47 protein-coding genes and 1 pseudogene (1 of these 48 running past the window's edge) are annotated in these 57,671 nt (G+C 63.9%); 9 read left to right on the forward strand and 39 right to left on the reverse strand.

Features of this window, described 5'->3' with window-relative positions; genetic code table 11:
• Positions 1–144 precede the first annotated feature (144 nt).
• Positions 145–1,590, reverse strand: a complete 1,446-nt coding sequence (locus PH586_RS10865; RefSeq protein ID WP_271347779.1) for an alanine/glycine:cation symporter family protein — start codon at positions 1,588–1,590, stop codon at positions 145–147.
• A gap of 151 nt (positions 1,591–1,741) precedes the next feature.
• Here PH586_RS10865 and PH586_RS10870 point away from each other — a divergent pair, with 151 nt between their 5' ends.
• A complete protein-coding gene (locus tag PH586_RS10870) occupies positions 1,742–2,560 on the forward strand; it encodes a helix-turn-helix domain-containing protein (RefSeq protein WP_271347780.1) in 819 nt (272 codons plus the stop codon).
• A gap of 6 nt (positions 2,561–2,566) precedes the next feature.
• On the opposite strand, the gene PH586_RS10875 is transcribed toward PH586_RS10870, so the two are convergent.
• From PH586_RS10875 to PH586_RS10885, 3 genes are read right to left on the reverse strand one after another with little or no spacing between them, the layout of a single operon-like run.
• Entirely contained in the window at positions 2,567–3,262 is a 696-nt protein-coding gene (locus PH586_RS10875; protein ID WP_271347781.1) for a GNAT family N-acetyltransferase, read from the reverse strand.
• 14 nt (positions 3,263–3,276) lie between these two features.
• A complete protein-coding gene (locus tag PH586_RS10880; protein ID WP_271347782.1) occupies positions 3,277–3,720 on the reverse strand; it encodes a GNAT family N-acetyltransferase in 444 nt (147 codons plus the stop codon).
• Between the two features lie 19 nt (positions 3,721–3,739).
• Positions 3,740–4,372 (reverse strand): FMN-binding negative transcriptional regulator, encoded by a 633-nt coding sequence (locus tag PH586_RS10885; protein ID WP_271347783.1) that lies wholly within the window; start codon positions 4,370–4,372, stop codon positions 3,740–3,742.
• Between the two features lie 101 nt (positions 4,373–4,473).
• On the opposite strand from PH586_RS10885, the gene pdxR reads away from it, so the two are divergent.
• The gene (gene pdxR, locus PH586_RS10890) at positions 4,474–5,940 is read left to right on the forward strand and encodes a MocR-like pyridoxine biosynthesis transcription factor PdxR (RefSeq protein WP_271347784.1); all 1,467 of its coding nucleotides are present in this window, start codon (positions 4,474–4,476) and stop codon (positions 5,938–5,940) included.
• Positions 5,941–5,949: 9 nt separating this feature from the next.
• On the opposite strand, the gene PH586_RS10895 is transcribed toward pdxR, so the two are convergent.
• From PH586_RS10895 to PH586_RS10905, 3 genes are all read right to left on the reverse strand, one after another.
• A complete protein-coding gene (locus PH586_RS10895; RefSeq protein WP_271347785.1) occupies positions 5,950–6,702 on the reverse strand; it encodes a substrate-binding periplasmic protein in 753 nt (250 codons plus the stop codon).
• 106 nt (positions 6,703–6,808) lie between these two features.
• Complete coding sequence (locus tag PH586_RS10900) at positions 6,809–8,260, reverse strand: alanine/glycine:cation symporter family protein (protein WP_271347786.1); 1,452 nt, start codon at positions 8,258–8,260, stop codon at positions 6,809–6,811.
• A gap of 450 nt (positions 8,261–8,710) precedes the next feature.
• Positions 8,711–10,135, reverse strand: a complete 1,425-nt coding sequence (locus tag PH586_RS10905; RefSeq protein ID WP_271347787.1) for an aspartate ammonia-lyase — start codon at positions 10,133–10,135, stop codon at positions 8,711–8,713.
• A gap of 322 nt (positions 10,136–10,457) precedes the next feature.
• Between PH586_RS10905 and PH586_RS10910 the strand changes: the two genes are divergently transcribed.
• Positions 10,458–11,369 carry a LysR substrate-binding domain-containing protein gene (locus PH586_RS10910; RefSeq protein WP_271347788.1) on the forward strand — a complete coding sequence of 304 codons (912 nt, stop codon included), beginning with the start codon at positions 10,458–10,460 and terminating at the stop codon, positions 11,367–11,369.
• Positions 11,370–11,388: 19 nt separating this feature from the next.
• On the opposite strand, the gene PH586_RS10915 is transcribed toward PH586_RS10910, so the two are convergent.
• The 5 genes from PH586_RS10915 to PH586_RS10935 all read right to left on the reverse strand — a co-directional run bounded on the left by PH586_RS10915 (position 11,389) and on the right by PH586_RS10935 (position 17,225).
• Positions 11,389–12,120, reverse strand: a complete 732-nt coding sequence (locus PH586_RS10915) for a TorF family putative porin (protein WP_333908324.1) — start codon at positions 12,118–12,120, stop codon at positions 11,389–11,391.
• A gap of 125 nt (positions 12,121–12,245) precedes the next feature.
• The gene (locus PH586_RS10920) at positions 12,246–13,364 is read right to left on the reverse strand and encodes a polyamine ABC transporter substrate-binding protein (protein WP_271347789.1); all 1,119 of its coding nucleotides are present in this window, start codon (positions 13,362–13,364) and stop codon (positions 12,246–12,248) included.
• A gap of 151 nt (positions 13,365–13,515) precedes the next feature.
• Positions 13,516–14,544 carry a histone deacetylase family protein gene (locus PH586_RS10925; protein WP_271347790.1) on the reverse strand — a complete coding sequence of 343 codons (1,029 nt, stop codon included), beginning with the start codon at positions 14,542–14,544 and terminating at the stop codon, positions 13,516–13,518.
• Positions 14,545–14,667: 123 nt separating this feature from the next.
• Positions 14,668–15,660 carry an AraC family transcriptional regulator gene (locus tag PH586_RS10930; RefSeq protein ID WP_271347791.1) on the reverse strand — a complete coding sequence of 331 codons (993 nt, stop codon included), beginning with the start codon at positions 15,658–15,660 and terminating at the stop codon, positions 14,668–14,670.
• 605 nt (positions 15,661–16,265) lie between these two features.
• Positions 16,266–17,225: an SGNH/GDSL hydrolase family protein gene (locus tag PH586_RS10935; RefSeq protein ID WP_271347792.1), complete on the reverse strand. Its 960-nt coding sequence runs from the start codon at positions 17,223–17,225 to the stop codon at positions 16,266–16,268.
• A 430-nt stretch (positions 17,226–17,655) separates the two neighbouring features.
• On the opposite strand from PH586_RS10935, the gene purE reads away from it, so the two are divergent.
• From purE to PH586_RS10955, 4 genes are all read left to right on the forward strand, one after another.
• A complete protein-coding gene (gene purE, locus PH586_RS10940) occupies positions 17,656–18,147 on the forward strand; it encodes a 5-(carboxyamino)imidazole ribonucleotide mutase (RefSeq protein ID WP_271347793.1) in 492 nt (163 codons plus the stop codon).
• Positions 18,148–18,243: 96 nt separating this feature from the next.
• Positions 18,244–19,329, forward strand: coding sequence for a 5-(carboxyamino)imidazole ribonucleotide synthase (locus PH586_RS10945; protein ID WP_271347794.1), 1,086 nt, complete (start codon positions 18,244–18,246; stop codon positions 19,327–19,329).
• A gap of 132 nt (positions 19,330–19,461) precedes the next feature.
• The gene (locus tag PH586_RS10950) at positions 19,462–19,707 is read left to right on the forward strand and encodes a GlsB/YeaQ/YmgE family stress response membrane protein (RefSeq protein ID WP_271347795.1); all 246 of its coding nucleotides are present in this window, start codon (positions 19,462–19,464) and stop codon (positions 19,705–19,707) included.
• A 34-nt stretch (positions 19,708–19,741) separates the two neighbouring features.
• Entirely contained in the window at positions 19,742–20,275 is a 534-nt protein-coding gene (locus tag PH586_RS10955) for a DUF3299 domain-containing protein (protein WP_271347796.1), read from the forward strand.
• A gap of 179 nt (positions 20,276–20,454) precedes the next feature.
• On the opposite strand, the gene PH586_RS10960 is transcribed toward PH586_RS10955, so the two are convergent.
• The 27 genes and pseudogenes from PH586_RS10960 to PH586_RS11090 form a co-directional block, all read right to left on the reverse strand.
• Entirely contained in the window at positions 20,455–20,817 is a 363-nt protein-coding gene (locus tag PH586_RS10960; RefSeq protein ID WP_271347797.1) for a SpoIIAA family protein, read from the reverse strand.
• Between the two features lie 345 nt (positions 20,818–21,162).
• Positions 21,163–21,621, reverse strand: coding sequence for a GNAT family N-acetyltransferase (locus PH586_RS10965; RefSeq protein ID WP_271347798.1), 459 nt, complete (start codon positions 21,619–21,621; stop codon positions 21,163–21,165).
• A 264-nt stretch (positions 21,622–21,885) separates the two neighbouring features.
• Entirely contained in the window at positions 21,886–23,031 is a 1,146-nt protein-coding gene (locus PH586_RS10970; protein ID WP_271347799.1) for a T6SS immunity protein Tli4 family protein, read from the reverse strand.
• Positions 23,028–26,264 carry a phospholipase D-like domain-containing protein gene (locus tag PH586_RS10975; RefSeq protein WP_271347800.1) on the reverse strand — a complete coding sequence of 1,079 codons (3,237 nt, stop codon included), beginning with the start codon at positions 26,262–26,264 and terminating at the stop codon, positions 23,028–23,030. The genes PH586_RS10970 and PH586_RS10975 overlap by 4 nt, the downstream gene beginning before the upstream one ends.
• Before the next feature lie 6 nt (positions 26,265–26,270).
• On the reverse strand, positions 26,271–28,709 hold the full coding sequence (tssI, locus tag PH586_RS10980) for a type VI secretion system Vgr family protein (RefSeq protein WP_271347801.1): 2,439 nt from the start codon (positions 28,707–28,709) through the stop codon (positions 26,271–26,273).
• A 50-nt stretch (positions 28,710–28,759) separates the two neighbouring features.
• A complete protein-coding gene (locus PH586_RS10985) occupies positions 28,760–29,755 on the reverse strand; it encodes a serine/threonine-protein kinase (RefSeq protein WP_271347802.1) in 996 nt (331 codons plus the stop codon).
• Positions 29,756–29,765: 10 nt separating this feature from the next.
• Complete coding sequence (locus PH586_RS10990) at positions 29,766–30,491, reverse strand: PP2C family protein-serine/threonine phosphatase (protein ID WP_271347964.1); 726 nt, start codon at positions 30,489–30,491, stop codon at positions 29,766–29,768.
• Between the two features lie 2 nt (positions 30,492–30,493).
• Positions 30,494–34,033: a type VI secretion system membrane subunit TssM gene (gene tssM, locus PH586_RS10995; protein ID WP_271347803.1), complete on the reverse strand. Its 3,540-nt coding sequence runs from the start codon at positions 34,031–34,033 to the stop codon at positions 30,494–30,496.
• Complete coding sequence (gene icmH, locus PH586_RS11000) at positions 34,030–34,911, reverse strand: type IVB secretion system protein IcmH/DotU (protein ID WP_271347804.1); 882 nt, start codon at positions 34,909–34,911, stop codon at positions 34,030–34,032. Before icmH ends, tssM begins: the two co-directional genes overlap by 4 nt.
• A gap of 1 nt (position 34,912) precedes the next feature.
• Positions 34,913–36,244: a type VI secretion system baseplate subunit TssK gene (gene tssK, locus PH586_RS11005; RefSeq protein WP_271347805.1), complete on the reverse strand. Its 1,332-nt coding sequence runs from the start codon at positions 36,242–36,244 to the stop codon at positions 34,913–34,915.
• Between the two features lie 3 nt (positions 36,245–36,247).
• The gene (tssJ, locus tag PH586_RS11010) at positions 36,248–36,730 is read right to left on the reverse strand and encodes a type VI secretion system lipoprotein TssJ (protein WP_271347806.1); all 483 of its coding nucleotides are present in this window, start codon (positions 36,728–36,730) and stop codon (positions 36,248–36,250) included.
• Positions 36,731–36,735: 5 nt separating this feature from the next.
• The gene (gene tagH, locus PH586_RS11015; protein WP_271347807.1) at positions 36,736–37,932 is read right to left on the reverse strand and encodes a type VI secretion system-associated FHA domain protein TagH; all 1,197 of its coding nucleotides are present in this window, start codon (positions 37,930–37,932) and stop codon (positions 36,736–36,738) included.
• A 19-nt stretch (positions 37,933–37,951) separates the two neighbouring features.
• Complete coding sequence (locus tag PH586_RS11020; protein WP_271347808.1) at positions 37,952–38,092, reverse strand: type VI secretion protein; 141 nt, start codon at positions 38,090–38,092, stop codon at positions 37,952–37,954.
• 53 nt (positions 38,093–38,145) lie between these two features.
• Positions 38,146–39,507 (reverse strand): T6SS phospholipase effector Tle1-like catalytic domain-containing protein, encoded by a 1,362-nt coding sequence (locus PH586_RS11025; RefSeq protein WP_271347809.1) that lies wholly within the window; start codon positions 39,505–39,507, stop codon positions 38,146–38,148.
• 4 nt (positions 39,508–39,511) lie between these two features.
• Positions 39,512–40,159, reverse strand: a complete 648-nt coding sequence (locus tag PH586_RS11030; protein ID WP_271347810.1) for a DUF2931 family protein — start codon at positions 40,157–40,159, stop codon at positions 39,512–39,514.
• Between the two features lie 3 nt (positions 40,160–40,162).
• A complete protein-coding gene (locus PH586_RS11035) occupies positions 40,163–41,050 on the reverse strand; it encodes a DUF4123 domain-containing protein (RefSeq protein WP_271347811.1) in 888 nt (295 codons plus the stop codon).
• The gene (locus PH586_RS11040) at positions 41,047–43,152 is read right to left on the reverse strand and encodes a type VI secretion system Vgr family protein (RefSeq protein WP_271347812.1); all 2,106 of its coding nucleotides are present in this window, start codon (positions 43,150–43,152) and stop codon (positions 41,047–41,049) included. Before PH586_RS11040 ends, PH586_RS11035 begins: the two co-directional genes overlap by 4 nt.
• A 17-nt stretch (positions 43,153–43,169) precedes the next feature.
• Entirely contained in the window at positions 43,170–44,678 is a 1,509-nt protein-coding gene (locus tag PH586_RS11045; RefSeq protein ID WP_271347965.1) for a sigma-54 interaction domain-containing protein, read from the reverse strand.
• Between the two features lie 10 nt (positions 44,679–44,688).
• Complete coding sequence (gene tssH, locus PH586_RS11050; protein ID WP_271347813.1) at positions 44,689–47,286, reverse strand: type VI secretion system ATPase TssH; 2,598 nt, start codon at positions 47,284–47,286, stop codon at positions 44,689–44,691.
• An 11-nt stretch (positions 47,287–47,297) separates the two neighbouring features.
• On the reverse strand, positions 47,298–48,335 hold the full coding sequence (gene tssG / locus PH586_RS11055) for a type VI secretion system baseplate subunit TssG (RefSeq protein ID WP_271347814.1): 1,038 nt from the start codon (positions 48,333–48,335) through the stop codon (positions 47,298–47,300).
• A 76-nt stretch (positions 48,336–48,411) separates the two neighbouring features.
• Complete coding sequence (tssF, locus tag PH586_RS11060) at positions 48,412–50,202, reverse strand: type VI secretion system baseplate subunit TssF (protein ID WP_271347815.1); 1,791 nt, start codon at positions 50,200–50,202, stop codon at positions 48,412–48,414.
• A gap of 35 nt (positions 50,203–50,237) precedes the next feature.
• Positions 50,238–50,507: pseudogene (locus PH586_RS11065) on the reverse strand (PAAR domain-containing protein); the annotation flags it as partial.
• 10 nt (positions 50,508–50,517) lie between these two features.
• Entirely contained in the window at positions 50,518–50,925 is a 408-nt protein-coding gene (tssE, locus tag PH586_RS11070) for a type VI secretion system baseplate subunit TssE (protein WP_271347817.1), read from the reverse strand.
• Positions 50,926–51,195: 270 nt separating this feature from the next.
• Positions 51,196–52,671 (reverse strand): type VI secretion system contractile sheath large subunit, encoded by a 1,476-nt coding sequence (tssC, locus tag PH586_RS11075; protein WP_271347818.1) that lies wholly within the window; start codon positions 52,669–52,671, stop codon positions 51,196–51,198.
• Positions 52,672–52,697: 26 nt separating this feature from the next.
• Positions 52,698–53,204, reverse strand: coding sequence for a type VI secretion system contractile sheath small subunit (gene tssB / locus PH586_RS11080; RefSeq protein ID WP_271347819.1), 507 nt, complete (start codon positions 53,202–53,204; stop codon positions 52,698–52,700).
• Between the two features lie 53 nt (positions 53,205–53,257).
• Positions 53,258–54,820 (reverse strand): type VI secretion system protein TssA, encoded by a 1,563-nt coding sequence (gene tssA / locus PH586_RS11085; protein ID WP_271347820.1) that lies wholly within the window; start codon positions 54,818–54,820, stop codon positions 53,258–53,260.
• 456 nt (positions 54,821–55,276) lie between these two features.
• Positions 55,277–56,194, reverse strand: coding sequence for a D-hexose-6-phosphate mutarotase (locus PH586_RS11090; RefSeq protein ID WP_271347821.1), 918 nt, complete (start codon positions 56,192–56,194; stop codon positions 55,277–55,279).
• 138 nt (positions 56,195–56,332) lie between these two features.
• Here PH586_RS11090 and PH586_RS11095 point away from each other — a divergent pair, with 138 nt between their 5' ends.
• Positions 56,333–57,478: an efflux RND transporter periplasmic adaptor subunit gene (locus PH586_RS11095; RefSeq protein WP_271347822.1), complete on the forward strand. Its 1,146-nt coding sequence runs from the start codon at positions 56,333–56,335 to the stop codon at positions 57,476–57,478.
• Positions 57,475–57,671: the 5' portion of an ABC transporter ATP-binding protein gene (locus PH586_RS11100; protein WP_271347823.1), read on the forward strand. It continues 499 nt past the right edge of the window; only the first 197 of its 696 coding nucleotides appear in the window; its start codon is at positions 57,475–57,477; the stop codon falls past the right edge of the window. Before PH586_RS11095 ends, PH586_RS11100 begins: the two co-directional genes overlap by 4 nt.

Below are 57,671 nucleotides of genomic sequence, written 5' to 3' on the forward strand. Positions count from 1 at the left end.
GAGCTAAATGACCCCCGCTTTTCACGTAGCGCAACGCCAGCAGCGAGCGTTTGGAGGCTGCCGCAGTAGGCGGGAGTTTTTTCACAGCCTCGCATATAAAAAAACAGGGGGCCATAGCCCCCTGTGTATCACATCGTTAGCTGCTCAGCGTTGGTACACGCTGTCGCCGATCTTGCCGAGATCGACTTCTGGCTGGCTAGTCGGGCGGGCCGGCCAGACGTCTGGATCGAGATCCAGGTCGGCGAACTGCTTGGGATCGAGTACCGGCGACTCGACGCCGGCCTTGATCTGGCTGTCGTAGTCGCGCATCAGCCGTAGGCCGACCTTGAACAGCAGGGCCAGGGCCACCAGGTTGGCGATGGCCAGCAGGCCCATGGTCACGTCGGCGAAGGCGAATACCGTGCCCAGGTCCTGCACCGAGCCCCAGAGTACCAGGCCGACCACCAGCACGCGGTAGACCTGTACCGGCCAGCGCTTGCTGGTGAAGAAGCTCAGGGCGTTCTCGCCGAGGTAGTAGTTGTAGATCAGGGTGGTGAAGACGAACAGCAGCAGGGCGACGCTGACGAATACCCGGCCCCACTCGCCGACCACGCTGGCCATGGCGGTCTGGGTCAGGATCACCCCGGACACTTCCATGCCCGGCTGGTAGACGCCGGAGAGCAGGATGATCAGGGCGGTGCAGCTGCACAGGATGATGGTGTCGATGAACACGCTGAGCGACTGCACGATGCCCTGGGCGACCGGGTGCTTGACCTCGGCCACGGCGGCGACGTTGGGCGCACTGCCGAGACCGGCCTCGTTGGAGAACAGGCCGCGCTTGACGCCCATGAGGATCGCCGCGCCGATGCCGCCGGCGAAGGCCGGCTCGAGGCCGAAGGCGCTGTTGAAGATCAGGCTCAGGGTGGCCGGCACCGCGTCAACGTTGCTGCCGATGACGAACAGCGCCATGGCGATGTAGGCGAAGGCCATGGTTGGCACCAGCACGTCGGCGATCTTGGCGATGCGCTTGATGCCGCCGAAGATGATCAGGCCGATCACCACCACCAGGGCGATGCCGCTGAGGTAGGTGGGCAGGCCGAAGGTGTCGTGCAGCGAGCTGGCCACGGTGTAGGACTGCACGGCGTTGAAGCCGAAGCCGAAGGTCACCAGCAACAGCAGCGAGACGACGATGCCCAGCCAGCGCTGGCCGAGGCCGTGCTCGATGTAGAACGCCGGGCCGCCGCGGTAGCCGCCATCGGGCTCGCGGCGCTTGTACAGCTGGGCCAGGGAGCATTCGAAGTAGCTGGTGGCCATACCGACCAGGGCGACCATCCACATCCAGAAGATCGCGCCCGGGCCGCCGAGCATGATCGCCACCGAGACCCCGGCGATGTTACCGGCGCCAACGCGGCCGGCGACGCTGAGCATCAGCGCCTGGAACGAGCTGAGCTGGCCCGGCTGGTGCTGGAAGGCCTCGGAGAAGATGCGGAACATGCTGCCGAAATAGCGGAACTGGACGAAGCGCGAGGCCACGGTGAAGTACAGACCAAGGCCGATCAGCATAACGATCAGCAGCTTGCTCCAGATCAGGTCGTTGAGAATATCGAGCATGATGGGGAGGTCTCTCTTGTTGTTTTGTCAGGGAAAAATGCTAGGCACGCATGGTTGGGCAGCGCGGCCTGCCATGCAATTTCGCGGGTCGCGGCGATCTGATGCGAGTTGATGCTACAATCGCGTCGCTAGCGCCAAGAGGAACTGCAGCATGTCGGATTATCTGGGAATCAATCTCAAGCTGCTGTGCAGTCACTACCGCTCGATTGCCGAGGTGTGCCGCAAGCTGGCAATCAACCGCGCCCAGTTCAACAAGTACCTCAGCGGGCAGAGCCGGCCGACCGCCTACAACCTCAAGCGCATCTGTGATTTCTTCGGCGTCGAGGCCTACGAGCTGAGCCTGCCGGGCGAGCAGTTCGCCGACCTGGTTGGCGCGCGCAGTGCCGGTCAGGCTCCGCGGCTGGCCGGCGACCCGTTGCTGGACTTCTTCCAGCCGCTGCGTGAGCACGCCGGCAGCCTGTCGCGCTATTGCGGCTACTACTTCGAATACGCCAACTGCATGTCGGTACCCGGGCAGATCCTGCTGTCGCTGGTGCAGCTGCGCGAGGAACGCGGCAGCTTCCTGTTCGAGCGCCAGGAGCGCCAGGAGCCGTCGCGCGCCGATAGCGGCAGGGCCGAGGACTGGGTGCGTTGCCGCTACCTGGGGGCAGCCTTCTACCTGCAGGATCGGCTGTTCCTCATCGACTACGAGTCGCTGACCGGCAACGAGATGAGCCAGACCATCCTGATTCCCAGTTTCAAGAGCCGCATCAGCCGCCTCAATGGCCTGAAGACCGGGGTCTCCAGCGGCGACCTGCGCACCCCGGCCTGCACCCGGGTGGTCTGGGAATTCCTCGGCAGCGAGATCAACCGGGTCAACGCCTACCGCCAGGTGATGCTCTACAGCCCGGACGACCCGCGGATCGACGCCGACATCCGCCAGCGCCTGGCCGGCGCGCAGATCCGCCACGGCCTGTTCGAGATCGAGTAAGGCGCCTCAGCCGCGCTGGCTACTCGCGCGCAACTGCTCCAGCGAATGTTTCTGCCGGCCCTGCTCGTCGAAGTTGGCACTGGCCAGCCAGCGCTGGAACGCGGCCTGGCAGCGTGGCCATTCACGGTCGAGGATGGAGAACCAGGCGCTGTCGCGGTTGCGGCCCTTGATTACCATGTGCTGGCGGAAGGTGCCTTCGTAGACGAAGCCCAGGCGCTCGGCGGCGCGCATGGAGCGGGCGTTGAGCGCGTTGCATTTCCACTCCAGGCGGCGGTAGCCGAGCGTGCCCATGGCCAGCTCGGCCAGCAGGTAAACCGCCTCGGTCGAGGCCGGGCTGCGCTGCATGGCGCGGCCGAAGGCGATGTGGCCGATCTCGATGCAGCCGTCCCGGGGCGCGATGCGCAGGAAGCTGAGCAGGCCGACGGCGCGCTGGCTGGCCAGCTCGATCACGGCGAAGAACAGCGGGTCGGCGCTGGCCGCATTGGCCGCCAGCCAGGTGTCGAAGGCCGCGCGCTCGGCAAACGGGCCATAGGGCAGGTAGTCCCACAATAGTGGATCGGCGTCCGGACCTTGTAACGCCAGCCACAGGTCGTCGCCGTGGGCGGCGAGGTCCAGCGGCTGCAGGTGTACGTAGCGGCCGGTCAGCGGCGCGCGGGGTGGGCTGGGCACGGGTTGCCAGTCGAGCTGTATTTCGTTGGGCATGGGGCGACTCCTGATCAGAACAGCTTGCGGTACTGGATAAAGCCGGAGCGCTCGGCGATGCGCTCATACAGCTGCATGGCATCGGTGTTGCTCTCGTGGGTCAGCCAATGCACCCGCGAGGCGCCAGCAGTCTGGGCGGCCTGGTAAACGTACTCGATCAGCCGGCGGCCGATGCCGGCGCCGCGCAGGCCTGCGCCGACGTACAGGTCCTGCAGGTAACAGTAGTCGCCGACGGTCCAGCAGGAACGGTGGTAGATGAAGTGCACCAGCCCCACCGCGCGGTCGTCCTGCCAGGCCAGGGCGGCGTGCATGGGTTCGCCCGGGTCGAGGAAACGTTGCCAGGTGACGGCACTGGTGGCGGCGGGCAGCTCGCTGCGATAGAAGTCCAGGTAGCCCTGCCACAGTGGCAGCCAGGCGGCATGGTCGGCGGCGCTGACGGGGCGGATCTCGAGAGTCATGGGTCTTCCCTGCGTTGGCTTACTCTGGGCTGTTGATGCGCGCAGCCAGCTCGCGGTCGCGCGCGTCAAGGCTGGCATTCAGGCCCGCGCGCACGCCGCTCTGATCGGCGGCGCTGCGGTTCTGGCCGAGCTTCCATTTGCCCTCGAGACGCTGGATCGGCAGGGCGAAGCCGACGATGGCGCGGAGCATGCCGTCGATATAGTCACGCGGCGCCTCGCTGACCGCCCAGGGCTGGGCGCGGCCGGCCTCGTGGCGCTCGCTCAGGCGGCTGACCAGCGCCAGCAGACGCTCGGCGTCGTCGAATACCTCGGCCTGGCCATGGGCATGCACGGCAATGTAGTTCCAGGTCGGCACCACCTTGCCGTGCTCGGCCTTGGCCAGGTACCAACTGGGGCTGACGTAGGCGTCCGGACCGCTGAAGATCGCCAGCACCTCGCCGCCGTCGGCCAGTGCCCGCCAGTGCGGATTGGCCCGGGCGAAGTGACCGTAGAGGGTGCCGAATTCGCCTTCAGCGGGTTCTAGCAGCAGCGGCAGGTGGCTGGCCTGCAGGCCCTCCGGGCCCTGGCTGACGACTGTGGCCAGGCGGCAGGCGCTGATCTGCCGGTGCAGCGTCGCGAGGTCGTCCTGGCGAAAGGCGGTGGGCGAATACATGGCGGCTTCTCCGAAACGGGGCTTGGCGGGTCAGGGCCATGCTAGGCAGGATATTGGTCTGTTGTAAGATCCACTTACCGCGACTTTGATAGGGCCAATCCATGCCATTGCCTGCGCCGCTGTCCGTTGACCTGTCCGGCATTCGCCTCGACCCGTTGCTGGGGCTGGCGCGCCAGCTATACCAAGCCCTGCGCGAGCGCATCCTCGACGGCCGCCTGGCCAGCGGCACCCGCCTGCCGGCCAGCCGCGAGCTCGCCGGTCTGCTGGGCATCTCGCGCAATACCGTGACCCGCGCCCTCGACCAGCTGTATGCCGAGGGCTATGTCGAGGGCCGCGTCGGTGCCGGCACCTATGTCGCCGAGCTGGCCACGGTGGTGCGCGCGCCACCTGCGGCCGCTGCCGCAGTGCCATCCAGTGCGGCCCTGCAGCGGCTCGCCGCCCATCACCTGAACCCGCCGCTGGAGGGGGCGCCACGGGCCTTCCGGGTCGGCGTACCGGCCTTCGACCTGTTTCCCTTCGAGACCTGGGCGCGGCTCAGTGCGCGCTTCTGGCGCAAGTCATCGGCGGCGCGCCTGGGCTATGGCGACCCGGCCGGCGACGCGCAGCTGCGCGAGCTGATCGCCGCCTACCTGCGCAACAGCCGCGGCCTGCACTGCGATCCGGCGCAGATCCTGGTCACCTGCGGCGCCCAGCAGGCCATCAGCCTGTGTGCCCAGCTGCTGATCGAGCCGGGCGACCGGGTGGCGGTCGAGAACCCCGGCTACCGCGCCGCCGGCCATGCCCTCGCGGTGGCCGGCGCACAGCTGGTGGGCATTCCAGTGGATGGCGAGGGGCTGGACACCGCCGCGCTGGAGCGGGCGGGGCGCTGCCGTCTGGCCTATGTCACGCCCTCGCACCAGTACCCCACCGGGGTGACCCTGTCGCTGGCGCGGCGCCTGGAATTGCTGAACTGGGCCGAGCGCCACGACGGCTGGATAATCGAGGACGACTACGACGGCGAGTACCGCTACAGCGGCACGCCACTGGCACCGCTGGCCGCCCTCGACCGCCAGGGCCGGGTGCTCTATGTCGGCACCTTCGGCAAGATCGCCTTTCCGGCGCTGCGCCTGGGCTACCTGGTGCTGCCACCGGCCTTGGTCGAGGCTTTCGCCCAGCGCCGCGCCCTGGACATCCGTCACTCGGAGATCGGCAGCCAGGCGGTGATGGCCGCGTTCATCGCCGCCGGGCACTTCCAGCGGCATATCCGGCGCATGCGCGGCGCCGCGCGCAGTCGTCGCGATGCCCTGCTGGCCGGCTGGCCGCAGCCCATACCCGGTTGCGCGCCGCCGCCGGCGGTGGAGGCCGGCCTGCACCTGTGCGTGCGGGTCGACAGCCTGGCGCGCGAACGCCAACTGATCACCTCTGCCGCCGCCGTGGGGGTGGAGCTGAATGGCCTCAGCGACTACTGGCTGGCGGACAGCGCAGTGCCGGCGGATCGGCGCGCCGGCCTGGTGCTGGGCTTCGCCGCAGTGCCCGAGGCGCGCATCGACGAGGCCCTGCGGGCATTGCGCAAGGCGTGGGGGGTATAGCGCCTCAGGTCAGCACAGCTCCGGGTTCTTCGCGCAGGTGCCGTAGCCTTCAAGGCGCATCTGCTCCAGGGCCGCCTGCAGGCGCTCGACCACTTCGTCCGGAATGTCCTTGTTCAGCGCCAGGTACAGCTGCGAGGTCTCGAAGCTCAGTGCGGTGCTGAAGCCGCTGGCGCCCTGTTCCTTGGCGTAGTGGCGCCAGACCGGATCGGAGGTGGCCCAGAAGTCGATCTGCCCGCCCTGCAGCTTGCGGATGTTGGCCTGGTCGCGCAGGGCGTTCTGCGGGGTGAAGCCCTGGCGCTCCAGGTACTGGCTGACCGCCGCGCTCTGGTAGGCGCCGATGCGGTAGGCCTTGGCCTGCTCCAGGTTGTCCAGGCGCGGGCCGCCCTGCAGGCCGACCAGCACACTCTGGTACTCGGCGATCGGCCCGACCCACTTGAACAGCGGTCGCCGCGCCTCGCTCATCGAGGTGGAGAACAGGCCGTGATTGGGCGTGTTCATTGTCTGCTGGTAGATGCGGTCCCAGGGGAAGCGCAGGGTCAGGTTGTAGTCGATGCCGGCGCGCTTGAACATCTCGCGCACGATATCGGCGCTGATGCCCTGGATATTCGCATCGCGGGCGAAATTCTTGTTGTTCACCGCCATGTTGAACGGCGGGAAGTTCTCGGTCAGCAACACGACTCGGTAGTCGCGTGGCAGTTCGGCCTGGGCGAGGGTGCTGAATAACAGGCCGAGCAGCAGCCAGAACGGGGAATAACGGCGCATAGTCGATCACTCCTGGGTAGTGCAGGCGCCCGCGCCAGCCCTCAGGCCGCGCAGACACCCATGACCCAACGAAAACCGCCCGGAACAGGGTCCGGGCGGCAGGGGTTCAGCGCTGTTGCAGGGCGTTGGCCGGTACGCGGCCGCCGATGTCCGGCACCACCAGCGGCGGGCTCGCCTCCGGCCAGACGTCTGGATCGAGATCCAGGTCGGCGAACTGCTTGGGATCGAGCACCGGCGACTCGATGCCGGCCTTGATCTGGCTGTCGTAGTCGCGCATCAGCCGTAGGCCGACCTTGAACAGCAGGGCCAGGGCGACGAGGTTGGCGATGGCCAGCAGGCCCATGGTGACGTCGGCGAAGGCGAACACCGTACCCAGGTCCTGCATCGAACCCCAGAGTATCAGGCCGACCACCAGCACGCGGTAGACCTGTACCGGCCAGCGCTTGCTGGTGAAGAAGCCCAGGGCGTTCTCGCCGAGGTAGTAGTTGTAGATCAGGGTGGTGAAGACGAACAGCAGCAGGGCGATGCTGATGAACACCCGGCCCCACTCGCCGACCACACTGGCCATGGCGGTCTGGGTCAGGATCACGCCGGACACTTCCATGCCCGGCTGATAGACGCCCGACAGCAGGATGATCAGCGCGGTGCAGCTGCACAGGATGATGGTGTCGATGAACACGCTGAGCGACTGCACGATGCCCTGGGCGACCGGGTGCTTGACCTCGGCCACGGCGGCGACGTTGGGCGCGCTACCCAGACCGGCCTCGTTGGAGAACAGGCCGCGCTTGACGCCCATGAGGATGGCCGCGCCGATACCGCCGGCGAAGGCCGGCTCGAGGCCGAAGGCGCTGTTGAAGATCAGGCTCAGGGTGGCCGGAATCGCGTCGATATTGCTGCCGATGACATACAGCGCCATGGCGATGTAGGCGAAGGCCATGGTTGGCACCAGCACGTCGGCGATCTTGGCGATGCGCTTGATGCCGCCGAAGATGATCAGGCCGATCACCACCACCAGGGCGATGCCGCTGAGGTAGGTGGGCAGGCCGAAGGTGTCGTGCAGCGAGCTGGCCACGGTGTAGGACTGCACGGCATTGAAGCCGAAGCCGAAGGTCACCAGCAACAGCAGCGAGACGACAATGCCCAGCCAGCGCTGGCCGAGGCCGTGCTCGATGTAGAACGCCGGGCCGCCGCGGTAGCCGCCATCGGGCTCGCGGCGCTTGTACAGCTGGGCCAGGGAGCATTCGAAGTAGCTGGTGGCCATACCGACCAGGGCGACCATCCACATCCAGAAGATCGCGCCTGGGCCGCCGAGCATGATGGCCACGGAAACCCCGGCGATGTTACCGGCGCCAACGCGGCCGGCGACGCTGAGCATCAGCGCCTGGAACGAGCTGAGCTGGCCCGGCTGGTGCTGGAAGGCCTCGGAGAAGATGCGGAACATGCTGCCGAAATAGCGGAACTGGACGAAGCGCGAGGCCACGGTGAAGTACAGACCAAGGCCGATCAGCATAACGATCAGCAGCTTGCTCCAGATAAGGTCGTTGAGTAGGTCCAGCATGGTGTGTCTCACCTTTTCTTGTAGTTGTCGGGGTCGAGCGAGGATGGCGCCGCAGCGCCGCCCAAGGGGGCGACGCTGACGGAAGACAACGGGTGGTCCGCAGCCCGCATGGCCCGCCCTGCGCAGTCGTTTCCGGCTGAGTGTGCCGACACAGAACACCGCGTCGCGTCAGGGGCGGACCCTGGCGCGCGGCGGTATGGACGCGGACTCGACTGGACTGGGCGGGCTAGGACGGGCGTTAGCGCATCAGGGATGGCCCGAGGCGTGGCGGTGAGAGACGGCTGAGGTTGAGCTGTTTCATGGTGTCACCCTGTGTGGTTACTTTTTTGGTAAGCCCGCGCCGCGTGATAGCGGCGCGTTGGCTGCCGGCTCCGTCCGGCTGTACGCCTGCGCCGGTTGGGTGCAGGCGTCCCACACGGCCTTGTGCGGGTATTGCTCGGGGAGGCGGAGTCAGGCCTTGAGCGGCACCAGGCGCGGCGCGATCATGTTCTCGGGCCGCAGGATGTCGGCCAGGGTGGCGTCATCCAGCAGGTTTTCTTCGCGCACCAGTTCCAGCACGCCGCGGCCGCTTTCCAGCGCCAGCTTGGCGATGCGGGTGGCGTTCTCGTAGCCGATGTAGGGGTTGAGCGCGGTGATCAGGCCGATGGAGTTCTCCATCAGCGCGCGGCAATGCGCCTCGTTGGCGCTGATGCCGTTGATGCAGTGCTCGCGCAGCATGTCCATGGCGCGCTGCAGCAGGCGGATCGAGTCGAAGATCTTGTAGGCGATCAGCGGCTCCATGACGTTGAGCTGCAGCTGGCCGCCCTCGGCGGCGATGGTCAGGGCCAGGTCGTTGCCGATGATGGCGAAGGCCACCTGGTTGACCGCCTCGGGGATCACCGGGTTGACCTTGCCGGGCATGATCGAACTGCCCGGCTGGCGCGCCGGCAGGTTGATTTCGTTGATGCCGGTGCGCGGGCCGCTGGAGAGCAGGCGCAGGTCGTTGCAGATCTTCGACAGCTTGACCGCGGTACGCTTGAGCATGCCGGAGAACAGCACGAAGGCGCCCATGTCCGAGGTCGCTTCGATCAGGTCGGCGGCCGGCACCAGCGGTTGGCCGCTGATCGCGGCCAGGCGGTCGACCGCCAGCTGCTGGTAGCGCGGGTCGGCGTTGATCCCGGTACCGATCGCGGTGCCGCCCAGGTTGACCTCGGTGAGCAATTCCGGCGCCAGGCTGCGCAGGCGCGCCAGGTCTTCGCCGAGGGTGTTGGAGAAGGCGCGGAACTCCTGGCCGAGGGTCATCGGCACGGCGTCCTGCAGCTGGGTGCGGCCCATCTTCAGCACGTGGGCGAATTCTTCGCCCTTGGCGGCGAAGGCGCCGATCAGGCTGTCGAGGCTGGCCAGCAGGGTGTCGTGGCCGAGCAGCAGGCCGAGGCGGATGGCGGTCGGGTAGGCGTCGTTGGTCGACTGCGCCATGTTCACGTCATTGTTCGGGTGCAGGTACTTGTACTCGCCCTTGGCGTGACCCATGGCCTCCAGGGCGATATTGGCGATCACCTCGTTGGCATTCATGTTGGTCGAGGTGCCAGCGCCACCCTGGATCATGTCGACCACGAACTCTTCATGGAAATCGCCGCGGATGATACGTGCGCAGGCTTCGCTGATCGCCGCGTGCTTGGCCGCGCTGAGGTGGCCCAGTTCGCGGTTGGCATCGGCGGCGGCCTGCTTGACCATGGCCAGCGCGGTGACGAACTTGGGGAAGTGCGCCAGCGGCACGCCGGACAGGCGAAAGTTATTCACTGCGCGCAGGGTCTGGATGCCGTAATAGGCCTCGGCAGGGACTTCGAGGGTGCCGAGCAGGTCTTTTTCGATGCGGAATGATGCAGCAGCGGACATGATGGAGTTTTCTCGGAAAGATACGGCGAGGGCCGCGATGCCTTGCAGGGTAAGGGCTTAGACGCAGCGGCGGCCAATGCTGTTAAGCGCTAGGGTATGCATAATCGGCATAATGCCGATGTGACGCCGAATTGTCGGCGAGCGTAAACCTAGGGTGGGTTACGCCACGTTGCGCCACCGTGGGGCGTACTCGCGCAGCAGTACGCCGGAGTCGGTGCGACTGCGAGCGTGGGGTGAGCCGGCAAGGGGGGCGGACTGTTCGCTACGCTCCTGAGTGCGCCCTGCGGTTCGCCCTACATTCAAGCCACCAGATGGATGCCTTATGAACCTGGAAACCAAATGGCTGGAAGACTTCGTCGCCCTGGCCGCCACCCGCAGCTTTTCCCAGGCCGCGCAGAAACGCTTCGTCACCCAGCCGGCCTTCAGCCGGCGGATCAAGGCGCTGGAGCAGATGCTCGGCCTGACCCTGGTCAACCGCGCCTGCACCCCGATCGAACTGACCGAGGCCGGCCAGCTGTTTCTGGTCACCGCGCGCAGCCTGGTCGAGCAGTTGGGCGAGGTGGTGCGTCACCTGCATAACCTCGGGGGCAAGCAGGGCGAGGTGCTGCAGATAGTCGCCGCGCATTCGCTGACCCTGGGCTTCTTTCCCGCGTGGATCTCCCGCCTGCGCCACGAAGGCCTGCCGCTGCAGACGCGGCTGGTGGCGACCAACGTCGGCGAGGCGGTGCATTCGCTGCGCGAAGGTGCCTGTGACCTGATCCTCGCCTACTACGACCCGGACGCTTCCTTGCAGATGGATCCGGAGATCTTCCCCTCGCTGCACCTGGGGCACACCGAGATGCTGCCGGTGTGTGCGGTGGGCGAGGACGGCCAGCCGCTGTTCGACCTGGACAGCGGGCAGAGCGTGCCGCTGCTGGCCTACACCGCCGGCGCCTTCCTCGGCCGCTCGGTCAACCTGCTGCTGCGCCAGCGCGTATTGCGCTCGACCACGGTGTACGAGACGGCGATGGCCGACAGCCTTAAAAGCATGGCCCTGCAGGGCATGGGCGTGGCCTGGGTGCCGCGCCTGTCGGTCACCGCCGAACTGACCCGCGGCGAGTTGGCGGTGTGCGGCAACGAACAGTGGCAGGTGCCGCTGGAAATCCGCCTGTACCGCTGCGCCCTGGTGCGCAAGGCGGCGGTCAGGCTGTTGTGGCGCAAGCTGGAGGCGGGTGCCGCGCAGCCTGCAGGGTGAGTGGCGGTAGCGATTCTGATCAGAAGTCCTTGCTGACACCCAGCACCAGAGTGGCGCTGCAGACATCATCGTAGCCCAGGTAATTCAGGCACTCGGCATCGCTCATGTCGGTGTCGACGTAGCTCAGGCTCCAGTTCAGCCCGATCAGCGCGCGGTCCAGTTTGACTTCCCATTCGTTGTAGTGCGAACGGCTGTTGCCATTGTCGTCGAGCAGCACCGGGTCCTTGTAGTCGACCTGGCCGTAGTGCAGGTTCAGGCCGATATCGCCCGGCAATGCGTAGGCATAGCCCAGGTAGCTCCACAGATAGCTCTGGTCGCCGGCATAGTCATTGGCGTATTGCACGCCCAGCTTAGCCCCATAGGCGCTGAGGATGCCGTAGGTTTCGCCGAAGTTGAACATGCCTTCCCGCGGATAGGTGTAGCGGATGTGGCCGATATCCAGGCTGACGTCATCGCTGGCCTGCCAGTAGTAACCGGCGTAGTAGTCGACTTCTTGGCGGGTCTTGTAGTCGAAGCCGAAATCGACGTTGGAGGTCCAGGCCCCCAGGTACAGACCGTTGCTGTGGGCCAGGGTGGCCGAGGCCTGCAAGGCCGGGTCGCCGAGGGTCTGTGACTGGCCGCGCGAGCGGTAGTCGGTCAGCGCGGTGAGATTCAGGCTGAGGTCCAGCTGATCGTTGAGTTCGATGGCCTGTGCCGGGCTCAGTGGGCTGAGGAGCAGGCCGATCAGGGCGAATTGACGGATAGGTGGCAAGAGCGGGATTCCTTTTGTTGTTTTTCAGGCGCCACTCAGCGCGCCAGCCCTGTGGGTTGGCGGCGTGACGTGAGCGAGGAAGGAAGTGCAGGGGCGGGACAGGCCCGCCCAGGATCAGCGGCGGATCAGGTACCGGACTTGATCCGGGTCCAGGCGCGGGTGCGCAGGCGTTCGACCTTATGCGGCAGCGGCTTGAGCACATACAGGGTCTTCTGCGCCTCGGCGGTCGGGGTCAGGTCAGGGTTGTCGCGGATCTCGGCGCTGACCAGCGCCATGGCGTCCTGGTTCGGGCTCGGGTAGCCGAGGAAATCGCTGATCGGTGCGACCACCTCGGGGTCGAGCAGGTTGTCGAGAAACTCGTGGGCCTCCTCGACGTTCTTGGAACTGGCCGGGATGGCGAAGGAGTCGAACCACAGCGGTGCGCCCTCCTTGGGCAGGCGCCAGTCGACCACCACGCCGTTGCCGGCTTCCTTGGCCCGGTTGGCGAACTGGTAGAAGCTGCCGGAATAGCCAATGGCCACGCAGATGTTGCCGTTGGCGATGTCGTTCATGTACTTGGCCGAGTGGAAGTAGCGCACGTGCGGGCGGATCTTCAGCAGCAGCTCGGTGGCCTTGTCGTAGTCCTCGCGCTTAGTGCTGCTCGGGTCCAGACCGAGGTAATGCAGGGCGATGGGCAGGATCTCGCCCGGCGAGTCGAGCATGGTCACCCCGCACTGCGCCAGCTTGGCGGCGTTCTCTTCCTTGAAGATCAGGTCCCAGCTGTTCACCGGGGCGTCGGCGCCGAGCGCGGCTTTGACCTTCTCCGGGTTGAAGCCGATCAGCACGGTGCCGTACATGTAGGGCACCGCATGCTCATTGCCCGGGTCGTTGGCGGTCATCAGCTGCAGCAGGCCGGGGTCGAGGTGCTTCCAGTTGGGTAGCTGGCTCTTGTCCAGTTTCTGGAACACCCCGGCCTTGATCTCGGTGTCGAGGAAGGTGTTGGTCGGCACCACCAGGTCGTAGCCAGAGTTGCCGGTAAGCAGTTTGGCTTCCAGCGCCTCGTTGGTGTCGAAGACGTCCCAGGTCAGCTGGATGCCGCTCTTGGCCTGGAACTCCTTGGGCACCGAGGGCAGCATGTAGTCGGCCCAGTTGAATACGCGCAGCTGGCGTGGCTGGTCAGCGGTTTGCGCCTGGGCCTGGCCGAAGCCGCCGAGCAGGGCGCCGGCGCAGAGGCTGGCGGTCAGGGTGCGGGTGAGTCTGTTCATCAGGGTCACTCCAGTCTTGTTGTAATACCGCCGCCGCGCTCGGGAGTGCGGGGTTGGCAAAGGGCGGATGACGTTTTATCCATCCACCTGGGGGGATCCGGTGGACGAAAAGAGCATCGTCCACCCTACGAAGCGCATCGTCGAACAGGGCTCAAGCGCCCTCGAAGCCCTCCAGCACGTTCACCGCGTTGACCCCGATGGCCTCCACCGCGTAGCCGCCTTCCATGACGAACAGGGTCGGCAGGCCGAGGGCGGCGATGCGCTGGCCCATGCGCAGGTAGTCCGGGCTGTCGAGCTTGAACTGGGAGATCGGATCGTCCTTGAAGGTATCCACCCCCAGCGACACCACCAGCACCTCGGCGCCGGACTCGGCGATGCGCCGGCAGGCCTGCTCCAGCGCCGCGCTCCAGGCGGCCCAGTCGCTGCCGGCCGGCAGCGGGTAGTTGTGGTTGCAGCCCTCGCCGGCGCCTTCGCCGATTTCATCGGCGTAGCCGAGGAAGAACGGGAACTCCGCCGCCGGGTCGCCGTGGATCGAGGTGACCAGCACGTCGCCGCGCTCGTAGAAGATCGACTGGGTGCCGTTGCCGTGGTGGTAGTCGACGTCGAGGATCGCCACCTTGGCGCGGCCCTGGTCGAGGAAGGCCTGGGCGGCGATGGCGGCGTTGTTCAGGTAGCAGTAGCCGCCCATCACTTCGCTGGCGGCGTGGTGGCCTGGCGGCCGGCACAGGGCGAAGGCGCTGTGGGCGCCGGCGGTGATCTCGGCCTGGGCACTCAGCGCCACCTGGGCGGCGCTGTAGGCGGCCTGCCAGGTGCCGGCGGTGATCGGCGCGCCGGCGTCGAAGCTGTAGTAGCCGAGCTGGCCGTGCAGGCTGGTCGGCAGTTGCTCACGCAGGGTGCGCGCCGGCCAGGTGTAGGGCAGCAGGTCGCCCTTGCCGCCCTGGGCCTGCCAGCGTGCCCAGGCGCCCTCGAAGAAGTCCAGGTAGGCCGCCGAGTGGATGCGCTGCAGCGGCGCGCGACCGAAGTCTTTGGGGGCGCGGACCTCGCCGAGCTGGCGATCCTTGACCCGGGCGAGGATGTGATCGGCGCGTTGCGGCTTCTCGAAGCAAGGCATCAGCTTGCCGTCGATCAGCTCGCAGCTGCCATGGTGCAGGTGATGATCGTCGCTGTAGTAGGTCAGCATGTGCAGGTGGCTCCCAGGCGTCTTGTTGTGGGAGTCATTGTTCGCCGTGCTGGCGGTTGGGAAAACGCTGGAAACGGCCAATAGGGGATCGAAGTGGCCAAATGTGCCGGCCACAGCGCCTGGTCAGCCGCGAAAATGGCTCGGCGCCACCCCGCTCCAGCGCTGGAAGGCATGACGGAAACTGGCGCTTTCGCTGAAGCCCAGCTCCTCGGCAATCCGGCAGATCGGCCAGTCCTCCTGGCCGAGCAGGGCCTTGGCGCGTTCGAAGCGCAGCTCGTCGAGCAGTTCCTGGTAGTGGGTGCCGAGCGCCTGAAGGTGGCGCCGCAGGGTGCGTGGCGAGCAGTGCATCTGCTGGGCCAGGGCCTCCAGCCCCGGCGGCTCGGCCAGGTGGCTGGTCAGCTCGGCGCGTACGCGCTGCAGCCAGGCCTGGCGGGTGGTGAACTCGCTGTTCTGCTTGCGGCAGCGGGCGAGCATTTCCTGGTGGGTGACCGGGTCGGCCAGCGGCAGCTGCCGTTGCAGCCACTCGGCGGGGAAGGCGAAGGCATTGCGCGTGGCGTCGAACTGCAACGGGCAGGCAAAGCTGCTGGTGTAGCGCTCGACATAGGCCGGCCGGGGATGGCGGAACTGCGCCGCGGCCAATGGCAAGGGCTGGCCGAGCAGTTCGTCGCAGATCAGCTTGAGCGAGGCCAGGCACATCTCCACGTTGAAGCGCTCCAGCGCCGGCTCGTGGTGGTACTCGGCGGCGCCGACCCAGGCCAGCTCGCCCTCGACCGTCAGGTCCAGCTTGAAGTAGGTGCCGAGCAGGGCCGGGTACTGCAGCAGCAGGCGCCAGGCGTCACCAAAGGTGGCACTCGACAGCGCGGCGTAACCGAGCAGGCCGTAGGACGACACATGCAGGCGCCGGCCCAGCTCCAGGCCGAGGTCGGCGCGGCGGGCCAGGGCATTGGCGCACACCTGCAATTCCTGGGTGCGGGTGATGCGCTGTTCGCCGCTCGCCAGGTCGCCAGCCTGGATGCCGCTGCCGGCGAGCAGGGCCTCGGTGGCGTCGGGCTGATCGGCGAACAGCTCGAGGATCAGCGAGACCACGTGCAGGGTGGTCAGGTGGGCATGCAGCATCGGGGGCATCCGCAGGGTTTGGGCGATGAAATACAGCAAGAAGCATACCGCGAGGAGGGGCGGATTGGATTTGGCCGGCGTTATCTGCGGCTCATGGGAAAAATTGACTGTTGTTTGGGGTTGTTGCCGAAACAGGGGGGCGGTCTGTGCCTGATACTCGGTTCAGGTTGTCGCGCGGCAGATGCTGAGCCGACTCGATCATGGGTGATGCGCAGGCGTTGATGCCGGTGCTCGGGAGCCCCGGCGCAGCCAGGGCCGAGTGTGATGTCTGCGTGGTTACTTGTTCTTTGCAGCTGACGCCGATGCGGGGCAAAGACGACCCAACTCGCCGAGGGGCCGAAACCCGACCGTGCGGCCAGTGCAGAAAAGTAGCTGGGTGCTGACCGGCTTTGGGGTGTCCCCTTTTGAGTCGGCTTATGCGCATTCGCAAAGCCGAACGCTGCAGCGGCTGTGTGGCAGGGTCGATGTACCGCCCCGCTGGGCAAGCCAAGACTGGCCCAACCTACAAGCGCGGGGCGGCTGGCGCCGCGATTGCTCGCGGGCATGTCGGGTGGAAAACGGCGGGGCCTTTTCTACCCTCACAGATCCCGGCTATCTCGGCGCCGCTATGGGGTCAGGGCGAAGGCCGTGTCCTGGGCGAAGATCGCGTGCACCACGGCGGTCGGGTGGATGCCGTCCCAGAACAGGTAGTCGTCGGCCGTCCGGCAGGTAAAGGGCGGCAGCCCGGGGGTGAGGCAGGCGCTGTCCACCTGGCTCAGGCCATAGGCCGCCGGATCGGTTACCAGCGCGCTGACCGTCTGGTACAGGTCGAGGCGGGCGATGGTGATTCCGGGCGCGCCGTCCAGGACCGTCAGCAGGGCCTCCAGGCCGGCGTTGAACGACTGCGAGAGGAACGCCGCCGCGGCCGAGGTGCCGGGGTTGAGCAGGTCGAGGGTGCGCACGGCGGGGGTCAGGGCGATGTCGGGCGAGTTGACCACCAGAAAGTGGCGGGCGCCGGCCGCGTACAGGGCATCGAGGTTGGCGCCGATGGCCGCCAGCGCATCGGCGAGGATGGCGCCGCCGCCGGGCCCCGCCACCAGGGCATCGCGGACGTCGTTGCTGCCCATCTCCAGCACGTAGAGTGCATCGGCCGGCGCCACGCCGCCGGCGTCGAACAGGAAGCTGCCGACCTGCAGCGACAGGTTGGCGTTGATCCCGTCCTCGCGTGCCCGGGCGCCGCCCACCGCATAGTTGCTGGCGCCGTCGCTTGTCCCGACGAAGGCCGGGCGCACGCTGGCGGTCAGGCCCAGGGGCCGGGCGAACTGCTCGATCCAGGTAGCGCCGTTGCTGAAGTGATGGCCGCCACTGGCATAGGGCGCGTCCGGCACCAGCAGCGCGTCGAGGTTGGCGTAGGGTGGCGTCGATTGACGGTGGATCAGGGCGAAGGCGTTGCCGGGGTCGGACAGGCTGGTGCCGAACACCACGATGCGGCTGAACGCGACCTGCGCGGTGGCCCAGTTGGGCGCCAGCAGGGCCAGCGTCAGCAAACCGACCAGCGTCCATCTGGGGGTCGTTATCGTTTTCATTGCAGATGCCTCTATTTCTATGAGGAAAGGTTGGCCCCCTGAACGAGTCGACTACCGGGATAAACAACTGCACGCAGGTATCAGGTTAGTCGACGGCACCGCCGCGCTGGTGGCGTCGAGGGGCCGTTCGTCGATAGGGGGCGTCAGCTTTTTTCGCGATGGCTGATGACGGCGAGGAGGACGCTGGCGCGCGAGGGCGGGCGGCACGTTTTGCGGTCTCTCGCTACAGAGACAAAGGTCCCAGCCCATCGCACCGGCCCCGGCTGACGGACGGTCATGCAGGGGGGGCGCTCTTTGTGTCGTTACGCTATACTGCGCCGCCTCAAAACCCGCCTGCGCGCGGGTTTGACCCGAACATGACAAGCCACGCCCTCTGCGTGGCTTGTTGGTTTTTGACGCGCCGTGAGGCGCCCGATGAAGAGGCACGACGATGAGCGCACTGGTTGGCGTGATCATGGGCTCCAAGTCCGATTGGTCCACCCTTAGCCACACCGCCGAGATGCTGGACAAGCTGGGCATCCCCTATGAAGTCAAAGTGGTGTCTGCCCACCGCACTCCGGACCTGCTGTTCCAGTACGCCGACGAGGCCGACAGCCGTGGCATCCAGGTGATCATCGCCGGTGCCGGTGGCGCCGCTCACCTGCCGGGCATGTGTGCGGCCAAGACCCACCTGCCGGTGCTCGGCGTGCCGGTGCAGTCGGCGATGCTCTCGGGCGTCGATTCGCTGCTGTCGATCGTGCAGATGCCGGCTGGCATTCCGGTTGCCACCCTGGCCATCGGCAAGGCCGGCGCGATCAACGCGGCCTTGCTGGCGGCGAGCATCCTCGGTCACCAGCACCCGCAGTTCCACGCGGCGCTCAAGCAGTTCCGCCAGGAGCAGACCGACACCGTGCTGGATAATCCGGACCCGCGTCAGGCGTGATTGCCGGCTAGGCATTCCTCGTCAGGTCAGCGGGCACGCCCGCACCCATGGGTTGTGAACCGCGCAGGCGCTTGCGGCATTTGAAGAGGTAGAAGCATGAAAATCGGTGTAATCGGTGGCGGCCAACTGGGTCGTATGCTGGCCCTGGCGGGCACTCCGCTGGGGATGAACTTCGCCTTTCTCGATCCGGCACCGGATGCCTGTGCCCAGGCGCTTGGCGAGCATATCCGCGCCGACTACGGCGATCAGGATCACCTGCGTCAGCTGGCCGACGAGGTCGACCTGGTGACCTTCGAGTTCGAGAGCGTCCCGGCCGAGACCGTGGCCTTCCTCTCCCAGTTCGTGCCGGTCTACCCCTGCGCCGAGTCCTTGCGCATCGCTCGCGATCGCTGGTTCGAGAAATCGATGTTCAAGGAGCTCGGCATCCCCACGCCGGCGTTCGCCGACATCCACTCGCAGGCCGATCTCGACGCCGCGGCCGTCAGCATTGGCCTGCCGGCCGTGCTCAAGACCCGCACCCTGGGCTACGACGGCAAGGGCCAGAAGGTCCTGCGCCAGCCCGCAGACGTGGTTGGCGCCTTTGCCGAACTGGGCAGCGTGGCCTGCATCCTCGAAGGCTTCGTGCCCTTCAGCGGCGAAGTCTCGCTGGTCGCCGTGCGCGGCCGTGACGGCGAGACACGCTTCTACCCGCTGGTGCACAACCGCCACGACAGCGGCATCCTCGCCCTGTCCATCGCCAGCACGGACCATCCGCTGCAGGCCCTGGCCGAGGACTACGTCGGCCGCGTGCTGAACAAGCTCAACTACGTTGGCGTGATGGCCTTCGAGTTCTTCGAGGTCGACGGCGGTCTCAAGGCCAACGAGATCGCCCCGCGCGTGCACAACTCCGGGCACTGGACCATCGAAGGCAGCGAGTGCAGCCAGTTCGAGAACCACTTGCGCGCCGTTGCCGGCCTGCCGCTGGGCTCGACCGCCAAGGTCGGCGAGAGCGCCATGCTCAACTTCATCGGCGAAGTGCCGCCGGTGGCCGAGGTCATCGCCATCGATGATTGCCACCTGCACCACTACGGCAAGGCCTTCAAGGTCGGGCGCAAGGTCGGCCACGCCACCCTGCGTTGCGCCGATCGCGCCACCCTGGACCAGCAGATCGCGGCCGTCGAGGCGCTGATCAACAAGGCCTGAAGGCGTCTCTGGCGCGGGCAGCTGCCGGCGCCAGAGACTTTTCACGGAACCTCCGCGGCGTCCACCAATCCGATAGCCTAATGCTATGGTGTTTCTCAGCCCCGGCGCACTTACCTATTCGGAGAACTACTCATGGGCATTATCGGCACCATCTTCATCGGCCTTATCGTTGGCCTGATTGCACGCTTCCTCAAGCCGGGCGACGACAGCATGGGCTGGATCATGACCATCCTGATCGGCATCGGCGGCGCCATCGCCGCAACTTATGGCGGCCAGGCGCTGGGCATCTACCAGGCAGGTCAGGGCGCCGGTTTCATCGGCGCGGTGATCGGCGCGGTGGTCCTGCTGATAGTCTATGGCGCAGTCAAGAAGAACTGAGCCCTCCGCGTCCCGATCATCTGCGAGTACAGCCATGCGCTACCTGCTGTTGTCCCTGCTGCTGCTGAGCAGCCTGGTGAATGCCGAGCTGGCGGAAACCGACTGGCTCGAACTGATGCCGGAAGAAGACCGCCAGGCCCTCGAAGCCATGCCGGAAATCAGCCACGACAGTCCCGAACAGGACGGCACCTTCTACGATCCCAGTGGCCTCAGGCAGCAGGACCAGAGCCTGCCCGCGGTGATGTACTCGGCCAAGACCGTGGCGGCGCTGGACGGCAAAGCCATCCGCCTGGGCGGCTACCCCGTACCCTTGGAAACCGACGCCCAGGGCCGCAGCACCCTGTTCTTCCTGGTTCCCTATCCCGGCGCCTGCATCCACGTGCCGCCACCGCCACCGAACCAGTTGGTGCTGGTGCGCTACCCGGCGGGCATCGAACTCGAAGACATCTACGCCCCACTCTGGGTCAGCGGAACCCTCAAGGTCGAGCCAGTCAGCAACGAGCTGGCGGATGCGGCCTATGCGCTGGAGGCGGGGATGGTGCGGCTGGTGGAGGAAGCGGATCTTTGATTCGGCAGTCCTCGGCTCAGGGGGAAAGGTGGCCGCTGATGGCTCCGCGTTCGCTTGGCCGCGCCAGGCCGTGCCAGGGGTATTCAGCAACGGCCGCCCTGGAGCGGAGCAGGTATCGGCCAATCCTAGCCCCGGCGTAACCGTTGAGCCAAGCCGGCGGCGGTCCGCTTGAACGAGGGTCAGCTCGCAATCCATCCCTCCGCCAGATCCAGCTCCTTGGTTGGGAAGACCTTTACGGGGCAAGGCATGGCGAACCGAAAGAGGTTTGTCGCATCGGCAACCCACGAAATATCGGTGACAACCGCGACCTTCTCCCAGGCCGTCAGATGGCCCAGCCCCAGCTTCATGTCCTCCCGCATTGCGCCAGCAGTGAAGCGTTCGAAGTCCGCGCCAAGGATATAGAGCACCCGAACCTTCTGGTGCTCGGCAAGTACCGCCTGAATGGCGGGCAGTAGGACGTTTTCATAGTCGCTCGCATCGACGCGGCCAGAGGCGCAGAGTGCGACAACGTTTGCTGCGGTGTTCGGAAGGATTTTGAGCATTGTCCAGGTCCTTATACCGAGGAGATGGCACACCATCTTTCATGCAAGGATGGCCTGATAAGCAGGTTAGCAAATCGGTCTAAGGCACTGGAACGAAGCACACCAGTGTCACAAATGTAGCCTTTAAGGGGCTGATCTATTTGGCTGGTAAATACATTCGCCCCTTTTCCTCATTGGCCAATGGCTGCCGCTAGCCACTGGCCGCGTAGGGTCGGCTGCTGGCGTTGGCGAGTGCTCGCGTTTGATCGAGAGGCGAGCATGCAGCGGTCAGCAGCAAGCGCTCGGAGCCTTCTGCAAAGCAGCTGTAAGCTAACCTTCAGCGTTATTTCTTCAGCCCGATTGGCGTCAGAGATTCCGCTGCATCAGCCATTGCTCCTCGCCCCAGACCTGCAGGCACTCCAGCGTCTGCCAGCCACGCTTCAAGTAGTAGTCCCGGCGATCATGGGTGTGCAGATAGAGCCGTGTGATGCCACGTTCCTTGGCATGCGCACAGATAGCGTCGATCAGGCGCTCTGCCAGGCCCTGCCCGCGTGCTTGCGGTGTGGTGAATACGCAGGCGAGCCAGGGTCCCAGTTCTGCTCGTTCGGCCAGATCAGCCTTGGCAAGCGCAGCACTGCCAAGCAACTCACCATCGGCCAGGGCTATCAGGCATTTCCAGTTGCCGTTTCGCTGCCCATCGGCGAACTCACGCTGCCAGTCGGCCAGTGGCTGCTCGACGAATTCATAGCTGAATTGCCGATAAAGCCATTCCGCCAGGGTATCGCTGTATGACATGTGATTGGCGAGCCAGTCCAAACGGGGCATGCGAGGTCCTTATTGCGGTAAGCCGACAGGAACATTGATGCCGCACTTGAACACGGCCAAGGGCACTCGAACAAGCCAATCACCAATCATGTCCGGCGGTTATGAAGAGCTTTGCTCGGCCTTGGCCTGCGCATGAGTGGCAAACCGCACAGACGGTAATGGGCGGCCCCTTTTTGCTCAGTTACCTCCCCTTATCGGTTCGGGAGATTTTTAACCTGGAAAGCAGAAGCAGGGTATTCAAACAGGCTTCTCCATTAATGCCGGCTACTTCGCCAGGGTTTGTTTGATGCTTTCACTCAATACCTTGAAGCGCGGGATGACCTCTTCGGGCGGTGGCGTCAGGTCTTTCAAATCATCGGTGCCCTTCTGGAAGGTGAACATTTGCACGGCCAGCAGTGGAGACAACGTGCCGCCGGTGTGGGCCAGGCCGAACCAGGCGCGTTCCTGTTCACCGGAGCCGGGCTTGGGATCGAGGCGCCAGCCTTCCAGGCCAGCCAGGCGCTTGCCCAGGTACAGGCGCTCGATGAAGGCGGTTTTCTTCCACTTGCTGGCGTCGTAGCCGGGGCGGTAGTCGGTGTCGTAGGTGCCTTGGGTCGGTTTGGTCTGCCAGGGATCGTTCGCGGAAGCGGCGACCAGGGTAAAGATCACATTGGGCGTACGGGTAAAGCGCAGGCTGTTTTTGATGCTGTAGGCGGTTTTGCCATCGTCGGCGATAAAGCCGTAGGGGAGGCAGAAGCCGGGGCCTGTGGGTACTTCGTAGAGTTCGCGTGGCTGGAAGCGAGCCATCAGCGCCTTGATACGCTCGGCAGAGTCGGGGCCTGCCTTGGCGAAGGTAAAGTAGTACACCCGGTTATTACGCCAGAGCAGGGCTTCGGCCGGGGAAACACTATCTCCCAGGAAGTAAGCATCGGGAATGTCGAGGTCGTGCTCATGGACTTTGATGAGCGGGATTTTTCGTTCCACTTCTTCTATATTTCTTGTAAATCGTTCTACAGCCGCTCTCGTTACTTTTGTGTTTTCTCTTCTATCCAGATCTTTTAGCTCTTCAAGTGCCTTTTTCTTTCTAGTGGCTTCCTTTTTTAGCTCCGACTGATAAAGGGTGGCTGTCCCCTTTATATATCTTGCGGCGCCATCGAACTGCGAGCGCTCAACAATATCGCTGACATAGATGGTCAGACCGTCATAGTCATAGCTGGCGTTGTCACCTTTCGCACCGACTTTCAGACCAAATCCATGTCCGCCGCCCTTTGAAATGCGGTTAGTGTAATCAGCGTGGAACGTGGCCCACTGCATTTCCTCCGGCACATCGAATGTCACGCGCCCAATGCACTCCTGACGTGGCGCGTCAGCCAGCGCCATGCCCGCAGGAATCAGCAGGCCAAGGCTCAGGTACTGGAATATTCTTTTCATGTGCGCCGGGTCCCTTCTGTATGCATGCCATCAGAATGGGCTAAAGTCTGATCGGACTGCTCAAACAACTGAGCCAGGATTGTCAGGTTGATGCCGGAGTCATTGTTTTCCCCTCGTGTCCAGTTGGTTGGTAGGGCGCAGATAAAGCCCTGAACGCCCACTGGTGGAGCGAAGGATTTGACCGCAGCCAGAGTGTTTGAACGCCAGAAACGCTCTTCGTGTGGCATGGGTTCCATCAGTTCGCCGCCCCGATCAAGATTGGCCAGATCACTGTAGGCCCAGCTCGGCCAGGTGGAGGTGGGGAAGCCCGTCGTTTTAAACTCCTTCAAGTCCGGCGTTTTGCGTGGCTGCACCTGGCTAATGTTTTGCGGAATAAAGTCAAAGGATTCGTTGTAAAAGTCCGTGTTAGCTTGTGCGCGCTCCTGTATCGCCCGCCAAGTCTGCTCCGCCGCAGGCTGCTCCAGGTATTGCGCCAACCCAGCCGCCGGGCTGACGCCCGAGGGCTGTGTTATTGCCAGGCCAAAGTGTTTCTTCCATAGATCCATTCGTAGCTGCTGGACGGCCTTGCCGACCGTGTGTAGGCATTTACCATCGAGTTTGGCCTGAGCGGGTGTGCTGTCGCGCACGATAACCGCCAGCTCCGAGTCGCGGCTGCCTTGCAGGCTGCGGTCGTTGATATTGGCGCTGCCGAGAATGGCAACCCGATCATCGGCAATCAGCAGCTTGCTGTGTACGTAGATCTGCTCGGTCACCACACGTCCGTTAAGTGTTTCCCAGGTACGCAGGTTGAGCAGAGTCAAGTAGCGGGTCCAGTCCTGTTGTTCGTAGACGGGGCGGTCGCTCGAGTCTAAGCGTTCGATGACCTTGAGGGCGTCTTCGCGACTGACTTTACGATCCAGCAGTTCGCGTAGTGCCATACGGCGTTGGATTCGTTTGATTAGGCTGTGCTCACCAAAGGCCAGGCTCTGCATGGTCAGGCTGACTTGATGCATGATATTTAGGACATTTAGCGCCCCTTCTGGATGTACCGGCAAAATCATATACACATGGAACGGGAGCTTTTCATCGATGGCACGGCCAATACGATTGGCCAATGCCTCGCCGATATCGTTGAGCAGGCCGCTCTGCGTCTCGCCCAGTTTGTGGGTGAGCCAGCCTTGGGTGTTGATACTCCACATGGCCTTCAGACTTTTCAGAAACTGGCGCGCTTCCATACTGGGTTCCTGGGCGATGGCATCGATCTCTTTCCAGTCCAGTTGCCAGATATCCTTGGCTTTCAGTGCTTCGCGCAGCCGCACGCGTGCGACGAAGTCTTGGCGCAGGCTGCTGGGGTCACGCAGGCTAGCCATCGGGCCGGAGAGCGGAACCAAAGGATTCAGTTCTCCCTCGTTGCCATAGGCACTCTGAAAAAACTGGTTCTCGATATAGATAAAGTGCTGGGCGCTGGAGATGGCCTGAAGCATGGCTTCCTTGCAGTTGGCTTGTACGCCGCCCGTGTCGATACCCGGTGGCAAGGGCAGATTGACGCCCGCTTTACTGCGGCCTTCCTGTTCCTGCTGAGTCATCCGGCTGGCGGCGCTGCGCAGCACCTGCACGCTCATGCCACCCGGTTTGGTGGCCGGCGCCTCGGGCAACTGGTCGGGCGTGTTTATCCATACCGGCTGCGGCTTGGGGAAACTCAGGCGTGGGCTGTCACTGACCTTGATGCCGAAGCCCAGTCGATCGAGGCCCGTCTCGCTGGATAAATCATTGAGCCAACGCACCACGGCCTCCAGCAGGTTGCGCACCAGTGTGGTGTCCTGCAGCGGCGGGGTTTGGGCGAGATAGGCTTGCTGACCGTTCCAGCGGTCGATGAAGTTACGTGCCAGATCGTAGACCGATGGACCTTCGATGCGGCTGTGCACATCCTGCCAAGGCATGCGCGGTTGGTCATCGGCCAGGCGGCCATTGTCGGGGGAGGCTAGCGGCTGCGGTGTTTCGTGCAGGTAGGGATAAGGTTGTAGATGCTGCCCTGAGCGTTCCTGCAGCAGGTGGTAGATGAACCAGAGCATCGAACTAGCCAACTCGTTGGTGCTCTCGCGGTATGCGCCTGGAATGTCATCGAAGCTTTTGCCGCTGAGTACGGTTAGAACCCGTCCGAGGTCGGTCTGGCTCATCCATTGGCTGATTAGTTCGATACTCTTGATGCGTAAGGATTCGTAGAGATTCCTCCCAGCCGCCTCAAGCTCGCGCAGCCAGTCTTGCAATTGCAGCCTTAGCTCCTCAGCCATCGGGAGGTTATTGAGGTTGTCGTCAATCAGCTTGGCCATTGCACGAATGCTTGTGCCCACCATCTGCCGCTGGGCAGCGCTAAGCCGTTCAAACCCTTCGTCGAGGTTCTCCATGGCGCTGTTCTTGGCGCGAATCAGCCCTTGCAGAACAGCGTGCGGAGGGCTGCGGAAGAGGTCCGCAATGTAGGTCGCACCATTTAGGGCCGTGCTTGTACTGAGCGGGATAACGCCTGAACCCGTCACCGGTTTGGACAGATCAAACAGTGTCGCCATCATCAGCCCCATCGAGCTGACATGTTTGTCCATATCCATCCAACCCAGTTTCGGCAGCCCTGGGTTGTAGGCGTCGTTGCCCTGACGCTTGCTGGCGTCGAGGCTGAAATTATTGTCGTCGCGCCGGCCATATGCCAGATCGATACCGCCGACGTAACCTATTCTGTTATCGATCACCACGGACTTCTGATGGTGAGAAAAAGCAACGCCCAGGCCTTTCATATCGCTCTGCTGGATGGCTGGAGTACAGAAAGCGCGCGGTCCCGCGCTAAGTCCGGCGTTGAGCTGGAATATGGCCAACATGGTTTCGAAGTCATAGGTACCCAGGCTGCCGGCTGAGCTCAGCCACGGCATGACATAGACTTTCAGCGCAGGCTTCTTCTTCAGCGCCTGGTGCAGGCATTGCCAGAGACTGCGCTTGCCATCGAGAAGGACGTCATAGTTCACCTGCCAGCCTGTGATGAAAACGGAGCTGCTGGCTTGGTCTATCGCTGCTGCGACATCCTTGAAGTAATCCTCGCCGGTGGTAAAGAAACGCACGTTATTGCCGGTGCGTTTGGGGGCAAACAGGTCTTGTCCGTTGATGAAGAAATCTGGCGCGGAATACGCCACACAGGCTTTGCCATCCTGTGTGTTGATCTGGTTCAGTTCCTTTTCGCGTACACCGTTGTAGGCAGGGTTAGTCGCCATGGCCAATCATTCCTTGGATTGAAGGTGGGTATAGAGGTCGGTACTGCAGAGACTGTCCTGCTTACTGCGTTCATGTTGCAGCAATGCATTGCTGGCCTGATTGCGGGTAACGCAATCACGGAAGTCCAGGGCTCCTAGTGCATGCTGTTCGGCATCCCATCCCTGTCTTTCCAAGTGCAGGCGTAGGGCTACGCATTGGCCTGGATAAGCAAGCCACAGGCTTTTTGACGCTTTGCAGTAAGCCGTCGATAGGGTCTTTTGCTGCTTGTCATCGAGTAGAACATGACCTTGCTCATCGGTTTCACCCTCTAGCAAAACCTTGTCGTCATCGCCCTCTAGAATGCGCCAGGGAGTATGGGCTAGAGGAAAACCCTCATCTCCCGGGACATCCTGCAATTGGATATTGAACAGATACTCGCGCTGCTCTATGGCGTCTGGAGTTGGCAATACTCCTGGCTTTGCGCGGTCTAGCAGCTTGCCGGCCCTATCCATATCCGCAGGCAGAGGAATAACAGGCATCAGGATTGCTATGCCCGAGCCCTTGCCCGGCGAGCCGCCCGCATTGATCTTGGCCAGTGGGCCGCTGAGGGTGACGCCGCCGGGGTCGAGTTTGATGAAGCTGCCGCCGGCTTTGAGGGTCAGCTCGGTGCCGGCTTCGATGACCATTTTTTGTCCGGCCTTGAGGTGGATCTCGCGGCCGGCCTTGGTCAGTTGCGCGCTGCCGAGTTTGATGTGCTGGTTCTGCCCGACGGTGAGGTGGTCGTCGGGTTTGACTTCGACTTTACGCTCGGCTTTGACGGTCAGGTGTTCTTCGGCTTTGAGCTCGGTAAAGCTGTTGGCTTCGACGGTGTCGTGGCGCTCGTGGCCGACGCGAATCTTCTGGTCGTGCTCGATGTTTTCGTCCCAGTCGCGCTGGGCGTGCAGGTAGATCTGCTCGGCGCCTTTCTGGTCTTCGATGCGCAGTTCGTTGTAGCCGCCACCGCCCGGCGAGCTGAGGGTCTTGAACAGGCTGCGGGTTTTGTTCGCCGGCAGGTCGTAGGGAACCACGTGTTCCTTGTGGTACAGGCAGCCGGTGACCAGGGGCTGGTCGGGGTCGCCTTCGAGGAAGGTGACCAGCACTTCCATGCCGATCCGCGGGATGGCGATGGCGCCGTAGTTGTCGCCGGCCCAGCTGTTGGACACGCGCAGCCAGCAGCTGGTCTTGTCGTCGGCCTGGCCGTGCCGATCCCAGAAGAATTGCACCTTGATCCGGCCGTACTGGTCGCAGTGGATTTCCTCGCCGGCGGGGCCGGTGACCACCGCGCTCTGGCTGCCGAGCACGCGCGGTTTGGGGTGGGCCAGCGCTGGGCGGTAGGGGATGTCCCAGGGCGTGGCGCTGAAGCGGTTGCGGTAGCCCTGTTGGAAGCCATCGCTGGCGTCGGTATGACTGGTCACCGACTCTTCCAGCACCTGCGGCTGTTTGCCCTCATGGTTGATTTCACGTAGCAGCCAGAGGTCGTTGCAGTCCTGGCGCGGGTGGTCGGAGAGTTCGAGGAAGTGGCCGCTGAGCAGTTTCGGTTGATCGCTGCGGCCTTCGGCCAGGCGGTAGTCGGCGCGATGACGTTCGAGGTGGCGCTGGCTCAGGTGTTTGCCGCGGGTGCGGTCGGTGTAGCGGCCGGGGTAGTCGTAGTCTTCCAGGTCCGGCAGCGCTTTGGCCTCGGGGTCTTGCGCGGGCTTGAAGGCGGCCTCCAGCTGCAGGCGCGGTTGTTCGAAATCGTAATCGCGCCGCGTGGTGCGGCTGGTACGGGTTTCCAGGCGCACGGCAAAGCGTTTGACCACCGGCTCGTCGGCGGTCATGCCGTTGTCCTGCAGGTAGGCGGTGGGCTGGCCGAGTTTGCCGAAGGCGCTCTGGTCGTCGCCGAAGATCAGCACATGGCCCTGCTGGCTGTGCTGGAAGTGATAGTGGATGCCTTCTTCCTCGCACAGGCGCTGAATAAAGTGCAGGTCCGATTCGTCGTACTGCACGCAGTAATCGCGCTCGGGATAGACGGTCGGGCCAAGCTGGAACTGGTAAGCGTTGGCCTGGATGCCGTGCTCTTCGAGCACCTGCGCAACTATCTGCGGCACCGTGAGGTGCTGGAAGATGCGCTGGTTGCTGCGGTGAGTCAGGTAGCTGAGCTGCGGCACCAGGGAGATTTTGTAGCGGGTCAGGCGCTTGCCGGACTCGCCTTGGGCGACCTGGTAGATGATGCCGTGCACGCCTGGGCCATCGGGCGTGAAGGCGAGAAAGGCCGGCTGATGCAGCAGGCTTTGCAGGTCGAGGTCCGGGCGCTCGCTGATCAACTCGACGTCGAAGCGATAGGGCTGGCTGATCGCCTCGCGCCCGCTGAACTCGAGCACTTGCAGGTCGTGTTCGAGGCCTTCGATGCTCAGGCTGAAATGGGTTTCATTGGCCGGGTTGAACATGCTCATTTCCTTGTAAAAAATTCATCCATTGATGCGGGCATGCGTTGCGTTCAGTGGCGTCCCAGCCAGCGCGACCAACGGCCCGGTGGCGGCTGACGGAACACCGCCAGCAACTGCGCGCAACTGATGCCGCGTTGCGCCTCGTCGAAGGCCAGGGCGGTACGCAGGGCCGGCCAGCAGTGTGGCGGCAGTTGTTCCGGTCGTTGCAGCCGCTGATCCAGTTCCAGGGCCTTGGCTTGTTTGGCGCTGAGGCGACGGAATGGATGACGGCCGCTGGCCAGCTCGTAGAGCACGCAGGCCAGGGCGTAGACATCGGCCGCGGCGGTCAGCGGTGCGCCGTCGAGCAATTCCAGCGCGGCGTAACGCGGGGTCCAGGCGGTAAAGCGGTTGCGGCACAGACGCGGCAGGCCGGGTAGCAAACCTTCCACCGGCTGGCCGAGACCATAATCGAACAGACGCAGGCCGTCTTCGGCGAGCATCACGTTGCTGGGTTTCAGGTCGCCATGCAGCACGCCCAGGCTGTGCGAATAACTCAGGGCGTCGAGCAGGGCGATGGAAATTTCCTGCAGCTCGCGCCAAGGCAAACCCTCAGGGCGTTCGCAGAGCAGCTGATCGAGGGTCAGGCCCTTGAGCAGCTCGAGGATCAGGAAGGCGCGCTGGCTCGGCACATCGACCTCGAAGCCGAACAGGCGCACCACATGGGGGTGGTTGAGCCGCGCGGTGAGGGCGAATTCGCTGTAGAGCAGGGCGTTGGCGTCCGGGTATTCGGCAAAATCGTCGCTGAGGGTTTTCAGCGCCACATAGGGTTCGGGGTCGCCGAACTGTTCGCGCAGCAGGTCGCGGGCGCGGTACACCGCGCCCATGCCGCCGACGCCGAGCAGGCGTTCGATCTTGTAGCGCCCGCCGAGCACTTCCGGCAGTTCGCTGAGCACCGGCCGCGTGGCCTTTTCCGCCGGTTTGGCGGCAGTGGCGGCCAGGGCGAAATAGGTCAGGTCGCTGGCCTCGTTGCTGGCCAGCGGCGGTGCGTCGAGCAGTTGTTCGCTCATCCGGGCGTCCTCATCGGCGGATCACCACCGCACTCAGGTTGTCCCGCGCCGGCCCGTCGAGCACCCGCTGGAACAAGCGATTGAGGGTCAGTTGCGGCGCCGGCAGATTGAGCGCGGCGCCCAATTCGTCAGCGGATAGATCCTGATAGAGGCCATCACTGCACAGCAGAAAGACATCGCCGGGCAGGATGTCCAGTTCGAGAATCTCCAGCTTCAGCTCTTCGCTGGCGCCAATGGCGCGGGTCAGCGCATGGGCCGCCGGGTGGCGTGCGGCCTCGGCAGGGCTGAGCTGTTGCTCGTCGATCAGCTGTTGCAGCAGCGAGTGATCGCGGCTGAGCTGGTACAGCCGGCTGCCGCGCCACAGGTAGCAGCGGCTATCGCCGGCCCACACGCAGGCGGCGCGGTCGTCCTCGATCAGCAGCGCCACCACGGTGCTGCCGATCAGCGTATCCGGGCGTTCGGCGGTGACCGTCAGCTCCTGACCGAGACGCCGGTTGAGCCCGTGCAGGCGCTTGCGCAGCTCGCCCAAACGCTGCTGCAAGTCACCCTCGCTGGGTTCGCCCAGGTACTCGACGATCAGGCGACTGGCCAGGGCGCCGTTCTGGTGCCCGCCCATGCCATCGGCGACCACCCACAGGCCCTGCTCCGGCATCGCCAGAAACGCATCTTCGTTACGCGCGCGCACCTTGCCGACCTCGGTGCGCGCGGCGCTGCGCCATGTATTAGTCACTTGCACCATCAGAGCGTCGCCGGCAGCTTGAAGCTGCGCAGCAGGTCGATATCGAACGGGTTCGGTGAGCGCTGGCTGTGTAGCAGGTAGCTGGCGTGGCGGCCGGCAAGGTCGGCCTTGAGCATCAGCACATCGCGACCGCTGTGGTAGTCCACGCTCATCAGGTCGAGCAGGCGAAACAGTGACCAGGGGCCGCTGTTCTTCTCGATGCCGACTTTATGCCCGCCGAGTTCCTCGACCACCAGGCTGGTGCGGCCTTCGTTGGCTTCGGCCGGCCAGCTGAAGGCGGTCTGCACGATCGGCCCGTGGCGGTATTCCATCTGCTGGCCGTCGAAGCGGAATTCCGCACGGCCCAGGCTGGAATCCAGCGAGTAAGGCTCGAGCTTGAACAGCACTTTCGGCTCGTTGGGGTTTTCCGCGAAGAAGCTGCGGTGGATGGTCTGGGTATGGCTCATCTGCAACAGGAACTCGCGCGATAGCGGCAAGCCGCGACCGTCGATGCGGCGCACCTGGTATTGGCCGGCGCTGCCGCTGACGAAGGGCTTGAGGTAGCCGTCGAAGAAGCGCTGGGCGATGCCCTGGGTCTTGAAAAACTCGCGGAAGTCGGCAATCGCCACGTCGCTTGCGCTGCGTGCGCTGAACGGATAACGCTGCTTCAACGAGCCTTTATAGGCGGCGTACAGCTCGCTCTTGTAGCGCTGGTTGAGGTAGTGGTGGGCGTCGTCCAGTACCAGCATCCAGCTGTCTTCGGCGAGCAGACTGAGCCAGTTGCCAATCGGTTGCGGCAGGCGCGAGGCGCTGCTACGCAGCTGGTTGATGGCATCGCGTCTGCCGCCCATGCGCGCCTTGGCCAGTTCGAATGCGGCCTGTTCCGGGGCACTGGCGTGGGCCAGGCTGGCCAGTTGCAGCTGCAACGCATCCAGGGCTTGCAGGGTTATCGCCAGTTCCGCGGCGGCACCGCCGTTTTCGTCGAGCAAACGGTGCAGCGGCTCGAAGCGCCGTTCCAGGGTTTTGCGCGCGGTATCCGGCAGGTTCTTCACCAGTGCCGCCTGGGCCTGTTCGGCGGCGGCGCCGGCGAGCTTGGCGACTTTACCCAACTTGCCCCTGGCGCCCTGCAGCGCCTCGGCAGCAACGCCCGCGCTGTCGGCGGCTTCGGCCATGCCCTTGAAGCGGGTGTTGTCGCGCACCTCCACCAGCAGTTGCAGCAGCGGCGAGTTGGCGGCGGTCAGGCCGGCCAGTTGCAGGGCGCCCTGGTTGGCGCTGCCGATCGGCTCCAATGTCAGCTGGGCCAGGGTTTCGCCCCAGTAGTTGGCATAGTCGCGAAAGTACAGCTGCTCCATTTCCACCAGCAGACGGCTGAGGTCGTTACTGCTGAGGTTGTCGCTACCACCGAGTACCCAGTTGTCGCGCAGGGTATCGCGCACCAGGTCGGCGCCCTTGGCGGTGAAGGTCTGCTGGTAGCCGACCTGGGTATAGAAGCCCGGGATGGCGTAATCAGCGCCGGCGAACAAGGCGGCTTGCGGGCCGAGTTTCTCGCTCAGGCGATACTCCGGCAGGCTGCGCGCCTGGTCACGCAGCATGCGGTAGACCACGGTGGCCAGCGACTCGCTGCGCAGCACCTGACGGGCCTGGGCGACCAGCGGTTCGTTGAGCGAGTAGGACGCGAACGACTCCGTCAGCAGGCGCTCGAAGTGCTGGTTGAGCCCGCGCTGCCCGGCACTGTTGCCGGCGTAGCGCAGCGACCAGTCGGCGGCCAGCCATTGCTGCAGGAAGGCCTTGTCGCGACGTTCTTCAAGATTGAGCATCAGGTAGGCGCGCAGGCTGTTGAGCAGGCCCTCGCGGTCGTTCAGGTTGGCCCGCACTTGCGCTTCCAGCTGGCGGCCGACGCGCGGCAGCAGCAGGCTTTCCAGCTCGCCGCGGTAGACCCGTTGCAGCGTTGGGTCGACCTTCTCGCCCTGATACAGGCCGCCGCGTTGCAGGTAGGCGGCTTCGTCTACCGGCACAAACACCTGGGTCGCGGCATAGCTGTGATCCAGCGCTTGCAACGTGCGCAGGGCATCGTCCTGGACGCCGAGGCTGTCATGTTGCCGAGTCAGTTGCCGGGCGATCTCGCGCAGTTGCTCCAGACGTTCGTGGTTGCCGGAGAAGCCGTTGGCCCAGAGTGCGCCGAACAGGCTCAGGCAGACGAACGCCGCGGCGTACATGGCGCGCTGGCCCCAGTCGATGCGCCGTACTTCCTTCTGGTCCAAGCCTGCCAGCTCGGATTCGGGGAAGATCACCTGGCTCAGCAGGTGGTTGATAAAGCGTGCCCGGCCACTGCGGAAGGTCGGCAGCGCGCTGCTGGCCAGACCCAGGTTGCGGCCGATGTCGCTGGTGCTCGGGTCGAGCTGGCTGTTCAGCTCCGGCGCGCTGGTCAGGTAGAAACCGCGCAATTGGCTGGCGCGCTGGTAGCGGTTGCCGCTGAAGGCCAGCTCACTGAACAGGCACAGGCGCTCGCCGATCAGCCCAAGTTGATGCGGGAAGTCGAGGATACGGCCACGGCGCTGGGTGTCGCGCTCCTGGTGCATGCGCAGGATCACCTGGCTGTTGAGGCGGCGCAGCAGTTCTTCGAACTCCTGGCGGATCACCTGCACGTCGGTAGGGTTCTGCTCCTTGCGGAAGCTGGCGCCGAGCACCTGATCGCTCTCTTCGCGCGACAGCTGATCGAAGAACTCGTCGAAGCCCAGCACCTTGTCGGCCTTGCTCAGGACCAGGTACACCGGCACATCGGCGCCGAGGCGCTGGTGAATCTCCTGCAGACGCTGGCGGGTCTGCCGGGCCAGGTTTTCCAGCTCGACCTCGCTGCCGCCCTGCAGCTGCTCGACCGGGATATTGACCAGCACCCCATTGAGTGGCCGGGCGCGGCGCTGGCGCAGCAGGCCGAGGAGGAAGTCCCAGGCGCGGCTGTCGATGGCCGGGTCGGGTTGATTCAGGTAACGCCCGGCGGTGTCGATCAGTACCGCGTGATCGGCGAAATACCAGTCGGCGTAGCGGGTACCGGATACGTCCTTGGTCAGGCGCTGCTGTTCACCGCGGTTGAGCGGAAAATCCAGGCCGGAGAAGTCCAGCAGGCTGGTCTTGCCACTGCCATGCGGGCCGAGCAGCAGGTACCAGGGCAACTCGTTGCGCCACTTCTCGCTACGGCCGCGGTAAAGGCTGGAGCGCTTCAAGGTGTGCAGCGCCTGCTTGAAGCGCTGACGCAGTTCAATCTGCTCCTCGCCGATCATGCCTTCACGGCGCAGGCGTTCCTGGGCCTCGGCGTCGTCTTCCTCGGCCTTCTTGCGCGCGGTGGTTTTCCAGCTGGCGAAGACCATGGCCAGCCCCCAGAGCAGAAACAACCCGCTGATGCTCAGCAGGCGACTGGTGGTCGACTCCCAGAACTTGTAGTCATTGACCGCCAGCAATGGGCCGACGAACCACACCAGCAGCGCCAGAACCAATACCAGGCACAGGCTCCAGACCCAGGTCTTGCGGAAAAAAGCGGCTAACTTGCCGAGAAAACTCTTCATTTCAGGTCATCCATGCTTACACCCGCGGACGGGTCGAGTTGCTCGTACGGCTGCAAAATAGTCTTGCGCTGTTCGCCCAGTACCCAGGCGAAACCGCCGTAGACCACGGCCAGGCACATCAGGGTGAACAGTGCCACCAGCCACCAGGGCACGATGCGCACCAGGCGCCGGCGGGTATCTTTCAGGCCCTGCCAGTGCGGCGAGACCTCGCGCGGCACGTCACCGCGCAGCTGGCGGATCTGCCGATAGAGGCTGTCGCGTACCGCTTCCAGTTCGAGCATGCCGCGCGGCAGCACGCGGTACTTGCCCTCGAAACCGAGCGACAGGCACAGGTACATCAGCTCGAGCATCGGCAGGTGCTTGACCGGGTTGCGCGACAGGCGCTCGAGCAGCTGGAAGAACTTCTCGCCGCCGAAGGTCTCGTTGTGGAAGCTCGACAGCAGGCTCATCTGCGACCACTCGCTCTCGTTGCCCCAGGGCGTGGTCACCACGGCCTCGTCGACCACGGTGCAGAGCACGTAACGCGCGGCCATCACCTGGCTGCTCTCGGCGCCTTCGTGCAGGGCGCGGTGCTCGAACAGCTTGAGCGCGCTGGCCAGACGCTGGTTGAGGGCACGCATGTCTTCGCTGTCGAAGCTGTGCTTGAGCCGCACCACTTCCGAGAGCAGCGCCGAGGCCGCGGCCACCAGCGGGTTGAGGCTGATGTTGAAGGTTTCCGCCGGGCGCAGGCGGGCGGCGTAGATCATCCGCTCTTCCAGTTGCTCGAATTTCGGCGGGGCGGCGAAGTCGGTCAGCGGGCTGTGCGCCGGGGCATCGCCTTTGCGGTTGAGGATGACCGTCTTGTCGTCCTGACCGTATTCCATTTCCTTGGTCGTCATATCAGTTCCTGATCGCCCAGAATTTCAGCTCAAGCCCGGAAAACTCGCCGGACACATGGAAGGCAAAGCCGCCGGAGCGTTCCAGCTGCGCCAGTTCCTCGGAGCCGAGCTCCAAGGCGAAGTAGGTCTTGCCCGAGTGGAACGGGATCTGCCGTGGCGCCACCGGCAGCGGTTTGACCTTGATCCCCGGCAGGGCCAGGTTGACCAGTTGGCGGATGCTTTCCACCGGGCCGACCTTGAGGTGCGCCGGCAGGCGATTGCGCAGCTCTTCCGAGTCGCACTGGGCACTGGCGGCGAGGACGAATGAGGAGGTGCCGAGCAGCTTGTGGTCGTGCAGCGGCGATACCTGGATGCCGTACTGACGTTGTTGCAGCAGCAGTTCGATGGCGTGTTGTTCCAGCACCATCGACAGCACCTGGCGGATCGCATCCATCAGCTTGCGGAAGGACAGACCCTGGTCGCTGTGCAGGTAGCGGCTGTCCAGGCGCGGGCGCTTGGTCTCGCTGGAGAAGGTCGCCAGCTCGCCGAGCAGGCCCAGCAGCTCGCGGTAGATCTGCTCGGGGTGCACCTGTTCGATGCCCAGGTAATGGCGCAGCACCGGTTCGAAGCGGTTGATCAGCTGCAGCATCATGAAGTCGCCGACTTCCGCGCCGCCGACCTTGCCGGTGGCGCTGATGCGTTCGGCGAGGATGTCGCCACGGTGGGCGAGCATGCTGATGACTTCCTTCAGGCAGCTGAGCAGGTAGCCCGAGGCCTGGAAGTTGACGTAGGTCGGGATAAATTCCGGATCGAGGCTGATCACCCCGTCCGGGGTGGTGTCGAGCACGTCGCACAGCTGCAGTTTGACGTAGGCCTGGTCGCGCTGCTGCTCGCCGAGTAGCAGGCGGAAATCCGGGCGGCCACAGCTGACCTGACTCGATGCACTGTCACCGGCGTTGGAGTCGGCGACTTCCTCGTCGAAGGCGGTGAAGCGCGCCAGCACGTCCTGCTGTTCCGGGCGGCGGCTCTCGATATGGTTGCCGGTGACCAGCGGCAGGGCCAGGTACACCGGAGTGTTGCCGGTGTTCGGCGGCACGTCGAGGGCCAGCGGCTCGCGCTCGGCACCGATATCGAACAGGCTGCCATCGGGCAGGATGCCGCTGGCCTTGCTCACCACCAACTTGCCCATGTTGAGGAACTGGCGATCGATCTCCAGTTCGAAAAAGCCCCACGCATAGCTGTCGAGTTTCTGCGTGCGGGTCTTCAGCTGGTAGTCGTAGTAACGGTCGTTCTGCTGGAAGTGCTGCGGGCGCAGCAGCATGCCTTCCTGCCAGACCACTTTATGCATGGCCATGGCTTATTTCCCGTCCTTGGTGAGGTCATCCTGGGCCTTGATACCCAGGGCATCGAGGTTGAGCACGCTGGTGGTGCGCCCCTGTTCCTGCAGCGGGATGACCACGCGCCAGTTGCTTTCCGGCAGGTCGCGGTAGGCGGCCAGCACGCCGATATAGCGGCTACCCGGCTGGACAAAGAGTTTCAGCTCGCGCTGCTCGCCCGGCCTTAGCTCAAGTTCTTCGAGGGTGACCATGTCCGGCGCCAGGGCTTCTTTCGGGCGCTGGTAGAGCGAGAAGAAGTCGGCGGTCTCGAAGGCCACCGGGTGCTTGAGTTCGATCAGGCGCAGCACGATCGGCGAAGGCCGGCCATTGAGGTCCGGGTTGAGCTCATCGCTGCCGTTGAGGGTCAGGTCGAGTTTGGTCATGCTCGAATTCGGCGACAGCGCCGAGCAGCCGCCGAGGGCCAGTAAGGCGGCCAGCAGGACCAGGGGGAAAAAGCGCAACATGGGGGTCATCCTTGAACGTCGGTGTTGAGGGTGGCGATCAGGCGAACCTGTTCTTCATAGGTGCTGGCGAAGTCGCGGGCGAACAGACGCTCGCTCCAGTCGTCGTTCTGCGTAAGCTGGGTGTGCAGCCGACGATAGGCGCGCCAGCGGCTGCCGGCGGTGGCGATCAATGGCTTACGCCCCTCGCGCTCGAAACGCAGGTTCAGGTGCTCCGGCGACAATTGCTCGAACATGCCCTTGACCGCCGCACGGCTGGCGGCCAGCAGCGCCACCTGATGGGCCTGCAGGTCGCGGAAACTGCGGCTTATGGTCTGCTCGGCGGACAGCGCGCCGGCCTTGCCGCCGCGCAGCAATACGCTCAGCGCCTCGCTGCTGTCGGCACTGTGCTTGAGCGGGTTATTGCCGGCGCTCTGCACCGTGGTCAGGGCCAGGCGCAGTTCGTTTTTCAGCTCGCTGCGGGTGCGCAGGCTCTGTTGCAGGCTGCCGACGCTCTGCTTGAGCAACCTGGCCGCATGCAGGGCCAGGGCCTCGCGGCCATCGTCGTCGAGGTCGTCGAGCTTGACCCCGAGGGCCTCGCCGAATTTTTCCCAGAAGCTCAAAGGCAGGCGTACCGGCTCTGGCGCGCGCTTGGGCTGCGGTGCCGGCGTCGGCATCACCAGCTCGGGCACCTGCAGGTTCTCTTCGTCAAGCTGCGCGTAATCGCGCTGCTGCGCCTGCACGTTGTGCGGACGCAGGATCGCGGTCAGGTCATCGACCTCGGCGTACACCCGCTCCTGTTGTTCGAGGGCGGTCAGTGGGTCCAGGTCGAGAAAGGCGTCGTCTGGAATGATGCTGCCGGCCGGCTGCGAACGACCGATATCACCGGCGAACAGCGCCGGGTCCTGAATCAGCCGCGCGCGGATCTCGAACTCGCCGAAGCAATACACGCCGCCGTGCTCGATGCGTTGCGCCTGGCCCTTGCGCAGGCTGGCGCCGCTGTCTTTCAACTGGATGCCATTGCTGCTGGTGTCGGTCAGGAAGAACGCGCCATCGCGGTAGCTCACCTCGGCATGCCGGCTGGACAGCACGCGCTTGCGATCCGGAATCACCCAGTCGCATTCCTCCGCCCGGCCAATGATGCCGCCGGCTTGCTTGAAGGTTTTGGTGGTCAAAAGACCCGGCACAAACTGCTGTGCACTGACCACATCGAAGACCAGTTCCATGGTAGTTAACTCCTTGCGGTCAGTTGCCGCGTTGCACTGCTTCGGGTTCGCCCAGAGGGCGGTATTGATCGTCGCTGAATTTGTAGTTGCCGCTGCAGCCGGTGAGGCAGAGGGCGACTAGCAGGGCGAGTAAGGCGGCGGGAAGGTCACGGTGAAACATCGAAGAGGCTCCTTGCGGTTCGAATGTGGGCAGATCAGATTGGTGGCGTGGCATCAACTGGCCTTCTCCGGATGGTTGGGGAAGATGCGCCGCTTATTGGCCTTTTCCGGGCTATGTGGCAGCTGTTCCACACCAAGCGGGTAGTGGAAGGCCGAGGTATGGATATAGGGCGGGTCTAGGGCTTCGATGGCCGCCAGTGCTCTGGCGTGGCCTGCGGGATCAAAGGCGAGATCGGCGAAGGGCTTGAGATCGTCGGGGATGCGGTGCTGGTCGTCGTCCGGCAGTTCGAGCAGCGGCACCTGCCGTGATAACGCCTCCTGGTGCATCCGATGCAGACCCAGAAACGCCAGTTGCGGTCGGGTATGGCGCTCGTCGATCAGGTAGACGGTATCGCCCCTAACTTCACATCTCCAGTGATTGCCTTCAGCTTTGGCGCGAGCATGGGCAATCGCCGCATTCTTCTGCGCCCGCTCCTTGACGTCGAAGCCGCTAAGGTCGTATCGCTCCCGTACTACCCGCTCGATATTGGCCGGATCGATGGCGGGGTCGGCGTAGCCGCCGCCGATATCCGAATGCACCCCGACACCTTTCAGTTCGACAAAGTGTGCAGGCGCCGAGTGGCCATTCTTTACCGAGGTCAGCGGGAATTTCTCGCGCACCTCTTGGCCAGCGACCAGGTGATAGACGTACTGGGCGGACTCGGCTTTCAGGTTAAGGTTGAAATCGCCTTCATCGTCGTTGCCCGGCCAGTAGAAGGAGCCAACGCTGTCGTACAGGCCGACAAAGCGCACCCGGGTTTTAACCGTGCTGCGCGGGTACATATCCACCACGCGACGTGTTTGACCTTCGCGACTGCCGTGGCGCTGGCTATATGGTTTGCTGGCCATTAAAAGATTGGGGTTTAGTTTAATGTCCCAAATTGAAACAGTTTCTTTCCTGCCGCTGAAATCAGGAAGTCCGTGGTTGATCATATTGACAAAATGTCTTGCCTGAGCGGCGCCTCGGCTAAAACCAAAGACATCGAATACTATTTCCCCGGTGTTAGCTGGAAGCTGTTCGAGTATTTCTGCGTGTAATTTATTTCTGGCTTCATGTAGGCGCGTTTCACCACCGGTAGGGCCGATGGCAAAACCAAGTCCAAGAATGCTATCGCTACCCTTTGTTACCGTACCGATACCTTCAATATACAGGTTGTAAATGTGTTTATTTAGATCATCCTTGTACAGGTCAGAAAGTTTAGCGATGTTCGTCATTGCTCTTGTAGTGCTTCTTCTGTCATTTTCTCTATTGTTACCCGTGCCGTCGAAAAATACGCCAACAATTACTTGTGGCACTTCACAGCAAAGAGCGCCGTCGTCAGTACCAGTGGAAATCTTTTTACTTATCTCAAATGCGGTATTGAAAGGGATGGTCATAAATTCAATCCTCAATCCCAGTAATTGGCTTCAGTGTTTTTTCTCGTATCAGCTGTTTGGTTATTGCTAGAAATGCTTTAGCGTCTCCAGAGGTCGCTCTGCCATTAGCCGTTGCGATTTTTTCAGCGCGTTCGTTTTTTCCGCACTCGTATTGATATGAGCAAGAGACTTTCAGAACGGCCTGTATTTCCCCATTTGCCCCGAACCCAAAAATAATGGTTGGTTCGTGTGTGTTTTTGCCAAAAGCATGTTGATAGTCTTTAAATAGCATGGTGAGGGTGGGGGCGAATGAAAGGTCGGCCTCATAAAATTTTTGGTTCTGGTATGAGAACCAGCGGGCATGGGCTGTTTTAGGAATAAATTGCTTTCCAGCCAATACATGAAAGCCACCAGCTTTTGGCAGGCTCTGTGGGTTGTTGGGGTCCCAGGTACTACCACCGCTATAACCCCCGCCGGAGCTATGTAATGTGTTCTTGGCGTTGGCTAAAGTAAGCTCTAAGGCATGTATCGGTTTGTCTGAACCAAACCCTAAGTTATATTCAACAAGCTGTGTGCTGTCACTGGTTGCAATGCTGCATCCGGCTAGTGCGGACGTAACAAAATAAACGATCAGTGCACGTATGGACTTTTTAGAGATATATGCTTTTTGCACCTTTCAGTCCTCTTGGTTATTCACGTTATCTGTGGCGTAGGTATCAGAAAACAGTTCGCTCAGTGACAACATGGGGTTTGCTTGCTTACTCTTCAGCGCCGTTTTTACCTGTGGTTCCTGCCAGAGCTGTTCACCTTGATCGAGCGCCTGTACCGCGAGAAATAATCGATCCTGGCGGTCGCTGATGCCGTGTTGTTGCAGGTGTTGATCTAGTTGCTTTGCCCACTGGTATTGGTCCTGAGTTGTCCACTGTGACAGGGGCTCGGGGTAGTGCGTATGCAACTGACCGAGGAGGCGCGGGATGGCGCTGGCACGGGCCAGCGCCCGTTGCATGTCTGCGTCGATGGCGATTTCTGCCGGCGCCAGTGGCAGGGCTTCGGTGCTGACGGGTCGGCCCTGTAGCAGGCATTCACGCGCCTCCAGAGGCAGCCAGGCGGACCAGCTTTCGCCGGCGCGGATGGCTTGGGTACGCCAGTAGTCGCAGGCCGGATCTTGCAGGCCGCTCATCACCTGCGGGTCGTAGTAGCGCATCAAGGCCAGTTCGCCGCCTGCTAGGCGCGCGCCGAGCAGGTGGCGAAAGTGCTGGGTCAGTTCTGTCAGTGGGGCCGGGCTGGCGATCAGGATGCCCAGGGGGCGCTGCTCCAGCTGGACCAGCAACTCGTTCCATAGCCCCGGCTCACCATCCAATTTCAGTAACCAGGGGCCCTGTTCACTTAGCTCGGCGCGTGGGGTGTGCAGGAACAGGCTCTCCGCCTTCGGGTTGGAATGAGCGGTCCAGATATGTTGCAACAGCTTGGCGTCCTGGGCGCCATCGAGCAGGGCATAGATCGCCTGCTGTTCGTCCGCCGCACGTTGCTGCCAGTCTCTCAGCCAGTCGTGAAACTGCGTCATGACGCGTTACCTGCCATGGCTTGGGCGCGCTTCTCTGCACACTCCTTGCAGAAGGGCACGGCTTGCTCAGCGGCGGTGATCAGACGCAACGGGGTCAAGCTGCTGCGCTTCGGTGCGGGCGGTACGCTGTTGAGCAGGGCTTGCTGGGTCAGCTCGCCCGCGCTGTCTTGATCCGCCGCGTTGGGGATGATTGGCGGTTTGATGGCGATTCCAGATCCCGCACCCGGCCCACCACCGGAGTTGATCTTGATGGTGGCGCCGCTGAGGGTGACGCCGCCGGGGTCGAGTTTGAGGAAGCTGCCGTCGCCTACGGCGGTGAGTTCCATGCCGGCGTCGATCACTACCTTGCTGCCGGCGTAATAGTGGATCTCGTTGCCGGCTTCGACGAACTGGCCGACGCCGATTTTCACGTGCTGTTTCTGGCCGACCGTGAGGTGGTCGTTGCTGCGCGCTTCCACCTTGCGGTCGGCGTGGGTGGTGCGGTGTTCTTCGAGCTGGAATTCGCTGTAGCTGTTGGCCTCGACCGTATCGTGGCGCTGGTTGCCGATACGGATTTTCTGGTCGTGCTCGATGTTTTCGTCCCAGTCGCGCTCGGCGTGCAGGTAGATCTGCTCCTCGCCCTTTTTATCTTCGATGCGCAGTTCGTTGTAACCGCCGCCGCCGGGGCTGCTCAGGGTCTTGAATAGCGAGCGGGTCTTGTTCGCCGGCAGTGGATAGGGCACCAGGTGTTCGGCGTGGTACAGGCAGCCGGTGACCAGCGGCTGGTCGGGGTCGCCTTCGAGGAAGGTCACCAGCACTTCCATGCCCACGCGCGGAATGGCGATGCCGCCGTAGCGGTCGCCGGCCCAGCTGGAGGCGACGCGCAGCCAGCAGCTGGTTGTATCGTCGGCTTGGCCTTCGCGGTCCCAGTGGAACTGGACCTTGACCCGACCGTACTCGTCGCAGTGGATTTCTTCGCCGGCGGGGCCGGTGACCACGGCGGTCTGGCTGCCCAGCACCTGGGGTTTCGGGTGCTTTAACGTGGGGCGCCAGAGCACGTCCCAGGGGGTGGCGCTGAAGCGATTGCGGTAGCCCTGTTGAAAGCCGTCGCTGGCCGCGGTGTGACTGGTCACCGATTCTTCCAGCACCTGGGGCTGCTTGCCCTCATGGAAGATTTCGTTAAGTAGCCAGAGCTGGTTCCACTCCGCGCGCGGGTGGGCGCTGAGGTTGAGGTAATGGCCGCTGACCAGCAACGGTTGATCGCTGGCGCCGGTAGCCAGTTCGTAGTCGCTGCGGTGGCGTTCCAGGCTGCGTTTGCTCAGGTGCTTGCCGCGCTCGCGCTCGACGAAACGGCCGGGGTAGTCGTAGTCCTCGAGATCCGGGCTGAACTCGCTGGTGAACGCCGCTTCCATCAGCAGGCGCGGTTTTTCGAAGTCGTAATCGCGGCGGCTCACCCGGCTGCTGCGGGTTTCCAGGCGCAGGGCGAAGCGCTTGATTACCGGCTCGGCGGCAACCAGGCCGCTGTCCTGCTGGTAGGCGGTGGGGGCGAGCTTGGGGAAGACGGTCTGGTCGTCGCCGAAGACCAGTACATGGCCTTGTTCACTGTGCTGGAAGTGGTAGTGAATGCCTTCTTCCTCGCACAGGCGCTGGATGAAGTGCAGGTCGGACTCGTCGTATTGCACGCAGTAATCGCGTGCGGGATAGACCGTCGGGCCGAACTGGAAGGCGTAGGCGTTGCTCTGAATGCCATGTTCTTCGAGTACCTGGCCGATGATCTTTTCCACCGTCAGATGCTGGAAGATGCGCTGATTAAGGCGATGGGCCAGGTAGGCCAGTTGTGGGCGCAGGGTGACGTGGTAACGGCTCAGGCGCTGGCCGGACTCGCCCAGGGCGGCACGGTAGATCAGGCCATGGATGCCGTTGCCGCCAGGGGCGAAGGCCAGGAACGCCGGCTGGTGCAGCAGACTTTCCAGGTCGAGATCCGGGCGCTCGCTGATCAGCTCCAGTTCGAACACGAAGGGCTGGCTGAGCGCTTCGCGGCCAGTGAATTCGAGTACCTGCAGGTCGTGGGCGAGGCCCTCGATACTCAGGCTGAAGTGGGTCTGGTTAGCTGCATTGAACATGCTCTTCTCCTTAAGCCTTACACGTCAGCCGGGCTGATATTCAGCCGCTGCATGCGGTACAGCAGGGTGCGGCGCGGCAGGCCGAGCTCGCCGGCGGCGCTGGTCTGGTTGCCGCGGTTCTTGCGCAGACAGTCGAGCAGCAGGCTGCGTTCGACACGCTCCATGCGCTCACGCAGGTTCATGTTGGCGTCGCTGTTGCTGGTCTGGTGCAGGTTGAAGTACTCGGGTAACAACTCGCCGCCTTCGCAGAGCAGCACGGCACGCTCGACCAGGCCCTTGAGCTCGCGCACATTGCCGGGGAAGGCATAGCTGGCCAGTTGATCCAGGGTGCTGTCGGCCCAGCGACAAGGGTCACGTTGCAGGAAGGCGCTGGCCTTGTCGGCGAAATGCCGGGCCAGGGTCAGGATGTCCTGGTCGCGCTCGCGCAGGGCAGGCAGTTCGATGGGGAATTGCGCCAGGCGATAGAACAGGTCTTCGCGAAAGCGGCCTGCTTCCACCAGGGCGCGCAGGTCGCAATGGGTGGCGGCGACTATGCGCACATCGACGGTGTGGGTTTCGCTGCAGCCCAGCGGGCGGACTTCGCCTTCCTGCAATACCCGCAGCAGCTTGGCTTGCAGGGTCAGCGGCATGTCGCCGATTTCATCGAGAAACAAGGTGCCGCCGTCGGCCGCGTCGAACAGGCCCCGATGGTCGCGGTCGGCCCCGCTGAAGGCGCCTTTGCGGTAACCGAACAGCTCGCTTTCCAGCAGGGTTTCCGGCAGCGAGGCGCAGTTCTGCACGATGAAGGCCTGGCTCCGCCGCACCCCGCAATCATGGATGGCGCGCGCCACCAGTTCCTTGCCGGTGCCGGTCTCACCGGTCAGCAGCACGCTGACCGGGTTGTGTAGCACCTTGCCGATCATCTGATACAGCTCGCGCATCGGCGTGCTGTCGCCGATCAGGCCGTAGCCACTGGCGCAGGGTATGTTGCTGGGCCTGGCCGCTTGTTCAGTGCGTGGCGCGCGCAGGCGCTGCAGCAGGTGTAGTTGAGCGATCACGAAGCTGCCGAGATGGCCAAGCGAGCCGGCAAAACCTTGCAGGTCGCTTGCCTGCTGGCTAGCGATCAGCAGCAGGCCGTTGACGTGTTGCTGTTCGTCGAGCAGCGGCACGCACAGCAGGCTGCGCCAGGCCTGTGCTACGTCCGGTAGAAAGCCGATCTGCTGCAGGCTGCTGTCCAGTTCGCTGATGCTGAGAACCTGGTTTTGACACAGGCAATATTGCAGCAGTTGCTCGCCGTCATAGTCGCTGGGCAGGCTGGCCTCTGCGCGGGGTTGCAGCAGGCCGTCCTGCCACTCGGCATTCAGGGTCAGGCGGGTGTGGGTGTCGTCCAGCAGATACAGCTGGCTCAGCCCGCACCCAGACAGTTGCGCCGCGCCTTCAACCAGTCCGCCGAGCAGGGCGTCGCCATTGGCCGCCCGCGCCAGGCCGGCGAAACGCTGTAACAGCGCCTCGGCATAACGCAGCGGCTGCGCCACCTGGTGGAACATCGGTGCGACCTTAAGCGAACTCACAGACCACCGTTCCTTCACCGTCGAGGGTGGCGTGCACACGTTGCAGGTTTTCGCCGCTGGCCATGGCCGCCAGCAGGCGATCGACCACCAAGGGCTGCAGGTGCTGGTCGATCAGGTGGTCGATCAGGCGCGCGCCGCTGTCGCTGTGGCTGCAGCGCTCGGCGAGGTTGTCGACCAGCGCGGCGCTGTGGCTGAACTGCAACTGACGGCGGGCCAGGCGCTCGCCGAACCGTGCCAGCTTGAGGCCAACCAGTTGGTTGAGTACTTCGCCATCGATTGGGTAATAAGGCACCACGCGCATGCGCCCAAGCAGCGCCGGCTTGAAGTACTGCGATAGGGTCGGGCGAATCGCCTGCTCCAGATCCTCGGCGTGCGGGCGTTGGCCGCCCTGGCAGAGGCTGGCGATGCGCTCGCTGGCCAGGTTGCTGGTCATCAGGATCAGGCAATTGCGGAAGTTGATCTCGCGCCCTTCGCCGTCGTTGGCCACGCCCTTGTCGAAGATCTGATAGAAGATGTTCATCACGTCCGGGTCGGCTTTTTCCACTTCATCCAGCAGGATCACCGAGTAGGGCTTCTGTCGCACCGCCTCGGTGAGCATGCCGCCCTCGCCGTAACCGACGTAGCCGGGCGGCGCACCGATCAGGCGCGAGACGCTGTGCTTTTCCTGGAACTCGGACATGTTGATGGTGGTGAGGAAGCGCTCGCCGCCGTACAGCAGGTCGGCCAGGGCCAGGGCGGTTTCGGTCTTGCCGACGCCGCTGGGGCCGACCAGCAGGAATACCCCGACCGGCGCGTCGCTGCGGTTGAGGCCGGCGGCGCTGGCGCGCATCGAGCGGTCGAGGGCTTCGATGGCCTGTTCCTGGCCGCGCAGACGTTGGCGCAGATCGCTGGCGAAGCTCAGCACCTTGCTGTTGTGCTCGCGGGCCAGCTGGCTCAGCGGCACCCCGGTCCAGTGGCTGATCACCTCGGCGACCAGGCGCGGGCAGACCTCGAAGCTGACCAGGCGCTCATGGGCCTGGGCGCCGGCCAGCTCGACCTGCACGTCGCGCAGCTGCCCTTCCAGCTGTTGCAGATCGGCCGCTGGTTCCGGGTTTTCCTCATTGGTTGCGGCACGGGCGCTGGCGCACTGCTTGCGCAGCTCGAGCAGACGGGTGGCCAGCTCGCGCTGCACGGCCCAGCGGGCTTCGATCTGCTCCAGTTCGGCGCGGGCTGCGCTCAAGCGCTGCTCCAGCTGCTCGAGGGCGTCGCTATCGATATTCAGGCCGGCGTCCAGGTCGCGGCCCATGGCCTCGCTCTGCCGTTCGCCCTCGGCGATTTCGCCACGCAGGCGCTCCAGCGCCTCGGGGGCGGCGGCCAGGCTGATGCGCACCCGGGCGCAGGCGGTATCCAGTACATCCACGGCCTTGTCCGGCAGCTGGCGACCGGCCAGGTAGCGCGCGGACAGCTCGGCAGCGGCGACCACGGCGTCGTCGCGCAGGTAGATGCCATGGCTTTTTTCATACACCGGCGCCAGGCCGCGGAGGATGGTCACCGCTTCCTCGACCGTGGGTTCGAGCAGCTGCACCGGCTGGAAGCGGCGGGCCAGGGCCGGGTCCTTCTCGAAGTATTTCTTGTATTCGCTCCAGGTGGTGGCGGCGATGGTGCGCAGCTCGCCACGGGCCAGGGCCGGCTTGAGCAGGTTGGCGGCATCGCCGCCGCCGGCCTGGCCACCGGCGCCGATCAGGGTGTGGGCTTCGTCGATAAACAGGATGATCGGCTTGGGCGAGCCTTTGACTTCATCGATCACCCCCTGCAGGCGTCGTTCGAATTCGCCTTTGACGCTGGCGCCGGCCTGCAGCAGACCCAGATCCAGACACAGCAGCTCGACGCCCTTGAGCGCATCCGGCACTTCGCCGGCGGCGATGCGCAGGGCCAGGCCCTCGACGATGGCGGTCTTGCCGACACCGGCCTCGCCGACCACGATCGGGTTGCTTTTGCGCCGGCGGGCGAGGATGTCGATCATCTGGCGGATCGCCGCGTCGCGGCACAGTACCGGGTCGAGCTTGCCGTCGCGGGCCTGCTGGGTGAAGTTGTGGGTGAAACGCGACAGGTTGGATTCGCCGCCAATGGCGGTCTTGCCTGCCGCTGGCTGCGCTTGCTGGGCCATGGCGAAGTCGCGCAGGCGCTCTGGGTTGAGCTTGGCCAGCAGCGCCTGGTAATGGCTGCCTGCATAGCGCATCGGGTTGCGCAGCAGGGCGAGGATCAGCGCGGCCTGCTCGACCTGGTTCTGGCCCAGCTCCAGGTTGGCCACCAGCAGGGCGTCCTGCAACCATTGCACCAGTTCGCTGGAAAACACCGGGTTGCGCGACTCGTTGTGCTCGCCGCGCGGTTGCAGGGCGCGGGCCAGCTCGCCAGCGTCGACTTCGGCATCCTGCAGCGCGCGGATGAGCAGGCCATCGGGCCGCTCGAGCAGGCCGAGCAGCAGGTCCTCGACCAATATCTTGCTGCCGCCACGCACCACGCAGCGTTCGGCCGCGAGTTCCAGATCGTTCTTGGTGGCGGCGTCGAGGGCCTGTACCAGCTGTTGCAGATCGACGTTGATCATTTCATCAGTCCTTAATGAGTTTTGCTGCCAAGGGTGACCACGCCGTCGGCGTTATCCCGTCCCAGCCAGGTGGTCCAGCCCAGCAGGCAGGGGTTGTCGGCGCCGAGGCGCAGTTGGCGAATTTCGTCCTGGCGCAATTCCAGGCGGATGTCGTAGTCCAGCGGGTCACGCAGGGTGAAACGCACCAGCGCGCAGAGCGGTTGGTAGCCACTGCCGACGGGCAGGAATTCATGGAAGCGCTCCCAGTCGAGCTGGCGCACATGGATGCGGAACTTGCCGCCGCGGTCGCGCACGAACTCGCCGAGCACCAGGCTTTCGCCCAGTTGACTGTTGGCCAGGCCAAGGCGATTGCGTTGCTCGTCGAGAATTTCCACCTGGCGTTCCAGGCATTGCTCGATAAACAGCGCGGCGTGCTTGAAGTAGTAGCGCAACACCGACTCGATCAGCGCCGCCGAATGGGCGCGCAAACTGAGCAAGCCGAGGTAGGGCAGTAGGCGTTTCCAGTTCAGCTCAGAGGCGGCGCGAATCTGCGCACCGCCGAGGCCGATCAGGGCGAACAGCTGCTCGGAGAACGGGTCAAGCGCGCCGCTCTGGAACCGCGCGTGATAGCGGTACTTCTGCCAGATCGGCAGCAGCAAGCTTTGCAGGCGGTTGTTGAACAGGTCGAGAAAATCCCGGGTCGGGTTGCCGTCCGCACTGTCACCCAAGGCCTGTTCGCCATAGAAGGCGGGCAGGGGGGAGCCGGCCCCGCACAGGCTGACCAGATTGATGCGCAGGCGTGCGCGCAGCTCGCCGTGCTCCTCGAAGAACTGCACGCGATCGATATCGCTGCCGGGAAAACCCAGGCTCGGATTGGCCTGCAGTTCCAGGCGTTGCAGCAGTGCTTGCTCGTCCAGGTGCGGATGGGCGGCCTGCAGGCGTTCCAGCACCAGCTGCACACCCTGGAACAGGCTGTATTCGCGGATGCCCCGGCTAAGCCGGGTGAGGTCCGGCGCAAAGTCTGTTGGGCTGCTGCCAGGCGGCGTTGCAGCCGGGCTCAGGGTGCTCATTTAGCCCCCATAAACTGCTGGTCTTCGCCCGTTCGCGCCTTGCCAGCCGCGGGCTTGCATGCCGTTGCGTGGAGTCTCATAGCAGGGGTTGTTGCCCCATGCGCGGCGTCCATTGATACACCTCTCCCTGGGTGCTCTGCACGCGCAGCTCGTGATACGAGTTCAAGCTGGCGTAGAGGGCGAAAAATTCATTGAGTACCGTGGCGAAGAGGAACAGGTCGCCCTCGCCGACATAGCCCTCGGGGTTGATCGTCAGCTGGGTGCGTACGCCGCGCACCGGCAGGCCGCGGTGCAGGCGGTCGACATGCTGATGACCGATGCTTTTCAGGCCATCGAGCAGGCGCTTGCTGACCTTCTCCGCGTGCTGGTCGTAGTAGCGCGGCAGGTCGTAGGTTTCGAGGATCACCTTGAGCGCATCGACGTTGGCCAGCGACAGGTAGTTCAGCGACATGTTGCTGATCAGCTTCCAGAGGAAATCGCGGTGCAGGGGCGGTGCGTAGCTTGGCGTCACCGCGCTGATATTGCGGAAGCTGAGAAACTCCGGGGTGTCCTCGCAGGGCTTACAGATATCACCGAGGCCCAGCTGGCGCGGCAGGTTCTGGTTGGTGCAGGTCAGTTCGATCGACAGGGTTTCGTGCTGGTCGAGGTTGCGCAGGCCGAAGCTCAGGTAGGTCTCCAGGCCGTCGCCGAGCATCGACGGCTGCTGGCGTACGCTGTAGTGCGGGCGGGCATGGGGCACGTCGAAGCTGGCGTCATGCTCGAAGGATTCGAACGGCACGTACTCCTCGTAACCCTTGCCGCCCGGCTTCCAGCCGGTGACCCGGTCCACCGAGAACACCCCGCAGTGCTGCGAGTCGAACTCCGAAGGCAGCAGCAGGTACTGATCCTGCTTGCCGTCCAGGCGGATCGGAATGGCGTCGTGGGCGAACAGGTTGACCACCGGCGTGCAGTACAGGCGCACGTTGTCCAGGGTCGGGCGAATGCGTTGCCCCCCGGCCTTGTTGATATCGAAGCGCAGCTCCAGGCCGCGGGCCTGCTTGAGCAGCTCTGGCGGCAGGCGCTTGAGCGCATCCAGGCCCTTGAGATCGACGAACAGGAACTTGTCCTGAAAGGCGAAGTACTCCTGCAGGTAGCGATAGCCGCGGAAGGTGTTGAGCGGGTAGGGGATCAGCGCCTGGTCTTCGTCGAAGCCGACCGGCTGCACCTGCTCGGCGCCCAGTTTCAAGGCCGGCACCGCTTGGCCCTGGGCGTCTTGCAGCGGCTTGCCGGCGCCATCCAGCAGCACCAGCTGGATGCCGCCCAGATGCCGCAGCAGGCTCAGGTAGAGCAACTGGCTGATATAGCGCTCGCCGGCCAGGTGCAGGCGCAGCTGCTTGAGGTCGAGGTCGCCGAGGTGACCATCGGCGCTCATTTCCAGGCGCAGGCTGAGCAGCGCGCCGTCGCCCTTGACCGAGTAATCCAGGCCGTTGAGCGCCAAGGGCAGCACTTCGGTGGCGAAGCAGGTGCGGAAGCGACAGGTCACGCCCTGGATCGGCTTGGACTCCACCGGCGTGTGGCGCGGCACCGGCAGCGCCGGGCCGGGACGCTTGAGCGGGTCGAACTGGAGCATGCTGAAGGCCGGCAGCGGGCGCATATAGTTCGGCCACAGCAGGTGCATCAGCGAATGGGTCAGCTCCGGCAGCTCGTCGTCGAGCTTCTGCCGCAGACGCCCGGTAAGAAAGGCGAAGCCCTCCAGCAGCCGCTCGACATCCGGGTCGCGCCCGCTCTGCCCAAGAAACGGTGCCAACGCCGGGCTGCGCTCGGCAAAACGCTTGCCGAGCTGGCGCAGGGCGGAGAGTTCGCTCTGGTAGTAGTGGTTGAAAGACATTCAGCGGGTCATCCCTGTGCTGGTTCGGCTTAGCCGCCGATGAGAACTGTGCCGGAACCTGCGGTGACCACGTTGCCATGACTACCCACGGTGCCGACGGTGGTCGCCGGCATGCCGTTGATCAGCACATTGGGGATCACCGCGCTGGCCAGGGCGCTGCCGCAGCCGGTCGGGTCGCCCATGCGCGCGGCCGGCAGGCCGTCGAACAGTACGTCGGGCGAACCGGCGGCGATCGGGTTAGTGCCGTGACCCGGAATCGGGCAGGCAGTCGGATCGTTGAGGCGTGCAGCGGGTTTGCCAGACATGGGACGCTCCTTAATTGACCTTGACCTGTCCGCTGCCGTCCAGGCTCGCGGAGAAACTCACTTGGCGTTTGCACCCTTCGATTTCCAGCAGGCCTTCGATGGCGAAGCGCAGGCTGAGTGGATCGTGGTGGCGGGGCAGGGAAATCACCCGCACCTCGCGCAAACGCGGTTCGTACGCTTCGATAAAGCGTTCGATGGCGATACGCGCCTGCTGCAGCGAATCGTGCAGCGACAGGCGCATATCGTTCAAATCGGGCAACCCGTAGTCGGGCAGCGTTTGCACGCTGCCCGCCCGGGTGCTGAGCATTTTGGCCAGGTGGGTCGCCACCGACGCCATGGCAGCGACCTCGCGGCTCCAGCCAGCACGTAGGCTGGCTTCACCGCCGAGGCGTTCGAACAGGCTTCCGTACCCGGCCATAATCAGGTTCTGCCCACGAACAAAACACGGTGGCGACGCTGGCCGTTTTCGCGCAGTGCCAGGAAGGACGAACGTGGTGTGCTGCTTGCCCACGAGTTCGTCATGACGCCGCAATGCGCGAAAACGGACGCGTCCCGAAGGGTTGCGCCCAGAAACGCGTCAGGCTGCGTTAATCGACCCTTATTTGGAACAACCAAACCGCGGGTCTCGCGCCTTGCCTGGCGCATTTCTGGGCGGCAACGCCGGTGTGTTTTGTTCATGGGCAGAGCCTCACTCCTTGTCCAGCTTGCCAACCAAGGACAGGGTGAAATCGGCACCCATGTACTTGAAGTGCGGGCGCACGTTGAGGCTGACGCGGTACCAGCCAGGCTCGCCTTCGACGTCACTGACGATGACCTGAGCGGCGCGCAGCGGACGACGGCCACGCACTTCGGCGCTGGGGTTTTCCTGGTCGGCGACGTACTGGCGGATCCACTTGTTGAGTTCCAGTTCGAGGTCGGTGCGCTCTTTCCACGCGCCGATCTGCTCGCGCTGCAGCACTTTCAGGTAGTGGGCCAGGCGGTTGACGATGAACAGGTAGGGCAGCTGGGTGCCGAGCTTGTAGTTCAGTTCGGCGGTCTTGCCTTCCGCGCTGATGCCGAAGAACTTCGGCTTCTGCGCCGAGTTGGCGGAGAAGAACGCGGCGTTGTCGCTGCCCTTGCGCATGGTCAGGGCGATGAAGCCTTCTTCGGCCAATTCGTATTCACGACGGTCGGAGACCAGCACTTCGGTGGGGATCTTGGTTTCGATCTCGCCCATGCTCTCGAAGTGGTGCAGCGGCAGGTCGTCCACTGCGCCGCCGCTCTGCGGGCCGATGATGTTCGGGCACCAGCGGAACTTGGCGAAGCTGTCGGTCAGGCGGCTGGCGAAGGTGTAGGCAGTGTTGCCCCACAGGTAGTGTTCGTGGCTGTTGGCGACGTTCTCTTTGTAGACGAAGCTCTTGACCGGGTTGTCTTCTGGATCGTAGGGGTTGCGCAGGAGGAAGCGCGGTACGGTGAGGCCGACGTAGCGGGCGTCTTCCTGTTCGCGGAAGCTCTGCCATTTGGCGAATTGCGGGCCTTCGAAGTGGTCTTTCAGGTCCTTCAGGTCCGGCAGGCCTGTGAAGCTTTCCAGGCCGAAGAATTTCGGACCGGCCGCGGCGATGAAGGGGGCGTGGGCCATGGTGGCGACGCTGGCAACGTATTGCAGGGTCTTGATGTCCGGCGCACTCGGGTCGAAGAAGTAGTTGGCGATCAGGGCGCCGACCGGCTGGCCACCGAACTGGCCGTATTCGGCGGTGTAGATGTGCTTGTACAGGCCGGATTGGGTGATTTCCGGGCTGTCCTCGAAGTCATCGAGCAGGTCCTGCTTGGACGCGTTGATGATCTCCAGCTTGATGTTTTCGCGGAAGTTGGTCCGGTCCACCAGCAGCTGCAGGCCGCGCCAGGAGGATTCCAGGGCCTGGAACTCGGCGTTGTGCAGGATTTCGTCCATCTGCCGGCTGAGCTTGGCGTCGATCTCCGCGATCATGCGGTCGACCATGGCCTTTTTCACCGGCTCATTTTCGTTCTGCGGCTTGAGCAACTCCTCGATGAACGCCGACACGCCGCGCTTGGCGATGTCATAGGCGTCGTCGTCCGGAGTCAGTTTGGTCTCGGCGATGATGCGGTCGAGAATGCCGAGTTCGGCGGCGCTACGGCCGCTTTCCACTGCTGCGCTTGTGCTCATTAAATTAGCTTCCTTGTTAATTGAGATCAGGAATCCAGCTTGCCCTGGGCGGCGAGGCCGAGCTCACCGAGTATGCGCTCACGCGAGTCGTCGTCGGCGAGTACGCTTTCAATCGCCTTGCGGAAGGCCGGGGCATTGCCCAGCGGGCCTTTGAGGGCAACCAGCGCGTCGCGCAGTTCCATCAACTTCTTCAGCTCGGGCACTTGCTCGACCAGGTTGGCCGGGTTGAAGTCCTTCATCGAGTTGATCCGCAACTGTACGGCCAGTTCATCGTCGCTCGGCTCGTCCTGCAGGCGGTTGGGTACGCCGAAGGTCAGGTTGAGCTCCTGCTTGCCCAGCACCTCGTCGAAGCTGTTCTTGTCGATGCTGATCGGCTTGCGGTCTTCGATCTTGCGTTCATCGGCGCGCTGGGTGAAGTCGCCGAGCACCATCAGTTTCAACGGCAGTTCGATCTCTTCCTGAGCGCCGCCGGTGGACGGTTTGAAGGTGACGTTGATGCGTTCCTTGGGGGCTACCGAGCCTTCTTTGGCCATGGGTGTTCTCCTTTGCGTTTACGGCCCGGGGGCCTAGGGGGCGCTTACGCGCCCTACTCAAGCACCACTTCGAGATCGAGGTGGCACAGCCTGCGATAGATCTCTTCCTTGCTTTCGCGCACCGCATGATTCTGCGGCAGCAGCTCGCAACAGCTGTGCAGCATGCGCAGTACGTCCAGGGCGAGATCGGGTTCCCAGTCGCCGAGGCCTGAGGCCTGTAGCGTCTGATCTAGCGATTCGAGTTGGGTTTTGGCCAGTTCATACTTTTTGGCGCTGTAGCACAGGCGGGCCAGGGTCAATTGCCAGAAAAAGCGTTCACGACCGCCGCGGGCCTTGGCCAAGCCCTTTTTCAGTTGTTGTACGGCCGCTTTCAGGCCGTCCTTGCGCAGCTGCGGTAGCACGTCCTGCAGGGCGACATCCCAGGCCGGTTGACTAGCGCCGTCATTGGCCGCCGGAGTACTGTCGGCCACCGTGAGCTGCAGGTGGGGCATGACGTGGGAGCTGATCCAGGCGCGGGTCTGGGCATCGGCGAAGGCGCTGCCATCGTGGAAGTGCAGCTCTTCCAGGCCGTTCATGCGCTGCAGGAACAGCGCCAACTGGATCTCCACTTCGCGCATCGCCTGTTCGGCTTTGAGGCCTTCCAGGCACTGCCAGACCAGGTGCTGGCCGTCGAGCCAGAAGGGCGCGCGGGCAATGCTGGCTTCCAGATCCACCAGCAGATCGGCGTACTGGTCTTGTTGATAGCGTTCCTGATAGCTGGCCAGCTTGTCGGCGGGCAGGCCGCGCAGGGCGGTGACCTGTTCGGCGTTGCGTTCCGGCAGGCTGTCGATCGGCAGCCACAGCAGGGTGCGGGCCAGACGCAGGGCGCGCAGGTCGCTGGCCTTCTGCTTGAGCCAATAGGCGCACAGTGGTCGGGCCTGGTCTTGCAGGCCGCGCAGGCTCTTGTGCGCGTCTTTCTCGCTATCTACCGCAACGCCGGGGGTGAGCAGTTGGCTGGCGACCTGCTTGACCTGGGCCAACGCCGCGCCGACGCTGCCGGGCTCCGGCTGGCCCTGGCTGGCACGCTTGACCAGCTCGTCGAGGCGCCGACACAACGGCAGCAGCAGCGGCGCATCTTCGCCCAACTGGGTGGATAAACAGGCTTCGAGGGCACGCAGTTGTTCGGCCAGGCTGCGGAACAGCGCCAATTGCTCGCCGATCGGCACATGCTCGGCCAATGCCTGTTCCAGGCGCGGGATCAGCCAGCTGATGGCGGCGGCGCGGGTGCGCGCCTTACGCGGATGCAGTTCGTCCCAGTGGTTGAGGCACAGGTAGTGCAGCAGGCTCAGGCCGGCTTGCAGGCCGGCGAAGGATTCGCGCTGATACAGGCCCCAGATCAACCAGGACGCGACGCGCAGGTCCTTGGAGTGAGCACTGAGCAGTGTCTCACTGTCTTCGCGGATTTTCTGCCAGTCGATGCTGGCGGTTTCATGCAGGGCGGTGGCCTTGCTCAGCTCGTTTTCCAGCACTTCGTATTCGCTGGAATAACGCACGTCGCTACCGGCAAAGGCCCCCTCATTAATAGGGAGTTTGGCCAGCTCCAGGTAATAAGCTGTGAGCTTGTTCGAATACGTCATTCCATGACTCGACTAGTGGTTCAAGCAACTCGGGAACAAACGGCCTATATAGATTGGTGGCCGCTGAATTGTCCGAGTTGCGCAACTTCTTGCGCACTTATTATGTGCAACAAATTGCGCAAAGTCCCTTTGAGGCCGGCATCCTAGCCCCATGACGGCTGAGGGGCAACCTTTGAAAGTGTGAAGTAGATGGCACTGACGACGATTGCAGGAGTTATTACTGGGACGATAGTTCCCATTGTTTTTGCGAGCCACTACGCAAGTTTCAAAGTGTTTTATGCGCGTGCGAGATAATGAGTGTGTCGTGTAGGTAATCACTTACTGGCAAAGTAGTGGCGCATCACAGAAGTTAAAAGTAATAGGCGCCTTTATGTGAATGCTGTAGCGGTTTTACTTCTCTGTTTATGTCACGCACGCCCCCGCCAACGGCAATCTAACCGTCGGCGGTTTGTCGTCTCAGGCCGGCAAGGCTTCGCTCCACAGGCTGACGCTGAGCCGGTGCTGGGCGTCGGGGGCGAGCAGGACGTGATCGTCGAGGACGTTGGCGTGTTCGATGCAGAGCATGCCTTGCCAGGCGTCTTCGGCGAATTGCGAGAGGCGGCGGGCCTTGTCGGTCCAGGGGTTCCACAGCACGGCCGAGCCTGAGCCGCTGCTGTTCAGGCGGATGCGTCGCTGCCAGGCGGGGTCGACGATGCTCAGTTGCGCCGGGGTATTCAGGTAGATGCGGTCGGTTTCGCCGTGGAAGTTCAGGATGTCGCTCTGTTGTCGTTCCAGCCAGTTGTCCAGGGTGTCGATGTAGCTGCAGCCCCTGAGTCCCTCGACGCGCACCTGGCGAATATCGCTGACGGCGAAGTAGCTGTGCAGGGCCTGGCTGAAGGCCAGGGGGGTGTCGCCGAGGTTGCGCGTCTCGAGTTCGAGGTGCAGCTGGTCATCGAGGCGGATGCGCAGCTTCAGTTCGGCGGCGTGCGGCCATTCCGTCTGCGCCTGCTCGACACTGTTGAAGACGAACTCGAGGACCACGCTGTGGTCCTGGCTGTCGATGCCGAGCAGCTGCCAGTCGAGTGCCCGCACCAGGCCGTGGGCCGGCACCAGGCTGCCGCCCTGATACATCGCCTGCACCTCCTGCGGGTTGCGCCGCAGGTCGCCGAACCAGGGCCAGCACACCGGCACTCCGCCGCGTACGCCCTGGCCGTGCTTGAATTCGGCCTGTTTGCTGAGCCAGATCAGCGGCTGCTCGCCATTGCGTTGGTAGCTGAGGATCTGCGCGCCCTGTTGCGCGACCAGCAGTTCGGCGTTGGCGGTGCGCACGCGCCAGCAGGGCAGTTGGTTCATTTCCACCCGCTCGACCAGCGGGCGTTGTTCGGTTCCGCTCATGACTGCGCTCCTCTATTGCGTTGAGAGAAAGTGTGAACCGCTGTGCCGGCAAAGGCCAGACCGCAGCTTTCGCTGACCTGGCGCATTGTTGCGTGGTTTCTGCTGACCTAGGCTGAACACCAGCAAAGGGAGGCTGTGATGCGCAAGATCTTGATGGCTGTGCTGCTATTGCTGGGCGTGGTGGCGGCTTTCTGGTGGTGGACCCGGCCGCAGCCATTGCCGGTGCGCCTGATTGCGGTGCAGCGCGGGCCGGTGGAGACCCAAGTGGCCAATACCCGCGCCGGCACGCTCAAGGCCTGCCGGCGTACCCAGCTGTCGTTCAACCTGGGCGCCAAGGTCAGCGAGCGCCTGGTCGAGGAAGGCCAGCGGGTCGAGTCCGGCCAGGTACTGATGCGCCTGCGTCAGGATGAGCAGCAGGCCCGGGTGCGCGAGGTCGAGGCGCGCCTCGATGGTCAGCGTAACCAGCGCCAGCAGCGCTGCCTGCAGGCCGACCTGGATCGCCGCGACTATCAGCGTCTGGCCAAGCTGCAGGAGCGCCAGCTGGTGGCCGCGGATCGGGTCGACCAGAGCGCCACCCATGCACGCCTGTCCGAGCTGGCCTGCAGCGCCGCCGCCACGGCGATCCGCGAGACCGAGGCGAACCTGGCCCTGCAGCGTGCGCTGCTCGATCAGGCCACGCTGCGCGCGCCTTTTGCCGGGATCATCGCCGAGATCAACGGCGAGGTCGGCGAGTTCGTCACGCCCTCGCCACCGGGGATTCCGACGCCGCCGGCGGTCGATCTGATCGACGACAGCTGCCTGTATGTCGAGGCGCCGATCGACGAGGTGGACGCCTCGCGGGTGGGCCTGGGCATGCCGGTCAGGGTCAGCCTGGATGCCTTTCGCGAGCGCCGTTTCGCCGGCACGGTCAGTCGCATTGCGCCCTTCGTCCGCGATCTGGAAAAACAGGCGCGCACCGTCGATGTCGAGGTGCGTTTCGACGCGGTGCCGGCCGATGTGGCGCTGCTCACCGGCTACAGCGCCGACGTCGAGATTCTCCTCGAGCAGCATGTCGATGCCCTGCGCATTCCCACCGAGACCCTGCTGGAGGGCCAGCGGGTGCTGCGCTACGACCCCGACGCCGGCGTGCTGCGCGAGGTGCAGGTGCGCACCGGGCTGGGCAACTGGCGCTGGACCGAGGTGCTCGATGGCTTGACCGAGGACCAGCGCATCCTCGCCAGCCTGGAGCAGGAGGGCCTGGCCGACGGGGTGGCGGTGACCCCGCAGGAGCCGGGGCCGCCATGATCCGCCTGCGCGAAGTAACCCGCTGCTTCATCCTCGGTGATCAGCGGGTCATGGGCCTGGACGCGGTCAGCCTGGAGGTGGCCGCTGGCGAGTACCTGACGGTGATGGGCCCATCCGGCTCGGGCAAGTCGACCCTGCTCAATATCCTCGGCCTGCTCGATGCACCGGACAGCGGCGAGTACTGGCTCAACGG

The sequence above is a fragment of the Pseudomonas aestuarii genome, from assembly GCF_027988105.1.
In the GTDB taxonomy this organism is placed as follows: Bacteria; Pseudomonadota; Gammaproteobacteria; order Pseudomonadales; family Pseudomonadaceae; genus Aquipseudomonas; species Aquipseudomonas aestuarii.

Coding starts and splice junctions, on each gene's coding strand:
- PH586_RS10865 (WP_271347779.1), bottom strand. CDS start 1,590: ATGCTCGATATTCTCAACGACCTGATCTGGAGCAAGCTGCTGATCGTT.
- PH586_RS10870 (WP_271347780.1), top strand. CDS start 1,742: ATGTCGGATTATCTGGGAATCAATCTCAAGCTGCTGTGCAGTCACTAC.
- PH586_RS10875 (WP_271347781.1), bottom strand. CDS start 3,262: ATGCCCAACGAAATACAGCTCGACTGGCAACCCGTGCCCAGCCCACCC.
- PH586_RS10880 (WP_271347782.1), bottom strand. CDS start 3,720: ATGACTCTCGAGATCCGCCCCGTCAGCGCCGCCGACCATGCCGCCTGG.
- PH586_RS10885 (WP_271347783.1), bottom strand. CDS start 4,372: ATGTATTCGCCCACCGCCTTTCGCCAGGACGACCTCGCGACGCTGCAC.
- pdxR (WP_271347784.1), top strand. CDS start 4,474: ATGCCATTGCCTGCGCCGCTGTCCGTTGACCTGTCCGGCATTCGCCTC.
- PH586_RS10895 (WP_271347785.1), bottom strand. CDS start 6,702: ATGCGCCGTTATTCCCCGTTCTGGCTGCTGCTCGGCCTGTTATTCAGC.
- PH586_RS10900 (WP_271347786.1), bottom strand. CDS start 8,260: ATGCTGGACCTACTCAACGACCTTATCTGGAGCAAGCTGCTGATCGTT.
- PH586_RS10905 (WP_271347787.1), bottom strand. CDS start 10,135: ATGTCCGCTGCTGCATCATTCCGCATCGAAAAAGACCTGCTCGGCACC.
- PH586_RS10910 (WP_271347788.1), top strand. CDS start 10,458: ATGAACCTGGAAACCAAATGGCTGGAAGACTTCGTCGCCCTGGCCGCC.
- PH586_RS10920 (WP_271347789.1), bottom strand. CDS start 13,364: ATGAACAGACTCACCCGCACCCTGACCGCCAGCCTCTGCGCCGGCGCC.
- PH586_RS10925 (WP_271347790.1), bottom strand. CDS start 14,544: ATGCTGACCTACTACAGCGACGATCATCACCTGCACCATGGCAGCTGC.
- PH586_RS10930 (WP_271347791.1), bottom strand. CDS start 15,660: ATGCTGCATGCCCACCTGACCACCCTGCACGTGGTCTCGCTGATCCTC.
- PH586_RS10935 (WP_271347792.1), bottom strand. CDS start 17,225: ATGAAAACGATAACGACCCCCAGATGGACGCTGGTCGGTTTGCTGACG.
- purE (WP_271347793.1), top strand. CDS start 17,656: ATGAGCGCACTGGTTGGCGTGATCATGGGCTCCAAGTCCGATTGGTCC.
- PH586_RS10945 (WP_271347794.1), top strand. CDS start 18,244: ATGAAAATCGGTGTAATCGGTGGCGGCCAACTGGGTCGTATGCTGGCC.
- PH586_RS10950 (WP_271347795.1), top strand. CDS start 19,462: ATGGGCATTATCGGCACCATCTTCATCGGCCTTATCGTTGGCCTGATT.
- PH586_RS10955 (WP_271347796.1), top strand. CDS start 19,742: ATGCGCTACCTGCTGTTGTCCCTGCTGCTGCTGAGCAGCCTGGTGAAT.
- PH586_RS10960 (WP_271347797.1), bottom strand. CDS start 20,817: ATGCTCAAAATCCTTCCGAACACCGCAGCAAACGTTGTCGCACTCTGC.
- PH586_RS10965 (WP_271347798.1), bottom strand. CDS start 21,621: ATGCCCCGTTTGGACTGGCTCGCCAATCACATGTCATACAGCGATACC.
- PH586_RS10970 (WP_271347799.1), bottom strand. CDS start 23,031: ATGAAAAGAATATTCCAGTACCTGAGCCTTGGCCTGCTGATTCCTGCG.
- PH586_RS10975 (WP_271347800.1), bottom strand. CDS start 26,264: ATGGCGACTAACCCTGCCTACAACGGTGTACGCGAAAAGGAACTGAAC.
- tssI (WP_271347801.1), bottom strand. CDS start 28,709: ATGTTCAACCCGGCCAATGAAACCCATTTCAGCCTGAGCATCGAAGGC.
- PH586_RS10985 (WP_271347802.1), bottom strand. CDS start 29,755: ATGAGCGAACAACTGCTCGACGCACCGCCGCTGGCCAGCAACGAGGCC.
- tssM (WP_271347803.1), bottom strand. CDS start 34,033: ATGAAGAGTTTTCTCGGCAAGTTAGCCGCTTTTTTCCGCAAGACCTGG.
- icmH (WP_271347804.1), bottom strand. CDS start 34,911: ATGACGACCAAGGAAATGGAATACGGTCAGGACGACAAGACGGTCATC.
- tssK (WP_271347805.1), bottom strand. CDS start 36,244: ATGGCCATGCATAAAGTGGTCTGGCAGGAAGGCATGCTGCTGCGCCCG.
- tssJ (WP_271347806.1), bottom strand. CDS start 36,730: ATGTTGCGCTTTTTCCCCCTGGTCCTGCTGGCCGCCTTACTGGCCCTC.
- tagH (WP_271347807.1), bottom strand. CDS start 37,932: ATGGAACTGGTCTTCGATGTGGTCAGTGCACAGCAGTTTGTGCCGGGT.
- PH586_RS11020 (WP_271347808.1), bottom strand. CDS start 38,092: ATGTTTCACCGTGACCTTCCCGCCGCCTTACTCGCCCTGCTAGTCGCC.
- PH586_RS11025 (WP_271347809.1), bottom strand. CDS start 39,507: ATGACCATCCCTTTCAATACCGCATTTGAGATAAGTAAAAAGATTTCC.
- PH586_RS11035 (WP_271347811.1), bottom strand. CDS start 41,050: ATGACGCAGTTTCACGACTGGCTGAGAGACTGGCAGCAACGTGCGGCG.
- PH586_RS11040 (WP_271347812.1), bottom strand. CDS start 43,152: ATGTTCAATGCAGCTAACCAGACCCACTTCAGCCTGAGTATCGAGGGC.
- PH586_RS11045 (WP_271347965.1), bottom strand. CDS start 44,678: ATGTTCCACCAGGTGGCGCAGCCGCTGCGTTATGCCGAGGCGCTGTTA.
- tssH (WP_271347813.1), bottom strand. CDS start 47,286: ATGATCAACGTCGATCTGCAACAGCTGGTACAGGCCCTCGACGCCGCC.
- tssG (WP_271347814.1), bottom strand. CDS start 48,335: ATGAGCACCCTGAGCCCGGCTGCAACGCCGCCTGGCAGCAGCCCAACA.
- tssF (WP_271347815.1), bottom strand. CDS start 50,202: ATGTCTTTCAACCACTACTACCAGAGCGAACTCTCCGCCCTGCGCCAG.
- tssE (WP_271347817.1), bottom strand. CDS start 50,925: ATGGCCGGGTACGGAAGCCTGTTCGAACGCCTCGGCGGTGAAGCCAGC.
- tssC (WP_271347818.1), bottom strand. CDS start 52,671: ATGAGCACAAGCGCAGCAGTGGAAAGCGGCCGTAGCGCCGCCGAACTC.
- tssB (WP_271347819.1), bottom strand. CDS start 53,204: ATGGCCAAAGAAGGCTCGGTAGCCCCCAAGGAACGCATCAACGTCACC.
- tssA (WP_271347820.1), bottom strand. CDS start 54,820: ATGACGTATTCGAACAAGCTCACAGCTTATTACCTGGAGCTGGCCAAA.
- PH586_RS11090 (WP_271347821.1), bottom strand. CDS start 56,194: ATGAGCGGAACCGAACAACGCCCGCTGGTCGAGCGGGTGGAAATGAAC.
- PH586_RS11095 (WP_271347822.1), top strand. CDS start 56,333: ATGCGCAAGATCTTGATGGCTGTGCTGCTATTGCTGGGCGTGGTGGCG.